Source organism: Eubacterium sp. AM05-23 (assembly GCF_003477535.1).
Lineage (GTDB): Bacteria > Bacillota > Clostridia > Eubacteriales > Eubacteriaceae > Eubacterium > Eubacterium maltosivorans.
In genome coordinates this window covers 1-51558 of record NZ_QUDF01000021.1, presented here as the reverse complement: position 1 = coordinate 51558, position 51558 = coordinate 1, and the positions used below count along the sequence as shown (strand labels likewise).

Genomic DNA, 51558 nt, shown 5'->3' with positions numbered 1-51558 from the left:
GGGTTTGGGGACGGAGTCACCAACAAGAGACTGTGTTTTGACACAGTCTGGGGCAAAACCCCTAAAAATCCTCTAAACAACTCTTTATCCGAATACTTGCGTACTTCTTTCCCTTCAAGAAAAACTCTGCCGCGATAAGGGCGGTTGATGCCGGAAATCAACGACAACGTCGTTGTCTTTCCCGTACCATTGCCCCCAACCAGTGCGTAAAACTCACCCTTTTTAACCTGCATGGACAAATCACGCACTACATCCGGGAGGTTCCGTTCATACCGGAACCAGACATCCTTTAACTCGATGACGTTTTCCTCATTTTTGTAATAGTCAACTTCCAGCGGAATGGTCGGTTCGGTGATCGTCTTATCCTCCGCCAGCTCAGAAAGCCACTGCCGTCCTTCCCGCACCGTTAAAGGGCAGGGCAGATCCGTATCGACCCCTGCATAAATCTGCATGGGCGCCGGCATAGATAAAAACATATCGTGCTTCATACCCCGCAACTCTCTGCCGATCGCCCGCGGCGTCCCGTGGGCAATAATCTTTCCTTCATCCATAACAACCACTTTATCTGCCGCGGGAAAAATATCCTCCAGACGGTGCTCTGTCATGATGACAGTTGTTCCCAGATCCCGGTTGATTTTTCTGACAGTTTCTAAAAAATCGGATGCAGCAATCGGATCCAGCTGTGAGGTTGGTTCATCCAGTATCAAAACCGATGGATGCATGGCCATGATGGATGCCAGATTCAGCAGCTGTTTCTGTCCGCCGGACAGCTCATTGACATTGCGCCTGAACCACGCCTGTATACCAAAGTAAGACGCCATCTCAGCCACCCTCAGCCGAATAGTCGGCGTATCGTAGCCCAGGCTTTCTAAACCAAAGGCCAGCTCATGCCAAACCTTATCTGTGACAATCTGGTTGTCTGGGTTCTGGAGCACAAAGCCAATTTCCGAGCTCTGTGTCCGCAAATCCACCTCCTCAAGCGTCTGCCCATGAAAAATAATTTCACCGGATAGCACCCCGTGAGGCTTTAGCACACTTTTCAAATGTCTGAGCAATGTGCTTTTTCCGCAGCCGCTTTTGCCGCATAATACCACAAACTCGCCGTCGTTCACCTCCATATTAATGTGATTCAGAGCCGGATATTCCATTTCCGGATATGTAAAAGTCAAATCTCTGATCTCAAGCGTCGCCATTTCAATTCCTCCAAACCATCAATCATAACCGGCAAAAAACATAAAGCCGCGTAAACAAAATACGTCAAAAAACTGCCCGCTGTCATCGGCATAAGCCCATTCATTTTTATTCTGGGATTGTATAAAGCATATGTGTAGCCATTGACTGCACCAATAATAAATCCAATCAGCAGCACCGCCATAATACTCATAACCACCGCGTCACGCCGGTCAAAACGGTACAGCGAAAAAGCTGTCCGGCCTCGCAGGCCATAGCCGCGGGCCTTCATGCTGTCCGCGGTCTCAATGGCGTTCTCCAGCGCCCAGGTAATCATGATCGACAAAATAGTAATACCGTGCTTTGCCCGTTGAAAAATATTACCATTGCTCAAATCACGCCCAACACATTTCTGTCCATTGCTGATAACCTTAATCTGCGCGATAAACTTTGGCACAAACCGCAGTACCATGGAAAAGATCAGCGACAACCCCGGTATGATCCGGCCGAACAGATAAATAAACTTGTCCGATGTCATGATCTTTGTATAGCACGAAAACCAGACAATAATCGAAACCAGCGTCACTGCCATCACTACGCCATAGACCATTGATTCCAATGTCATCGGATTTCCATTTCTTAAATAAAATAAAATTGTCACTCCATAGTGGTTAAACATCGGGTTAATGAGCATGGTGATCAACATAACCGGTAGGCTGAAAATCAGATTCATCTTGACTGATTTCCGCCATCCCAGCAGCACAAAAGAATATACGACTGCCGCAGCAAGCGAAATGCCAAGAATTACTGGATGATTCACAAACATGCCAATAACCAGTACGATCACAAAAAACGCGAAATTAACAATGGGGTGATAAGTTGAAAAAGTATCCTCCATCTCTGTCTCCTCCTAAATTATCTGCCAAAACATGGCATCAACCGTAAGCCAAACCCTTTAGAAAAACCGGTCTGGCCTACGGCTGCTGCTTTTATTTCTTTCCCTGCGTCACATCCTTTGCTTTGTTATCCGTGTGTGTAATAATATAGAACTAATATATTTCAAAGGGAGATCCCAATTGAAAACGTACGGGGGAGAATTGCCGGATCCCAAGTACCGGCATCAGCTTGCGCCTCCCCCTTCTAGCATAAATAAAGAAAGATTACCAGGCACTTGCCCGTTATTCAAGTGCCTTTTCAATAAAGCTTTCCAGAGGCTCCATTGAAAAAGCCCTTACAAACAAAACAAAAAGCCTTCCACATTCTTATGTGAAAGGCTAAATAGTATTTATTTAAATCGTATTCAATTATGATTTTTTGCGCACTTGTCCAATCCGCTTCCACATGTAACGTTTGATTGGCCGTACCAAGGTTCCGAATTTTCTGACTTGTCACCCGAAGGCTGTACAGTTGCAGTGGAGCAGTTGAGCTTTGCACTCATTCCTCTTTCCCAAGGTCGTCATATTATTAACTTGTATAGACATAACTTATCTATATGATACCTAAAGACTTCCTTAATGTCAACCCACTTCTCTCCGATTGTTATTATTTTTTGTATTGGGCGGGTTTGCTGAAAAAATCTACATTGTTTTTCCCACACTGCGCTGTAAAATAATCAATGCATCATAAGACGTAATTTGGCCGTCATGATCCATATCCGCATTGGATACGCGTTCCTCCGGTATGACATTTTTTCCAACCGAATACTGCAAAGCCAGCAGCGCATCATATGAGGTGATCTGACCGTCACCGTCCACATCTCCTAAAATTTCCGGAGATGCCTCGGTATTTAATGCCCACAGATAACCAGAGTCATTTTTATAATAAAGGGTTCCCTCCTGGTCACTGACCAGACTGGCTGTACAATACTGCGGGTTGGACGGAACGTATAAATCTCTGACGTCTGGTTCTTTATTGCCCGCAAAATCCTTAATCACCTTTACCGTACCCACAGAATTGTTCAGCGCGACATAAAGATAAACCGTCTGATTGTTTTCTGCCGTGGCATAAGCTGTGGTTAAAAGCGGCGAGGACTGGGATGGACCGTCAATATCCACAGCATAAATCAGGTTCATGGTCTTGGCGTCAAAAACATTTAACCCCCCGCGGCTGCTGATATTGCCAGCCATAACGTAGACACGTCCATTATAAACCACCGGCGTCGAGGTGACCAGGCCATTGACGTCGCCCGAGAGCACACTGCCTTTGTTAAAGCTGCCGTCCCCATTCACCGTCATGGCGTACACCTTCTGCGCGTCCTTCGCGGTAAAATAGAGCGTACCCCGAGCGGTGTCGTAGGCGACGCTGCCGCGGATATTGCTTTCTGCCTGATAGCTGTCGATCTGCTCGCCAGTCAGCTTGTTGCGCGCTTGGACAAGACCCTTTTCGTTCCCATAGACAACCGCCTGACCCACGATGGTCGCGCCAGCCCAGTAGCAGGCCGAGTCCTCATCCACCCAGGTATATTCCTGAATTTCATCGCTGCTCTCGGTATCGGTATCCGCAGAGCTGACACAGAAAAAACTGCCTTTTGTGCCGTTGCCGTTGCTGGTGCCCACATAAACATTCCCATTATCATAAATCACAGGGCAAAGAGGCTGTTGGCCGTCCCCCTTTGTACGCCACAGCGGCTTCAGCGTTTCTGCGTCAAAAGCCTGCAGAATGCCACTGTTAAGCGGCACAAAGATCTTGCCGTCTCCATAGGCCGCGTAGCTGAAATAGCCGGTATTGATAGCCATCTCCTGCTCCGCCAGTACCTTTCCCGTGTTCCGGTCCACCCGTCTCAACATTTTGCCGCCCGCGATATAAAGGTCATCTCCAACAATGATCGGCGAGCCCACGCCCAGCCCATCCGTTTTCCACTTTTCCATGACCGCCGCATCACCCGTCGGCAGCTTTGTGTCCACAATCGCCATATTGGTACTGTCTTTTCGGAAGGCCGACCAGTAGCTGGCATCGCTGACGACCTCTGTGGCGCCCGTCACCGTGTCTGCCTTGGGCAGCGGCGCCGCCCCCACGTTTCCGGAAAAGACAAACGCCCCTGCCAGAAAAACCACCGCCAGCTTAGACGCGAACTTAAATCTGCTTTTCATTTATTTCTCCTCCATTTTTGATTACTAAATGATTCCGTCCTTTTAAAGCAGCGCATACAAAAAGACCTTCCGGCCAACGCCGAAAAGGTCTAAAAAAGCAAAAAAATCCCGATTCATGCGCTCGCCCAGCTCCGCAGCAGCGTACTCTCTCAGGATTCTGACTAACCGGTAAATACCGGATCACAGCAACGGTTTTGTTGGGGATTCACACCCCATTTCCCTCATCATTTAATTTAAGCCTAATTATAGCTTAATCTGCATGATTAATCAAGTTAAAATTCACGTCTTCCTCTCTTCTTTTAACGCCATATCTCACAGTGGTCAAACTGCTGGTCCGGGTACTCGATGACCCCAAGGCCCAGCTCTCTGGCCGCAGCCGCCACCTCGTCGTAGGGCGCCCCCGGGCAGTACAGATCCGCCGCGCGGCCGCTCAGGTGCCAGGAGTTCTCAATGCCGCCCACCTCCGCGTTGCGCGTCTTGCACCGCACACCCGAGGTGATGATGATGGGCCGGTCGAAATAACACCGAAGCTGATCCACTTTTTCCAAAAGTTCCGGGTCCATCTGAGCCGGCCACCCGTCACAGTAGCCCGCGCAGTCACAGGCATATTCCTCCATTAAAAAATGTGCCGACGCCCAAGGCCCGGAAGTGAGGATGGGATCCTCCGGCAGCGGATGGTCGATCACCGTCCCGTCCCCAGGCGGCTCCCGCGTCTCCGACTCCGATAGCAAAGGCTCTGGCGACGCGTCCGGTACCGCCTCCGGCGAAAGCCTGAAGCTGGTCAGAAAAACTCAGGAGATTAGAATGAGGATTGCTACGATTAAACTTCGACTGATACGTTGGTAAAAATTTTTCAATTGGTGCTCCTTTCTTGAACGAGTTGATAGTTGACAATTGATAGTGGATAGCAGGTGATGATTTTGTCGTTCAGATTGACTTCAAAAATATGGATTTTTTCTAACAAATCCATCATCTCTTTGGTAACGCGGATCCGGTAATCTGGAAAAAGCGCTTCGGCATCCCGGATGATTGCTTCTGTTTCGAACCCACCTAGGTCCAGTATGAGGTAAAGCTTTTTTCCATATCCTGATAACACAGGCTGTAAGGCTTTCTGTATTCTTGTCCGCAATGGGGACAAATATTGTTAATCACTCTTGTTTTTGTCATTTTTTCCTCTTTTTAACTTTTTTATTTTTAATAAAAAAAGCTTCTATCCAAAATCGCATGTTTATAACGACTTTGGACAGAAGCTCTTGTTATGCTAAAGTGCTTTGTTTGCTCATCGGTCCTTTTTGGCAAGGTGCCGACGTTTCATTCTGAAGATCAGTGATCCGACTTAGATTTCGCCTTACGGTTGCGCATCAGTTTAAGTTTTTCACTCAATTTCCCTTTGAAAACAATTTCTTGTTCTCAGTTAACGCTTAAATGGCTAACGCTCTCCAGAAACATTCTATTTTTTCTGACCTTTTTACTCTCAATTACTATTCGAGCATTTATACCTTTAAAAATCAAGGTATGAGGGGCGTTTTTTTACAGTATTAATTTTTTATTTGACCCTACTGCCCTGAAATTTTTTTGACAAAGCGCAGAGACTCCTCTTCCTCGGGCTGGGCGCTTGTCTGTAGCTGGTATTTATCGATAAGATCCAGAATGACCCATTCTTCTGTCTGCAGCAATTTTTCTGCCCTTGTACTGTCCTGGGGCTGTTCTGCCGGGTTCATGTGCAGCAGGAAGGGATAACGCCCTTTTGAATCTGCGGCGCATATGACGCTATAGGTACCTTCCAATGTTTGATAGGCTTTGAAAATGGGTTCCTCTGCCCGTTCCGCTTCCTCATAAACCGCGTAATGAAACTCGAAACGTCCGTTTTCTCTGAAAATAAGGGTTTCCAAGTAGGCATCGTCACTGATCCACATGCCCTGCAGCAGTTCGCGGGTTGGATCGGCAGTTTCGGCAGTATTCTGAGGTGTGACCGTGGGCTTGGATTTTGCTGCCTTTGTTCTGGTTTGGCTGCTGTACCAAAACAGGCCGCCAAACACGAGGGCCGCAAATACCAGCAGCAGAATGCCCCACAGAATAATTTTCTTCATTTCCTCTCATTTGCTCTTTCTATAATGTTTATTTATTCTTCCGGGTTTATTTTATCATAATCTACAAAATGCCGCAACGCTTTTGTAAACGGTGCACCCGAACAAAAAAGCGACGCCAGATTGTCAAAGAACCCTGATTAAAAAGAAAAATCAGGGTTCTTTTTATATAAACAAACGAAAAAGAAAAAAGAACAAAAAGCTTTTGCCTTCCAAAGGGCCAGCTTTTTGAGATTCATGGCAGCAACTTTAAGCCTGACCCAGTTGGTGACTGCCTTCAGACCTCTGTAAAGCGTATAACGCATCGCGTGTTTTTCCTTGGCATCGGCAAAAACCCGAGGGGTGGTTTGACTCCGAAGCGCATAGCTCGTCTTTCCAAGCGGGGAATGCCGGACATCCTCAGCTCTTTCAAGGTAATCTTCCCAGATATGCCGGTTAACTGTCTTTTCAAAGGTTTTGCTTTCCGTACACCGCCTGCGTTTTTCGTCCGGACACTGTTCACAGTTGAAGGGAATGCTTTTGTAGATTTGATAACCCTGCCGATTGGTGGTGCTGTAGTATAAGGTTTGATGGTTGGGACAGATGATCCAGTCGTTGTATGCATCATAAACGTATTCGTATTTTGGGTAAAAGCCTTTTTGGTCATGGGCCGTTTGTAGGGAAGGGACGGAATCCGGCCATCCTCAAAAATCTGTTTGGCGATCCAGGGTGTTTTATAGCCGGCGTCGGCTGTGATGACCTGGATCATGGGATAACGCGTGGTGACGCGTCGATAAAGGGCATCAAAGGCCTGACTGTCATGGACATTGCCGGGGGGGTAACGGTGACCTCCAGCACAAAGTTGTTTCGTTCACAGACGGTATGCGCGCTGTAGGCAAAGCACTGGCGGTGCTCGCCTTTGTGGAAAACGCCGCTTTCCGGATCGGTTGTTGATTCATTGACCACCCGGTCCTTTGGGGGGTTCGGACCGTTAAAGGGCTTTTTATCATGCTTTTCACGATCTTGATTGACTTCTTCAAACAACTGGGCTTCATAGGTTTTTGCCGCGCTGGGAATCGCTTTTTTGACTTTCTTTTTCAGATTGGCGTTGGCTTTGATATGGGTGGCGTCCACAAAGACCACTTCCGGTTTGAGATAGCCTGCGGCTTCCACTTCGGATAAAATCCAGGCGAAGAGCTGTTCGACCGTGGTTTCGGTAAAACGCTGCCGGAAGGCATAGCTGATGGTGGCAAAATGGGGGATGGGTTCATTCAAAGGAATGCCCATAAACCATCGGTAGGCGATGTTCATGTCAATGTCCCGAACCGTCTGACGCAGCGAAGGAATGCCATAAAGATGCTGAATAAAAACCATCTTAATCAGCACCACCGGGTCCACGCTGGGGCGTCCATTATCCGGACAATAAAGTCCTTCAACAAAGTCATAAACACGGGTAAAGTCAATGGCCTGATCAATGCACCGCAATAAGTGATCTTTTGGAACAAGGGTGTCCGTGTTCACCACTTCCACGACATCCCGTTTTAAATCGGCTTTTTTAAACATATGGGTTCCCTCCCATTTTTCTTTTAGTTTATCAAAAAAAGCCGACTTTTTAAAGTCGACTTTTTTGACAGCCTGACGCCGCTTAAAAGCAGCGCGCTGTTCTCTGATTCTGTGCTCTCGTGTGAGAGCACAGTGTTTGAGAACCTTTTTATATGATTTTAATTTTTTAGGATTTTTTACGTTTACGGATTAAGGCGGCTCCTGTAAGTCCGGCTGCGGCAAGCAATACCATCGCTCCCCATACTCCGGTTGTCTGCTCTGCCGCGATGCCGGTTCCGGCATTATTGCCTGTCTGGACAGCGGCTCCGATTTTATCGGCGGTTCCTGTACTGCCTGCTCCGCCATCACTGGCCTCTGGCTTTGTTTCTGGCGTTGGAGTTGGCGCTGGTTTATTAACTTCTTCTTCCAATTTTAATATCTGTGCCTCTGCGTCTTCCAGCGTTTTTAAAACATCGCTGCTGATATAGCCGCGCTGTGCTTCGGTCAGGCTGTTGTACGTTGCCCGAACGGCTTCCACGGCGCCCTTATCTGCCAGGGTGAGCTGGCTGGCCGGCGGCAGTGCCATAATCTGATCGGCGACGGTCTGGGCGGCCTGTTCGTCCTTTTCTGCCTCTTTGGCCGCGGTTACGGCACTATTAAGGGCATCGGCGGCTGCGCTGACGTCTGTCTGCGGCGCGGTCATTTCTGGCGCTATTTTCATGGCATTATCGTAAGCGGTTTTGACGGCTTCGTTCTTTAACAGGTCTTCTTTACTGCCGCTGTTAACTGCTGCCAGGGCTTTGGTCAGTTCGTCCTTATTGGAGATTTCAGCAACAATTTCGCCGCTGTTATAGTCTTCCCCGGTTAAATCCATGCCCGTTCCCCACAGGGTAAACTGGAAGCGTACCACGTCGCCGTCCTTTGGTTCATAGCTGGAAATGCCGTAGCCAGGGAACACGTTGTTGACGGCGTACATCCAACCAGACATACTGTTGTACGAGTGTTCGCCGAGGATGCTTTCTTCATAGGCATTGCCGTATTCTCTAGCATCTTCGGTGGTGGGAGCTAAAGCGCCGAGCTTGCTGATATAGTCGGGCACAATGACTTTGTCAACGCCGGCGTCGGCGCCTTTTATTCCTCTCATATAGGTGTCTTCGCCGAGGTAGTTTTCTTCGCCGATCACACGCTGCAGGATGGTGCGGGCGTTGTCTCCGTCATAGAAGGGTACTTTTACCGGTTCGACAAAGTAGCCCTGACCGATGGTAAAGCGTTCGATGTCAAAGGTCACATAGCCCTGGACAGTCTTCAACTCTTCCATTTTTTCGATGCAGGCGTTGAGCTTGCCGGTATTCTGCACCAGTGCTTTCTGGGTGTCGGTCAACGCGTCGTAGGCGGCCTTGGCGGCCTTGACGGCGTCTTTATCTGCGTCGTATACTAAGTCTTCCGGCTGCGGCAGGGCGATGATCAGGCCGTCGACTTTTGCCGCTGCTTCTTTATCGCCGCTGTCCTGAAGGGCTTTCAGGGCGGCTTCGCAGCCCACTAATTTCTGGTAATTCGTCACCTTTGCCTGGTCTTCTGGGCTCAGGGCATTGTATGCTATGCGGGCGGCCTCGATATTGGCTTTGTCGCTGTGCTGTACCTTGCTGGCTTCGGGCAGGGCATCGATTTTATCGATCACGCCCTGGAAGGTCTTTTCGGCGTCGATCTGTTCCTGGGTCACGGTGCTCTTGATGCAGAAAAGATTGGCGGAGTCGTTGACAAAGACGATGGATCCCTCTGGTGTGATGACAAAGTTGGAGGTGGTGAACTGGGGACTCATATTATTGGTCCAGATGGCTTCGATGGTGGCTGGATTGTCTGCTGTGTTGGCTGGGCTGTCTTTCCATACCATGATTTTATCCGGATTGTTTCCTGCATGGCCGTACAGGTAAACGGTCTGTGTGTCTCCGCTGTAGGACGTGGAGACGGTCCACCCGCCGGAGGGACTTGCCTGAGCGCCTTCCCCGACTCTAGCGGTGTAAATAAGTTGCATGGTCTGGGCGTCGACTACGCTGTTGCCAAGGTACAGGCGTCCGTTGTATAAAACGGGATTCTGTGCTCCTGCGTCACCGATATCAACGGATTTTACGTCGCCGAAGGTGCCGTCGTCATTGATGACAACCTTGTAGGTTTTTTTATTGTAGGTTGGATAATAGATGGATTTTGTGTTTTCGTCATAGACGATAGCGGTGCGGATATTGGTCATTATACCGTCATTGTTAAGCTTCTGGGTAATGACTGGCTTTTTCTGCTGAACGGAGGCAGCGATGTCGATCGAATAGATATAACCACTGTCGTTGGGGATGATCAGGTGATCGCCTACAATGGTGGCTCCTGCCCAGTAAAAGCTTGAGTTTCCGTCTTCTGCTTCTGTGTTGAGCACCCAGACGGCATCTTTTACTTCATTGGTTTTGGCCGGATCGTCGTCTTTGGTATCGAAGCAGTAGTAACCGCCCTGCCCGCTTGTTCCTGCGGTGGTGCCTGTGTAAACATAGCCGTCTTTATAAACAACGGGGCAGCTCCCCTGCACGGTGCTGACGCCGGAGTTTCCTGTCCAGAGCTGTCCCAGGTCATCGGCGTTAAAGGCCATGACGCCGTTGCCGGTGGGCACAAAGATCATGCCGTCGCCGTAGGCCAGCCAACCGGTATAGCCACCGCCCAAAACGCCGTTGCTCATTTTTGTCTTGGCGATCAGATTGCCGTCCATATCAAATTTGAAAAGATTGTCGTCACCTGCGGCGTAGATATTGTTGTTGACAACGATGGGATAAGACCATTTGCCCCAGCCTACCATGCCTGCGCCGGCGGTACTGATGGCATAATGCCAGCTTTTTTCAAGGTCGATCTCTTCTGAGGTGCGCGGCGCCAGCCCTGCTACGACGCGTATATTATTAAAATTGTAATGCGCGCTTCCCCACTGGGCGGTGTAGTTGGGCAGCTCGGTGGTTGCTTTGGCAAAGTTTAAGGTGTAGCTGCCACTGTTACTTACGCCCTCACGCTTTATTTTAATGCTGACTTTGTCTAAACTCTGTTCTGTGTTTAGCTTATGGGTATATTTTTCACCGGCTTCCACCCGCTGGTCATTGATTTCTATGTAGGCGCCCTTGTAAAATGGTGTGGCGGAAATCTTGATTTCCTGGCCTTCCTGCATGGTGAAATTGTAGATATGCACGGACGGGTCAAAGGTAAAGTCTTCCACCCCTTCGATGCTCAGCGCTTTTAACTGTGTACTTGCCTGAACGGTACAGTTTTCAAAGGTCTTTTTAATGGATGCGGTGCCGTAGCTGACTGTGCAGTAGACATCAACGCTGGTGTCTTCCTCCAGGGTTTCATTATGTGTCGCGACTTTTAGGTAATGGTTGTCGGAGGTGTCAAAGTCTAACAGCTCGGGCTTTGAGCAGCTCCATGTTTTTGTAGTCCCGAATTCACCGACTCCGCTGTTATCCACAACGAAATTATGCTGACCTGAAAAGACATTCTGCCCGTTTTTTAAAACGGTTGCGGCGGCGTCTTTTGCGACAATCGCCTCGTCGGACAGGGGGACTATCCAGCAGGAAACCTTGCGCACTGCTGTTTTTCCGTCCAGGATTCCAGTTATGGTCAGGGTAACGCTAGTTGTCGCATTTGGCTGTTTAACCATAATCAGCTTAAGCTTGCCGGTCTCTGAGGTATCGGTCTTTAACAGCTCGTTGTCGGACGATTCCCAGGTAAAGGTGGTTCCATTGGCTCCGGCAAAGAAATTTTTGTCGGTATATTCGGTATCGTCGTTCAGGCTTTCTTTGCCAGCCCATTTAATCGCATTGAGATCGCTGTTGATCTTCTGGATTGTTTCATCGATTACGATGGTTCCGGCAATATCCTTGGTCAGGGTTTCACCGCTGTTTTTAATGGTGGCGGTCAGCCGCACAGGGGTATTTTGTGTCAGTCCATCGGTATTGGCCTTGACCACCAGGTCGTCTCCAGATTTTTCAAAGCTGACGATGGGGCTCGACGCGCTCCAGCTGATTTCTGAACCGCCCTTGCCGGTTGAAAAATTGGTGAGGGTGGTACCGTCGGCGGTGATCTCCACGTTCCCTGATATTTTTTCATAGTCTGAGATCAGGTCTGCGGATTCTCTGACAATCACAGTTGATGTGTTGTGGGTGATGAGGCTTTTGCCATCGTCTCCTTTTTTATCCGCGCCAAAATAATAGGTGCCGGCTTCATTAAAGGCGGCTTTCAGCCCCAGCCCTGTTTTCTTGATTTCGCCGATCAGCGTGTAGTCCTTATCGGCCTCGGCGTCAACAAGCATGCCGTCGCTGGATACTTTTTTTACCCATGCTGTGGCTCCTGTCATATCGGCGCCGCCGCTTACGATGCTGATTGCTTTGTTAAAGCTGATCTTGGGCGCAACCGAGATCCCTTTAAAATTCATGGTCGTGCTTTTGCCCTTTTCAAGAACATAAACTGGCTTGTAGCCAATTTCATAATAAAATGAACTGGCTGTCTTATCCATTCCGTATATCTGCAGGTTTGTGCCAACCGGAATATCGGACATGGGATAGACTTTGTTGACATTTTCATCTCCCCGGAAGTAGTTGTCCAGAGCATAGATCCACTGGTTGTTTTCGCTTGGCGCACTGCCGCCGTCGTAACCTTCCAACTTTAACAAGTTGCCGTCTTCATCCACCTGGATGTACTGGCTCATTGTATCCTTTGCGGCGCCTTTGGTGTCGGTGTAGTACTGAATCAGCACGTGCAGCGGGGTGATGAAGCCTGGATCATCGTTTTTGACTTTGAGGCCTAAATCGCTGAATTTTCCGTATTCTACATACATCTGCTGGGGCGCGATCAATGTGTCGTCTGTCAGATCTGCGCTCAGCGTTACCAGCTGCGGCGCGATGCTGGTTTCCTGCGCGTGCACCTGCGGCATGAGGCCGAACAGCAGCAGACAGGTCATGACAAGGCTCAGTATTACAACTGATACCCTTTTTTGCTTAATACTCTCCATCATCTTCTCCTTGTTTTAATATTAGATCTATCTAAACCGGCATTGCCGGATTGTTGAATCAAAAATCCCATTAGAATAAAAAGACACTGATCCAGCAGTGCCTTTTTATCATGTATGAATGAGATGGGGAAGGTGGCTCCCCGTTACTGCGCTCTTTTAAAAGAGCGCAGGGGCTGAGAGCCTTTTACTTTTTATGTTTTACTGCATTGTGGCAAAAACAGTCAGAATTTTCTGCGTTTGCGGATTACCACTGCTCCGGTCAATCCGGCGACGGCGATGAGCGCTGCGCAGGCCCATACGCTAGCTGATGGATTACCCATGATACCGGTGTTGGTGTTGCTTCCTGCCGCGGTGCTGGCTGCACTTCCGCTGTTTCCGCCACTGTTTCCGCCATTTCCGCCACTATTGTCGCCACTTCCGCCATCTGGCGTGGTTGGTGCTGGTGTCGGTGTGGGGGTTGGTGTCGGCTGATTTTCTTCTTCTGTCAGCTGTGCGTCTGTCTTAATCGCATCCATAGCAGCCTTGGCATCGGCTACGGCCTTGTCAACGCCTGCTTTATCGGATGCGGCGTCAATGGCTTTTTTTCCGTCCTCAATGGCTTTTGCAAGCTCTGTTTTCTGAGCATCCCGGTAGTCTGCTGAATTTTTGTAAGTATCAAGACCTGCTTTGCTGGTTTCTTTGTAAGATCCTAATTCTTTTAAATCATCGACTGCTGTGATCGCGTCATTAAGGGCTGCCGCTGCCGCATCGGTATCGTTCTGGCTTAAGCCCATGTCCTGTGCGGCTTCTAAAGCTTTGTCATAAGCTGTCTTTACAGCCGTATTGGCAAGGAGCTCTTCCTTATCTTCACGGCCATTTAAGTTGGCCAGCGCCTTGGTAAGGTTGTCTTTATCGGCGATGGTAAAGGATTCATTGCTCTTCAGATCGCTCCCGTAAACCAGAGTAAACTGGAGGCGGATCACATCGCCGTCATTTGGCATGCGGTCATTGATGCCCACGTTTGGTGCTTTGTTATTGACAAAATAGTACCAGCCTGAGCCTTGATTGTAGTCAAATTCACCAAGATATTCATCGGGATTGCCAATTGCAAGGGCTTCCTCGGTGGTTGGTCCTCCATAGTATTTTGAAATATATTCTGGAATAGCTACTTTATCTGCCCCAAGATCAGCACCTTTTATGCCGCTGAGGTAGTTTGCCTGACCTAAAAAGTTGTCATTGCCAATCAATCTGCGGATAATATCGGAACAGCTATTGTCTTCTTTTAGCGCTACATTAACAGGTTCAATATAATAACCCTGTCCTAAAGTAAAACGTTCCACGCTGATGGTCACCTGGCCGATGACTGGCTTCAGGTCTTTGATCGTCATTTCGGCTTCGACCAGTGTTTTTACTGTTTCGTCGCTTACATAGGATTTTGCTTTTTTGCTAAGTCCGTCGTAGGCGTCTCTGGCAGCTTTTACATCATTTTCTTTATCCAGTGTGATTTCGCCCAGTGCATTGATCTGATCAGTCACTGCCTGTGCGGCTTCTTTCTCGGCTTGATATGAATCTTCTACAACGACTGCAACCACCGGCATTCTCATATTCTTGTAAAATTCCTGGCTTTGTTTGTTGGTCCAGAATACACCCTGTACGAGGGTGCCTCCCCATTCTTTATAAACACACCCGTCTGTCAGGTAATAGGTTCCTGGTTCGGTATTGTCTGGAATTGTAAAAGTTACTGTCCGGATCAGGTCTTCTTGGTCTTTGGCTTCTGCAGAGGTAACCTGGCTAAGGCCCGGTATGGTTGTGTTGTAGCGGGTCTGCATGGTGTGTACCGGATCTGCATCGGTAGCTGGTACTTCTAACTCTGGCAGGCTTAAGGTTACCTTTGTGCCTGGCTGAATTTTTTCTGGAGAGAGTTCATATTTTGTTAAATAAGGATTGGCCGATACGGTCACTTCACAGGTATCTTCTTTTCCGCCGGCTGAGGCCGTAATTGTCGCTTTACCTGCGCTTACAAATGTCACCGCGCCTTCTGCGTTCACAAGCACAACGTTTGGATCACTGCTGGTCCAGGTGACGGTTTTGTCGGTTGCATTTTCGGGCAGAACTGTTACTCGAAGACGGGACGACATCCCTGCCATCATCCCCATTACCTTGGGCAGCACGGATACGCTTTCAACGGGAATGACCGCTGGATTTTCATTTTCTGTTACGGTTACAGTGCAGGTGGCTTCTTTATCGCCAATGGCTGCCTTGATAACGGCCTGGCCGCTTTTTACAGCGGTCACCTCACCTTTGCTGTCAACGGTAGCCACTTCCGGCTGGCTGCTGGTCCAGGTAACGGTTTTTGTTGTGGCGTTTTCTGGCAGCACCGCAGCGGTAAGCTGTTCACTTTGTCCTTCTTCTAACTCCAGCTCAGTTTTATTCAATGTAATGCTTTCGACGGCAACACCGCTTCCAACGTTAATGGTAAAATCTGGCAGCATGGAGAAATAATCCTTAAGCGTTGGCGCATTGAGATTTGGTTCTCCGGAGCCTTCTGCTGTAATGTCAGCCCCTAGCTCAGAGCCCCACCATGCGCAGTAGATTCCCTCATCGCTGGTAAAGGTATAATCGCCATCTTTGTCAAAGGTGACGTCAAAATCATTGTTTGTCGCTAAATCCCATTGGCTGCATTGTCCTTTAAAGCTTTGTCCCAACTGTTCGCTTTTGTAGGACACATAGGTGGAATTTGAACCCATTTGCGGGTTATAAATGGTGGCCAGTTTGTAAACCGGCATGGTAATTCCTCTGAAGCTAATGTTGGCGGTATCCCCTGCTTTGATTGGCTGCCCGTCGTTGGTTTTATTCTTAACATTGACTTCAATAAAACGAGCGTCGATGACACGGTAGAAGGACTTAGTTTTTCCATCTGCGTCGGTTGCCACTACACCAATAATATTGCTTCTGTTTTCAAGATTGGCGGTATACTGATTGCCGTTCCCTTTGATTTCAATGCCGTTACAGGTTACTTTAACGCTTTCTGCACCGGTTGTATCTACAGTAAAGTCATAGGGTACGGTATCACCTTCATTGTAGTAGATGGTGTCATAGTGACGCCAGTTAGTCAGCTCGTCATTACAGGTGATGATCGCGGTTCCTTCTTCGCCAACGGTATAAACGGCATAGCCGGTATTGACTGTCGAAATCGGATCCCAATGCTGATTTTTATAATCTAAAGCATCATAGGTAACCTTTACGACGCTGGTACCTGGTTTTACAGCGGTAACCACTGCTTTTTCATCTGTTTTGGCGGTACTCAGCGAGACGCTGTCACCGGAGATGATTTCAAAATTAAACTGCGGACGGGCAACATCGTTTGTAATGGCATTTGTAATGATCTGCGGAACGCGCCAAGGTCTCAGGTTAGCTGTTTCCCCGACTTTCATGTCCTTTTGCTGGTATTGCAGCCAGACATCATTTTCAAAATCATCATAAATCTTTGCTTCGGTTTTATCGCCCAAGTATACGTCTGGTTCAACCGGCTGTTCGCTGCTGCCGACTACAATGGTAATGTCTGGCAATGTACCGAAATAGCCCTCGGTTTCTTTTTTGCCATCTCCGTTCAGGTCGGTTCCTGGACTCCATTGATTTGCTTTTTCAAAAATAGTACCACCAGTCAGATGATATGTGCCTTCGCTCAAGCCTTCAATAACCAGCTTGCTTAAATCCTTGTTGGAAGATGTTATCTTTGCTTTGCCAGGGATATCAGAATCGTATTGGATTTGTACGGTTCCACCTGAACCCGAATTCCATTCTCCTGAAATCGAATTGATTGGTGTGCTTAAATTTGTAAAGGCAACCGTTGCGATACCATCTGCAACACTTACATTGATGTCGGTTTTTTTATTTTTTAAGTCAACGGTTTCTGAGCCCGCTTTAAATTGACTCTCAGATATGAACTCAACTTTTTTTCCATTATAAGCGTATTCTGCTTGATCAGTATAATAATAGGTTTCATATTTATTGACAGACAGATCTTCGGTAGTAATTACAATGGCATCATCACTTGGCTTTTCAGCTCCGCCTGGTTCTTCGGTGCTGTCCCCAACTACAAGTGTAATGTCTGGCATTGTCCCAAAATAACCTTCGGTTTCTTTGTTACCATCACCATCCAAATCAATTCCGGGGCTCCATTCATTTGCTTTTTCAAAAATAGTACCGCCGGTCAGGTGATAGGTGCCCTCGCTTAGTCCTGAAATTACCAATTGATCCATTTTCATATTGGCGGATTCTACCTTCGCCTGACCGGGAATATCCGAATTGTACTGGATTTTGGCTTCTCCAGCGTAACTGGAATTCCACGCTCCAGAAACCTGAGAAATCGGGATTGTTACATTTGTAAAACTGACGGTCGCGGTATCTCCATCAACACTCACGTCAATGTCGGTCTGTTTGTTTTTCAGGTCATAGGTCTGACCGCCAGCCTCGATCTGGGTTTCAGACACAAAGGTGACCACATCTCCATTATAGGTATATTGTCTGTCACTTGTGTAATAATAGGTTTCATATTGATTGGCTGCCATATTTTCAGCGGTGATCGCTGAGCTATCCTGAGCAGCGGCATAGGTCGGCTTTGTAAACGGCACAAAGGTTGAAAGCACCATCGCGACCATGAGCAAAACACTGAGACAGCGTTTTGCCAGACTGCTTTTATAATTTTCCATTTTTATTCCTCTCTAAGTCGTGAATTCTTATCGGCCATAGCAATAAAACATTGCAAAAAACACTTAGTTCGAATATAATAGAACTGTCTTCACAGACATGACAGCTGTTGCTGTCCGCCGGATGAATCTGCCAATTCATTCGGCCTTTTCTTTATATCCGTTTAGCTTTCTCGTAATTTTTCCAGTACACCTCCTTTCATTCTTTTTTATCTTGGATGTGTTATCCAAATAAAAAAGCTCTGCGGCAACTTACCGAAGAGCTCTTGAAAACATAGAAATCCCCCTGCGCGCGAAATAAATAGCTCCAAAAACCGGGAGCCTCTTTCTCTTACAGGTGTCTGACTTACCGGGTAATACCGGAATACAGCAGCGGATTCTGTTGGGGATTCTCACCCCATTTCCCTCATCATTCAATTTTTAACACTAAAAAAGCTTTCCCTACGGAAAGCTCATAAATCTTCAAAGCATTTCCACACGAAATTCCCAAAGCAAGTTCCTGACTTTCACAGTAGCGGTGGAGCTGTCAATGGTCATGCCATTTTCTTCCTTGTGCCTTTGGGTCAATTATTTTTCTGTCAGATGAATTGTATCCAATAATCTTTTATATGCTTTATTATATCGAATCTTACGTCTAAAATCAAGCTAAATGTTCACAAAATCAAAATGTCTCTCAACATCTTTAAATGCACTTATATCGATTCAACGGTTTGCCTATAATATTGCGCCTATTTTATCGGGATAAACACCTGAATAATTTTTCCCCTGTAATATTCAAAGCACAGCTTGTTCTCTTCAAAGATTATTTTTCTTTCCTCGAGCCATTCTGTGAAAATGAACTGCCACATTTTTCGTACGGATGCTGCCAGCTGAGTGGTTGAAAAAGGTTCAGGCGACTCAATCGAAAAAGTTGCATACTTCGCATCTGGTAAAATAAGTTCTTTAAATCCTCTGGGCATTGGCTCATTCCTATTTGAAACAATCCCATAAAAATAGGACAGCTCCCCGCTTGTTTCATTTGGATTTACCCAAACTCCAATCTCCCCACGATGGGCAAACTGGTTATGATAATCCGCATACTGGCTAAAGTCGATATTTGACCAGTAAGCGCCATCCTTACAATAATTAAGCGCATCAACCCCTGTCGGTGCATACTCATACCCAATAAGCCTGATTTTCCTGCTTTCCATAATCTGCGGCTGCATAGACTGGTTCCCTCCTTGTTTTAACTTACGATAACGGGTTGCACTCAGTCCAAAATGTCGCTGAAACGCTTTTGCAAATCCTGCTTGTGTCTCAAATCCGGCGTCCTGCCCTGCCCGCGCGATGGACTCGCCTTGTTCAATCGCTTGAGCTGCTTTCTCCAGACGCAATATTCGAATATAGACACCGGGCGGTACACCAAAATAGGCTCTGAACATATGTGCAAAATGATAAAATGAATAGCCGAATTTTTCTGATAAATACTCAGCGGTTAACGGCTCGTTTAAATGCGCTTCAATGTATCGGCGGCATTCTTCCATTGTTTTCTGGCTGTTCATATTTCATCATCCTTGTCTATAGTATAACATCATTAAGAAACATTTACTTTTCCATTCTTGCTGACTTTTCATATAATGCGTTTTTTATCTCACGATTCCTTTTCCACAAAAAGGACAGCTGCTGTTTCCGCTTGGAATGATTTCACAGCATTCGATGCAAATTCTCGGCGTTCCTGGGTCCCGTTTTTTTTTACTGGGAACGGCATATCCCGCATGATGTACTACTTTTTCTCCTATTTCAAAATAATCCAAAAGATTTATGCTCACTGGTCCTCTGTAAATATAGCTCTTGGTAGAAAACACTGATTTTATGACAAACGTATGGCAAACCTTCTTTTTTCCATATTCATCAACGATCATCTCTCTCTTAATGTCCTCGAGCCTTCCGCTAAAGGTTCTATCATTTACAGAACTTACGATTCCTTCATCATTTCTTCGTCTCATTGCTGGCATTTTACCCCTTTACTCCTTGTCTCATTTTTACTGCGCCAATCATAAAAATAAAAAAAGCTCCTGTTTACACTTGACCAGTGCAAAACAGAAACTCTAACTCGCTGTAGAACGTTCGCTTTCTTATCTTGTTCTCAGAACCCGACTCGTCACTGAAAATGACACACGGTAGCGCGACTATTCAGGATTCTCACCTGATTTCCCTCGAACAAGCTTTTAACTTTACTTAATTTTATTTTAACACGCTTATTTTATTAACGCAAGCCTTAACTTAAGAAAAAACAGATACTGCTTTTCACAGTACCTGTTTTAAATCGTATTTTTGCTTATTGTTCTTTATGTTTTCGGCTTATCGCAATGCCGCCCAGACCAATAAGAGCCAACATAGCCACACAGATAAGCACACTGTTTGCAGTATCTTCTACAATGCCTGTCGCAACGTTCTTACCTGTGGCTTCCACATTATTTTTGGCCTGCTCGCCATCTGCTTTTTGGGGATCCTCACCCTGGCTTTTTACTGCTAACGCCAATTGCGCATTTTTCAAAGCGGTCATAACTTCATGGATCTGCGCTTCGGTTGCGTTGGGATCGCTGTACACTGCCTTTGCGGCCTTCAATGCTTTGTTGAAAGCTTCGACGCTGGCTTTGGTATATTGATCGGTGTTAACTTTTTCTGCCTCTGCAATCATATTTTTCAGTTCAGTTTTATCACCTGCGGCTACAAGAGCTTTCATAGTGCGGTCAAGCTCTGCCTTAGCTGTTTCCACAAGGTTTTGTTCTTCCGCTTTGATGTTCTGATTGTCCATCAGTCTTCTGGCGGCTTCCCGTGCTTTAACAAATGGCTGCCAGGTTTCTTCTGTATAGGTGCCTGTCAGCGCTTCTGCTTTTTCCAGGCTTTCTGCCAGGCCTGTTTTATCGGCTGCGGGAACCAGTGTCTTGATGCTATCGGACAGTTCTTTTGACATTTTCTGCATCGTGTCTACGTCAGCTGTCTGAGTATCCAGAGCTTCTGCCCTGCCTAAGATGGTATTTACAGCCTCTCTGCTGTCTTGAGTGTAATTTTCTGACAACACTTTCTTAGTTTCCTGGATTTTTGTATTCAGATCTTTTTCAGCATTTTCAAGGGCTTCTATCTCAATTTTAGCGGCTTCTAAATGAGAAAGGCTGAGGACAGATGCCCGTTGTTCCTCTGGCATTTTTTGATATTTTTCAAGAAGTGCGTTGAGCGCGTCCCTGTCCTGAAGACGAACGGCTTCATAATCCGCAAACCGATCTTCGGCCTCCTGTTCGAATTTTTCTACGGCTTTAACTGTATCAACCCAACTGGTATCACCCTTTTGGGTCGCTTCGATATTTTCAACGACTTTATCGGTCGCTTCCTGGCTGAGTGTCATGTCTTCAATGGCTCTGAGCGCACGGTCATAGGCCAGTTTAAGTGCTTCGCTGTCTACGGTGTTTTCATTTAAAGCGGTGGTCTGTGGCGTATTCAGCGCCGCTGCCGCTGCGATGAGCGCATCCTTATTGGCGATGGAGACCAGAGGCTCGGAGCTTCCGTAGTCCTTGCCGCTTAAATCTTTTCCATAACCACAGTAAGTAAACATCAGACGCATGGTATCGCCATTTTCAGGCTGATAGGCGGCAATCCCGTAAGGCATCTCAACATTATTGACGTAGTACATCCAGCCGCTTTCCTGGCTGTATGAGAACTGGCCGAGGGCATTGTCTTCATATTCGTTGCCAAACGATTTGGCCGCATTCGTATCTGCGCCGTTCAGCTTTTGAACAATATAGGCTGGAATCTTAATTTTATCGCTTCCTGCGTCTGCACCTTTGATGGCTTCCAGATAGGTATCCTGCCCTACAAAGTTTTCTGCACCAATGGCGCGTTTAATAATATCTGCACCATTTTCATCCGCATAGAAGGGAATCTGCACAGGCTCTGTATAGAAGCCTTGTCCGATGGTAAAGCGTTCAACGTCAAAGTTTACATAGCCTTTCAGCGGTGCCAATGCCTTAACAGCTGCTTCGGCGTCGCTGAGAACTTTTAGGGTTTCCGGTGTAACGTATGCTTTTTGGGCTTTTGTCAATTTGTTGTAGGCCTGACGCGCTGCATCTACGGCTGCTTTCTGGTCATAGCTGGTAATTTCACCGATAGCCAGTATTTGGTCGGTCACTGCCTGGGCAGCTTTTTTGTCTTTGTTTTCATCCGGGTCGACTGGTGGATCAACCGGTTCTTGTTTTCCAACATCGGTTAAATCATACAGGCTGTTTTCATCGCTGACAAAGCGGTCATAGGCTTCTAACGCATAGGTTACCTGCTGAGAGGACATGAGCTTAACATTGTCTGGCTCGTCCTGATTAGCGGCATAGGTTTTAAATCCACCGCTTTCCAACTTAAAACTGTCAAGGTTTGTGATCAGATTTTTTTTGCCGAAGGTAAAACCATTTGCTTCGCTTAACGGGTCTATTTTTGCAACAGAAAGCAGGGTTAGTACCTGCGCGCCTGTACATCCATTTTCAGATCCGCCTTCCACAAAGCCACAATTCGAGGTCATCTTTGCCTTGATATAGGATAGTCCTTTATCAAAAGCGGCCTGTACCTCTGTGTGCGCTGCATCATTATATGGCGCCAAGGCCTGGAGAACCATGGCGGTCATGTCAATACTGTCGCCGTTCCCTTCCTTGCTAAGACCAAAGCCGCCGGTTTCTTTCTGGAATTCAAGCAGCTCACTGATGAGCTGATCGCGGTTCCAGAGTGCTCCCTCTGGCGTTTCATACTTCTGGCTGTCCAGCGCGATGAGCGACCAGCTGACCTGGTTGGAGGACTGGGTTGACAGACTGGCGTCATTATAAGTTTTTTCAATGAGATTGACGCCGCCAATGTCGGTTGGATCTTTTCCCATTACGCTTAAGGTTAAAACAACGCGGGCACGGTCGGTGGGCGCTGCTTTATCAAAGAAGCCGGCGGCAGCCTTTTCTTCTACTGCTGCGCAATAGGCGTCTTTATCTTCCTGGGCGATGGTTCCACCAGAACGCAGTGTGGTAAAAATGCTCCATTCATCACCATATGCATTTTTACTGATGCTGTCGCCTTCCAGGTATTGCTGTCCATGAATCAGGTCATCCTTTGCCATTTTAGCATAATCGATAGTTTCGCCAGTACCTTCTTCGTTAACCGTCACGGTAAAGGTAACTGCCTCAGCACCGCCGGTTGTATCCAAGGGCGTCCCGGTAACGGTCACCTTACCTGCCTTTTTAGCCGTCAGAACGTGTTCAACTTTCACACGTTTCCAGTCATCTTCTCTCTGGATTACGCTATCGACCACATCCACGATACCGTCTTCGCTGTAGGTCCAGTTAAAACGCTGCTCTGTCGCTTCTTCTGGTTTACAGTTCAGGTCAAGCTTAAGGTCCTGATATTTTTCAATTTCAATGGTCTTATCCATTCTGGCAGACTCCAGAGGCGTTTTATAACGGAATTCCACGGTGACAGTCTGCTTTTGAGTCGGGTTATCCTTACTGGTGACCACAAAGGAGGCGCTGCCTGCTTTTTTGGGGACAATACCATTGGCAAACATTACCATGTATTCGGCGACATCTGGGTTAAGCGCCTTCCATTCGACTTCCTTATTCGACGCGTTTTCCGGAGATGTGGTTATTTTATAAGGATCATCACTGTGTTCGGTAATGCCGACATAATAACCACCGAGTCCGTTCCACTCGTCAATGTACCAGACTTCCGGTACTTTAACATCAATGCTCTCAACGTTGACTTTTTCGGAGGTTGCCCGGAAGCTCGCGCTTACCGCTTCATTGTCAATCATTTTAACGGTAAAGTCCGAAGTACCCGGCTTACCGAATAAAAAGGTTCCATCTGAAGATATGGAAGCAATGCTTTCGCTACTGCTGCCTTGATAGCTTTGCTTGGGCATTACTGTTTCACTGCTCTCTCCTGCCCTGCGTCCCCTTACCTCAACCTGTTTTGCCTCACTGCCTGCAAGGGTAACCGGTTTTTCTAAAGATACCTGCTTGTTGTCTACATAAAGAGATAAAGTTTCAATACCTGACGAAATAGCATTGATTTTAAAGCTCTTGATAACGTCCGGGGAATCGTCCCATCGAGTATCTCCATCAATGACACGGGCTTCGACAGTTCTTGTCCCATGCGGATTATACTGGCCGGATTCGGACGATATCCAGACGTATGTACCTATTGTTCCGTCATTATTATATTCTTCGGAACAATTCCAGAAAGCTTTTTTATCACTGCCTTCCAACACAAAGTTGCCTTCGTCCAGTGCGGTTAACGTAAAGCTGCCCGTTTCATCCATTTCCTGAATACGTCCATCTTTATAGCGAAAATAAACCGACGGTCCTGTCGCTGCGGCACGCGCTGTAACGGTAACCTCACAGACGGCTTCCTTTTCACCTGCTGCCGCTTTGATTTTTACCTTGCCGGCTTTCTGTCCAACCACACGGCCTGTATCGGATACACTGGCGATCGAAGCGTCCTCGCTGCTCCAGATTACTTTATCGGTTGTATCTTCTGGTGTAACCTCTGCGGTTAAATCAACATACGTGCCTTCTTTCACCTCTGCCTTATTCTGGCTCAGGGTAATACTGTCAGCGGGAATAATGATCTTTGGCTCTACTGTAATATCCGCTGTGGCTGTAATCTCACCCGCTGTGGCTGTAATTTGGACTTTGCCTTCTTTCTGTCCGGTCACAACGCCGTCTTCGTCTACCGTGGCAATGCTTTCGTCACTACTGGACCAACGCACCTGATCAGTGGTATTTTCCGGCTCGGCATCAGCCTGCAGTTTTACTGAGCTTTCTACCCGCACGGTTGCCTTATCCGGTGTAATCTTGACGGATGTTGCGGGCACAATTTCTGGTGGCACATCCGGCTCTGGGTAATCGACAAAGGCTTTTCTTAAATTCATATACACCGTATCTACTGCTGCCTGATCCGAATTGGTATCTTTGATATGATCAAGTGCGGTGTCGTATAATCCCTGCTTTTCATCTGAGTCAATCACAGACTTATCAGCATTTATTTCAGCAGTTTTAAGAATTAGCTTGTCTTTGTTCACACTTAAAGAGCCATCGCTTAGCCCGATATCACTGCCTCCGTCTTTGCTAAAAATAACGCGGACGGTTCTTCCTGGCTGCGGTTTTTCCTTTGAAAATGCTGTACATTCTTTTTCATTTTTATTGAGAATAAAGGTAAGCCATGCGGAACCTTCACCCAGGCTTCCATTGTCAATCGTGCCTCCATCTTTTGATGGCACTGACTTAACAATAGTATTATATTTTGAGTCATATCCAGTTTTTGCTTTTTCACCATCCAGCCCGGCTATTGTAAGGGCTTTTTTTAATGCTCCAAAAATTGTGTAGGTGATATCTTTGTCGTTATCATCTTTAAATGAAACCAGTGTTGGCTCAATGACCAGCTCACCATTACTCTCTACCGATACCGCCGCGCTCGTTAAATTGGTATCCACTTCAGGGAGAACCACAATCACCGCGTAAGCCTTTAAACCATCAGCTTCGGCGGTAATCGTCGCATTTCCTTCCGCTTTTGCGGTCACAAGCCCCTGTGTATCGACTGAGGCAACAGACTCGTCACTGCTGAACCAGGTGACTTTTTTTGCGCCATCGGCTTTCAGCTGCACTGTTTCCCCTGGAAGCAAAGCTGTTTTTTCTGGTGAGACGCTTATTTCACCCGGTTCTGGATCCGGACTTGGTTCTGGCGTTTCTCCGCCTTGAAAAAGTTCCTCAAGCTTTGCCAAAGCGTTATCTACTTGCGTCTGAGTGCTGCTTAAAGCTTTCAGCACATTTCCGGCGTCACGGTAGACCACAAACAAAGGGTTCATTGGCATTGGCGGTCCAATTTGATCGCTCGAAATTCCAGCATATTTAACCATCAGAGCGTCCTTTTTCACATTCAGCGTATCGTTTGACATTCCGATGTCTGCGCCGCCGTCAACGGTATAGATTAAACGGATGACATCCCCGCCTTTTACATGGACAAAGCCCGGCTCCGGTGCACGTTCAGAATTAACAAAGCATACCCAATTTGATGCGGCTCCTTTATCACCATCGCTCAACATTCCTGAACTTTCAGATGGATCTTTAACTCCTGTAATTTTGTAGTTAATCTCATCGTCAAGACCTTCCTGGATACTATCTTCTCCATAAGCTTTTTTTATAAACAGCTTTGCATTTTTACCGTCTACATCCGACGGCATAATCTGCGTCGGATTTAGCAGTGTTCCATTATCTGCATCTACCGTCTGTTTTTCAATTGATACTACAACAGCTTCCTCCCCTGCCGTTTCATCTGCCGCGAAGGCTTTATGAAACGGTGTGCAGGTAGATAAAACCATTGCCACAATCAGCATAATACTGAGCCAGCGCTTCACGGCGCTGTTTTTGTATGTTTCCATTCTTACTTTTCCTTTCTTTTACATCATTTTAAAAAATACGTTTGTTTCCATCTCACTACCTACCTTGTTTTACCTCCTCTTTTTACTTTATTGAAACTGCTTTTTTACAGTAACAAACAAAAAAACCTCTCCGGCTGGTTATGCCGAAAAGGTTTTGCGGAAATAAAAAAGAGATCACTTCACCTAAACAGCATAACCATGTTTCTGCCAAGCATGGTATGTTATCAGGTGTCTGACTGACCGGTAAACCGGAACACAGAAGTGGCTCTGTTGGAGATTTACACCCCATTTCCCTACTTTATATTTCATTAAAAAAGGAGGTTTCCACTCCTATTGGTGGAAACCTCCTGTACAGGTCGATTTTGTTTCCACACGAAACTTCCAAAACAAGTTCCTGACTTTCACAGTAGCGGTGGAGCTGTGGGATTTCCTCTTCCTATTACGTTTTGGTATTATTTAATATCCTCATTATAATTGATTTGGTATGCTGTTGCAAGTCATTTTTGCCTTTTGTCCGCATATAGAAGACATTCACTTAAAACGATCATATTATATCTGATTTATGACAAAAAGAAAGCCAACTCTTTTAAGAGCTGGCTTTTCCTCTAAAATTTATTGATTTTTCCGACCGAATACTGCAAGATCAACAGTGCGTCATTGGAAGTCACCTTTTTGTCGTTATCAACATCTGCCGCCAAAGTCTGTTTTTCTGTTAATGTAGTCTTTCCTACAGAAGCCTGAAGCGCCATTAAAGCGTCAGAGGATGTGATATGATCGTCACTGTTTACATCACCCAATACGTAATCTGGCTGATCGATATGCCCGGTTAAGGCCATCATTCGGCCATTGTCATTGTGATAGTAAATGGTGCCCTGCTGATCGCAGACCAGGCTGGCGGTCGTATTGTTATTATCCGCCTCTGGCACTTCCGCCGGGGTGTAGATGATCTGCATCTTTGGTGTTTTATTGATGGCATTATCTTCGATCCGGGCTATCTGTCCCTTTTCGTTGTTGAGCGTAATATACAGGTAGACTGTCTGGTTGTTTTCTTCTGTGGCATAGGCCGTGGTCAACAGCGGCGATGCCTTAGAACAGCCCGGCATTTCGATGTCATAGATTAAGGACAAATCGTCGCTGTTAAACACTGAAACATTGCTTAGATTATCACTATAAAACTGCTTACCCATCGGCACATAAACCCTGCCGTTATAAACCATCGGGTTACAGGTGGAAGGATAATCCAATTCTGCCTTATTTTTTGTGGTAAACCGGCCGTTTTCATCACACCCGACTTTATACACTGCCCCCTCATCGCTGCCGTCCGCGAAATCTCCGGCGCCTGCCGTAAAGTAAAGGTTCCCGCTGTTGTCCTGAACGATGCAGCTGCGGATCATGCCGCCGGTCTGATAGCTGTCGATGATTTCACCCGTTTCACGGTTCGCAGAGTACAAAACACCGGAATCGCCGCCGTAGATTACCGCGTTGCCAACAGTGGTAGCGCCGCTCCAGTAAAAGCCAGTTTCATCTGTACTTTCCCATTTTGTCGGCATAACCGGCACATCGCCAAAAATTTTGACCGGTTCACTTTTTTCCCCGCTCGCTGGGTGTGTTTCTGCATTGGTATCGACACAGAAAAACTTACCCAGTGTCCTGGTGCCCGTCTTTCCCCAATAGCCGGTATACAAATAACCATCCTGATAGGTGACCTGGCAAAGCGTCTGTGTTGAATTTACTACCTCGGTACACCATAGGGGTTCCATTGTTTCAGCGTCGAAGGCCTCGATCAAACCAGCCGTTACTGGTACAAAAATTTTTCCGTCACCGTAGGTCAGCCTTGAAAAGAACCCCATGGATTGTTCCCCGATCAGCGGAGCCTGCTTTATGATTTTTCCGGTTTCCCGGTCGATCTGGTTTAGATTTTTTGCAGCCACCACATACAGCTTATCACCCACTATAATCGGTTCTGACGGAGCTGCCTGCACGTATTTGTCGCCGTAAAAATTGATGGACCACTTTTCGCTTAGCTGGTCATTGCCGATGGGCAGCCGTGTGTCCACAATGGCCATGTTGGAATTGTCTTTACGGAAGGTCGGCCAGAATGCCTCCTGTCCTGCCGCCATCGCGGCTCCGCTGCTGCCGAGAAGCAGGGCTGCTGTCAGTAGCCCGCTCACAATTTGTTTAAATTTCATCTCTTTCTCCTTTACCACATACTGTTGTCGCCAACATCTTTACCCAGATCACAGGTGTAAACCCAATTGATCACATCGCCGTTTGCCACGGTATATTTGCTGCATCCATAATTCGGGAACCAGCCGTTAACATTGTACATCCATCCGGACAGCTCGCCGCCGTCAAATTCGTAGAGCTGGTTGATTCCTTCAACATAGGCTGAGCTGTAGGCAGGTGTCCAGCTGGATTCCATCTGAATACCATTTTCACGGCATACACGCTGCAGGACATCGTGAACGCTTTCTCCTTCGTTAAAGCTTACTTTTGTCGGTCTCAGAATCCACCCATCTGATGGCACAAACTCTTCTTTACCCGGGGTCAGTCTACCCATATTGGCCAGCAGGGTTGAACAATTGATGGAGATGGTACAGGTATTGCCGCTGCCGCCGGAATTGTCGACAACCTGACCTCCGTCATTTCCGCCGCCTGCTGGGGTACTTGGTTCCGGCGCAATGGTTTTACCGCCGACAATATAGTAGTCCCCGCCTGTTTCAATAATATTGACAGTCAGCTTGGTGGTTTCTGACTCATTGTCAAAAACGGCATTGCTCATTTTTGCGACAGAATCGCCGTTTTGTTTGCAGAGCACAGCAGTATCCGCATCCCATTTTTCCGGCAGCGTGATGGTAAGCTGCGGAACGGTGATCAGGCCCTTGTTTCCTGCCAGATTAATGCCGAGACCATATTCTGCACCGCCAGCCGCTGCTTTTACCGCGTTCAGACTATCGCCCTCTGTGATAAAGTCAACTTTGATATTCTGGTCTACCGGGTTCTGGATACCTTTTCCGTTAAAGGTCCACTCATACTTAATACCACCCATATTTTCCCCGGTAAAAGTAACGGTCCGGTCTTTACCGGCAATGGATCTGAACTGTGCTTCTGTTACCACGCCGCTTACGGGTACAGGCTGGGTATCTGCCAGTTCGACAACCTCGCCGTTTGAACCCTCGTCTGATCCTTCACCAGTCAAAGCACTCAATGGATCATCACACCCTGCAAAAATCAGCATCGCTGACAAGAGCAAAGTTGTGGCCAAAAGTCCTTTTCGCCATTTTTTTCTCATACTTCTCCTCCTAGTAATATAATCCAAATTTTATTTTTACTCTCTCGAGCTTTTCTATCATAACCGGTCCTAAAAGCGCGCCGAAAAACGCACTTCCCAAGGCGTGTACGGCATCGTAAGGCGCTCCCGAAATATAAAGCACCTTCAGCGATCCCCAATCCACTCCAACATCCGATGCGGGTATTGCTGAGGACATTACTAACGCCGCAATGTTCATGATACCGCCGTAGATAATAAAGGTAGATAAAAAGCCAAACACCGACAAGGTCACACGGTCAGCCGGCAAGCGTTTACGCTGAAGCAAAACTCCGGCCAGCAGCCCGATGGCGCCAAATACATAAAGCCGCCAGCCCATAAAAGTGCCTTCTCCTCCCATAAACAGCCAGATACCAAATCCAGCTGCAAGGGCAATGACAATACAGATTAAAGGTCCCATAACCACCTTAAAATTGACTTCTTTTTTTGAAAATTCCAGATCCCGGTTAAAACACAGGCCGCCCAGAAACCCTAAAAGTCCCCAGCAGAACATCTGCCACGGCGTCCACGGTCCCTGGCTGACAAACATATTGACAACCAGCCGCGCCATAGCGCCGGTCAGGAAGCCCTCCTCCGGCCCCAGACAGATTCCCGCGATAATGACCAGAGCTGTACCTGCCTGAAAGGGGCCAAACATGTAGAAGGCTAAATTACCGCAGGCAGCAATGGCGGCCATTACCGCAATGACTACAATTTCCCTGGCCTCCGGTCGTCTGCCCTCAAAGCGGATAATGAGCGGGATGCTGGTGAATAGAATAATCAACAGGCTGATGAAAAGATATTTCCGATCTCCTAAAAAGCGAATTCCCACCCATATGGTCAACGGGATCAGCAAAAAGATAATCACCGAAGCGACCAACGTACGCTTTCTCCCGGCTCTTTTATCCTGATCTGATTGAGCTGACTGCGCTGTCATGGCCTTTTCCTGGGCTTTATGCCTGGTTTTATCTGGAGCATTGCCGCTCCGGCAGTATAAGCCACTGCCATTCCAAGTGCGCTGAGCCCCAGCACAGCGGCGGCCTTTTTCATTTTTTCACTCGTGTTGGACGGCTGCTTTGAGACGCTCTTACTCGGCGCTACATAGTTTCCGTCAAACTTCCAGGGTTCAAAGGCATCCTTTGCGTCTGCCGCCGCTTTCTGAATCGCTGCTTTACCGGCAGCGTTGCTGCTGTCTCCGCCCTGTCCCGGCCTTCTGCCGTCAATAACGCCGGCACTTTCACGGACGGGGTCTGTCGTTCCCGTTAACGCCATTAAATGTCCCTTGTCGTTGTAATAAAAAATCGTTCCGTCATTATCGCAGTATAGGCTTGCTGTTGTGTGTTCTCTTTGATTGGCATCTGGACGGTAAACCACCTCTACCTGGGGCGTGGTGTTGCCCCCCCAGTCCTTCATGCGTATAATGGCGCCGTCGATGTTATTCACAGTCATATAAAGGTAAACGGTCTTTTGCCCATCGTTGCTGTAAGCCGTTGTCAGTAAAGGCGAAGACTTTGAACTCCCGCCGATTTCTGCGTTATAAATAATATTCATTGTGTTGACATCAAGCACGGACATCTGGCCTTCGTAATCAAACCCTTTGCCTGTGGGCACATAAACGCGGCCATTGTACACAACCGGGGTCGTTGTCGCAGCTGCGGGAAGCTGTGTTCCCTGAAGGCCTGTAAACCGTCCTTCTTTGGTTACACCGGCTTTATAGACCTTCCCCTCATCTGCACCGCCGGTAAAATCGCCAACGCCTGCCGTAAAGTATACGCTGCTGCTCCCTTCATCGTAGGAAATGCAGCTTCTGATCATCCCTTCACACTGAACGGAATCGATGAGCGCTCCGGTTACGCGGTTGCGTGACTGCAGCCATCCAGAGTCGCCGCCAAAAATAACCGCATCCCCCACAATGGTAGCGCCGCTCCAGTAATAACCTTTCTGGTCATCGGATATCCATTTAGGATGCTTGACATTGCCTGTCTGCGCTCCGTTTTTAGTCGTATCAAAACAGTAAAATTTTCCGCTGTTTCCGTTGCTCCCACCGCTCCAGGTGCCGCTGTATATGTATCCGTTATAGTAGGTAAGCTGGCAGAGACTTTGTCCTTCCATGCGGTCTGTGCGCCACAGCGAATCCATGGTTTCCGCGTTAAAGGCTTCAACAATACCGCCGTCAATGGGCACAAAAATCATTCCATCGCCATAGGTTGCATATGAAAAATAGCCTACCTTGCCACACATTTTAGCTTTTTCCTCGATCGCGCCGGTTTCCTTGTTCAGGCGGTACAGGTACTCGCCGGCGGAAACATACAGCTTTCCATTGACGTTTAAGGGGGTTCCCAGTGTTCCAAGCTTGGCTTCGACCATCCCGTCCTGAATCCATTTTTCTGTCAGGTTTTCCCCTGTATTTGGCAGCTGAACATCCACAATGGCCATGTTGGTGTTGTCTTTTCTGAAGGTTGGCCAGTAGCTTTCGAACTCTGGCAAAGCATTCATTTTGACTGTTACCTTACAGGTTTTTTGAATGCCGCAGATGTCAGCGGTGATAACGGCTTCGCCCTTTTCATGGCCCGTCACTTTTCCCTGGTCGTCTACACTGGCCACTTTGGCATTTGATGAGCTCCAGACGACACGGCCTTTATCCGTCGTATCATAGGGTTTGTAGGCTGATACTGTTAAATACAGGGACGGATCGTTGCTGTCCAGCATAATGTTTACCGCTTCATCGGATAAAGTGAACTCAACAACCGGAATGCGGCTGTCGCACACAAGGATCAGCGGGTGGTCAACACTGACATCATTGGCTGTGATATCGTGTCTCTGGCTGTTGTATTGACTGCTTTCCAGGGATATTTTATGTTCACCGCTGAGCAGCGTCAGATTCTGCCGTTTCCCAGGATTTTTTTTGTATTCTCCGGCTGGTAACCGCACAGATACGCCATTATCCGGCTGCTCCCACTGCGGAATCGCGTCGGCTGTCTCTGCTGCGCCAAAATCTCTGAATTCAACCGCATAGGCAGAGCAAATCTGGGGTTCATAAAAAGATTGATCCTCCTCGATCGCCTTTTTCTCTTCCTCGGTTAAAACGACTGCTTTTGCCTTTATCTGAACGGTCCAGGGCATAGACGCTGTCAAAATCGAGACGCCATTCGATGCTGCATTGGCACTCTTTATTTTTTTCTGTGTGGCCTCGACTTCTTTTTTGAAATTTGAAATTGTCTTGGCATCTTCGTCGGGCAGTCCGGCCATATCTCTCAGTATCTCGTAATCCCCATAGCTTTTTATAAAATCAAAAAGGGTTTTGTCGGTAAGCCCGCCATTTTCGAGCTCATTCCCGCTGTTTACAAGAATGGTCTGTTCCTGTTCTGCCCACCTCTGGGTTACGTGGTGCATGGCGCCGTTGAGGCGAGACTGAAGCGCTTCCTGTTCTTCGTCGGTTAACAGGGCGAGCTGCGATTCGGTCAGGTAACTGTAATCCTGCTGTGCTTTTGATACCTCGCTCACAGTCGAATCATCGTTCAACTGCTTAATTTCTCTGACAACGGCGTCCACAACCTCCTGCCCATTGTCTACCACCGACACGGTGCACTGGGCGGTAAAATTTCCTACCGATGCTGTGATAACCGTATTCCCATAATCTACGGCCTTTACAACACCCTTCTGATCAACCGTGGCCGCTGCTTCATTTGAACTTGTCCACGCAACGTCCTTGTTATCCGTTGTATTTTCAGGCTCATATTTGACCGATAAGGCAAGGGCATCTCTCTTTCCAAGGCTGGCCTCGCTTCTTGATAAGTGAATTCCTGTTAACGGGACATTCGGAAGAACCGTCACTGTACATTCAGCTGTAAAATCGCCGACGGAAGCTGTAACCACGGCCGTTCCTTCCATTCCCGCGGTTACATTTCCATTCTGATCTACACGCGCAATGTCCCCATCGCTCGAGGCCCAGTGCACCGCTTCCGGGATACTGCAGTTCTCCGGCTGAAAAATAACGTTCAAAGAGGCAGTGCTTCCAGAGCCCAGCTCTAAGCTTTCGGTATCGAGCTGAATCCCCATCAGGGCTTCGGCGCTGACCGCCCGGTTAAACCAGGAAAGGGCATTGTCAACGCCTTCCTGCGTTTGTTCTAAATCTATCAGAACCTCTAAAGCGTTTTCGTAGGCTTCATTGATCCAGCTTTTTGCGAGAAGATTCTCCCTGTCTCCGCGTCCATTGAACATCGCAATTGCTTTTGTCAACGCATCGCGTTTCGCTATATCGATCCGCTCATCGGTATAGTCATCGCCAAGGTCTCCTCCAAGCGCCCATACGGTAAACTGCAGCCGCATGACATCCCCGTCTTTTGGCTCATATCTGCTTAAACCGACTCTTGGAAATACACCGTTTACGCTGTACATCCATCCTGACTTTGAGCTATAGGCAAACTCACCGAGATTCGGCACATCCCCGTTTCCATCGTTATCCTCTGTCGATGGCGCAAACGGGTTCATCTCCGAAATACTGCGCGGTATTTTTGCAACGCCTTCTGGATCCGCCCCGTAAATTGAAGATAAATAGAACCCTTTTTCTTCATCATAGGTTCCTTTATAACCACTGGAACCGCCCAGCAGCCTGTCCACAATGCTCGCGCCGGTATCTCCCACATAAAAAGGAATTTCCTCTGGCTCCAGGTAATAGCCCTGGCCAATGGTAAATTTTTCGATTGCCACTGTAATGGTTCCTGCCTGCTGCGGTGTGTCTGCCGCGTCAACCGGTGTGATGCCTCCCACCAGCAAGGCCAACATCAACAACAGGCAAGCCCCTCCAGCTAGCTTTTTTGTGAATTTTTCTGTCATAATTTCTCCTGATTTTTATCTTTTTCCCTCAAAGCAGCTCATTTCCCTATTATCTCTGTCTGAAAAGGAGGCCTTTCTTTTTAAGAACGGCCACTATAATCAAAATGACTGCAAGTATTCCTAAGATAATACAAAGCGTAGCCATGCTTTTTCCAGGAATTCCTGCTTTTTTCTCTGGACTTTCAGACGCATTACCATTTAACTGTTCGCTCATATTACCGGCATTTTCTGATTTTACGGCATCCTTATTGTTTCCTTTGTCCTCTATGGAAGATGTCTGTACAGCCTGAGGTATTATTCCCGCATCGTTAATCGTTTCCCCGGAAGGCACCACACCCACACTGCTGTCTCCTGAAATACTCTGCGGAAGATCGTTTCCGTCTCCATCCTTCATTTCATCCACCGCCAGGCCGATAATCGGCATCTCTGATGCCTCATCGGTCTTTTTAAACCTTACCGTCAGTAGGGTTCCGTCTTCCTGGTCGGGATTTGTGGATATATAGCCCAATTTCAGCCATTTGCCTTCTGTATCTAAATTGGTCACAAACATGGCGCCGTCCGCCGATGCGGCTGGCCCTTCCTGCTGATCCAAAAATTCCAGCGCTCCGTCTTTGTAAGACAGCGTATAGTTTGCTGCCTGCACCTTACTGTCAGGAGCCAGACGAATCGTGTAGACCGCGAGGTCTCCTTCATCGCTTCTGGTGACTGAAAGCCCCCCTTCACCTGCATAGGATGTAATGGTACAGGCCAGCATAAATAAAATGAGCATCAACCCGATTTTTATCTTTAGTCTCGTCATAAATCCTTGCTCCCCTCAAAAACAAAAGGCGGAGTGCCTCCCCCGCCTTTTTGTACAATCTTATTTGTTTTTATACATCGTTTTATGCGCTGTGTTTTCTGCGATATGCCATAACACCCACCAGCGCTAAGACTGCCAGCGTGATTCCAACAAAGAGAACGCTGTTGTTCTGCACCTGTTCCATGACCGCAGTCGCAGGGTTTTTGCCTGTTTTGCTGCCATCTTTATCCTGTGTGCCTGCGGCGGCTGACGGGTTCACAATGATATCATAGGTGGCTGTCTGGCCTTCATAGCTGACTTTTACAGCCTGTCTGCCAACTTTGCTCATATTATAATCCGAGCACATATCCACAGTCATATCCACCATAGCATCATCGCCATAATCGTAGCTCACTTTGAGCTTTCCGCCTTCAACGGTAAAGGTGTCCCCAAGGTTATATTCTGTTTTCATACCGCCTGCAACCACCTGAATACCGGTAACATTGCGCACAACCTTTGTCGTTGCAACTTCGCCTTCGGCCTGAACCAGTGCAAAATCGCTGAGACTGTCGGTCGCCGCCAGAGCATATCCGTTTTCGATCACGGTTGGTAATACGGTTGCGTTTCCATCTGCGTCAAAGTGTACAATGCAGAGATTGGCAACTGCTGTAACGCCTTCTGGTAATTTGATTTTAATATACAGGGTTCCATTTGGCTGTACTTCGGCATTGCCTTTAAGCAGCTGAATATTCATCGCTGCGAGAACCTTGCTGTTTTTTCCAACAGTGGCTTCTGCACCAGCCTGAATCGCTGACATTTCTTTTTCAGGTTCACTGACTTTCAGCTCGACACCTTCCGCCACTACGCCTTCATCTGCAGAAGCTGCAACGTCAATTTTCTGTCCGTCTTCCGCAGTGGTTTCCTGCTTTTCATCAAAAGCAGGATTTTCCGGGGCTACGGGTACAGGTTTTACGACAACGCTGAACGCATTTTCGATCGCGGCGTTTTTATAAGTAACTTTGACCGGGTAAGTGCCCGCTTTGTTCATATCGATGCCAGAGCACATATCGGCAGTTAAATTCACCTGTTCAGAAGTGCCGTTATCATAAGCAACATCCAGCTTACCGCCTGAAGTATTCAGCGTCTTGCCTTCAATGTATTCTGTTACACTCGGAGCGCTGCTTAACACCAGGCTGCTGACTGTTTTTTCATTAACTGTGATTTGGAATGTGGTGGTCTTCCCATTATAGGAAACTTTGACGTCCTGCTGGCCTACTTTGTTCATATCATAGCCGGAGCACATGTCCGTCGTTAAATCTACAATATCGGTTGTATTGTTATCATAAATCAGATCCAGCTTGCCGCCTGTCACATCAAAAGCCTGGCCTTCGATATAGATTGTTTTTGCCGGTTTGGTTGTCACTTTAATTTCAGTTAAGGACTTATCCAGAACTTTAATGTCAAAACTGGTTGTCTTTCCTTCATAGGTAACGGTCACTCGATGCGTTCCCACAACCGTCAAGTTGTCAACTGAACACATTTCATTGGTCAGGTCAACACTTTCACTTTTGCCGTTATCATAGGTTAATTTTACTTTTCCGCCTTCAACATTTAGATCCTTTTGCTTGCCGGTAATGTACTCTACCTGAGTCGGATTTGTTTCCATTGAAATACTTTCCAATGTTTTAGCAGTAATATTAATTTTAAAGCTTGTTGTCTGTCCGCCGTAGCTGACTGTTACTGTCTGTTCACCGGTTTTCTTCATATCTGCACTGCACATATCCTTTGTCATATCGACAACCTTTGTGCTGCCGTCTGTCATGGTAACATCCAGCTTACCACCTGTTACATCCAACTCCTGATCTTCAATATAATTAAGTTTTGCAGGCAGCGTATTAACCGCAATGGATTTTGCGCTTACCTTAGTAACGGTTACTGCACAGGAAGCCGTTTTAGCTCCGACTTTTGCCGTGATGGTCGCATTTCCGGCCGCTACCCCCTTGACAAGGCCGTCATTTACGGTTGCGACGGCAGGGTTGCTGCTTGACCATTCCACTGTTTTGTCATCAGTGGTGTCTTCCGGATTATAGGCAACGCTCAGCTGTTCGCTGGCATTTTCGTTAAGACTCAATGATGTTTTGTTTAAAGCGATGCTTTCAAGTGGAGATGCAACTGTTACGCTCGCGCCTGTGGCAGTCACAACATTTGCCTGTCTGTCAGCCGTTGTAGAACTGGGGACATTCAGGCTGATGTCCGTTGCGCCAGCTGCTGCGGTGTCTTTTACTTTAAAAATAACATTAAAGAGGTTGCCTCCAGCTGTAATCCCTGGCCAATCGGGATCAATCGGTTTGTCGTTGTCATCTTTTGGTCCGGTGGAGATATATCCATATTTAAGCATACCATTTGTCGGATTATATTCTACTGAGCCGCCTGATGCTTTCAGGACCTCTCCTTTTGTCAGATCGACATATTCCAAAACATCTGAGTCATAGGCCACTTCTGCATTAAAAGCTGCTACATAGGAATTTTCAGACAAATTGATCGCAACAGTAATCTGGTCTCCTTTCTGTACCAAAGTTTTGTCCGGCGCCGCTGTATAGTTTGCAGCCGGTCCCTCCGCCGCACTTGCCGCCGGCAAAAATGAAAAGATCATTGCAAAGGTCACTAAAAGTGATGTCAATCTTTTCGTCACTGTTTTCTTCTTCATTTTTTTACCTCTTTCTTAAATTGTTTTATATTTGATTTAATAAAAAAGACTCTTTCGGTATATACCGAAAGAGTCAGCTGTCTGCTATTGGGTACACTGAGCCTCTGACGGTATAAGACTGCCCAGTCCGAGGACAGTTTACAAAATCAGGTGTCTGACTTACCGCTTTAGCGGCTCACAGCAGTGGCTCTGTTGAAGATTCTCACTTCATTTCCCTACATCATTCAATTGTCTGAACTAAAAAACTTCCACATTGTGGAAGCCTGTACAAATCTATAAAATTTGCTGTGTTTCCACTCGAAACTCTTGGAATAAGTTCCTGACTTTCACAGTAGCGGTGGAGCTGTCGGCCAACGGCCTTCTTCCTTTTTTTAGTCCCAAATCATCTATGAAATTGTTTATTTCCTGTTCATTATAGCTTAAAATCTTTCAAATTGCAAGAGCATTTTATAACCTTAACGGATGTTTCATCACTGTTGCAATTTTTCTCTAAAAGTTATATGATTATGATAATATAAAGATTTTAAACATTCGGAGGTTCATATGCAAAATTCTCATTCGTCCAAAAGTACCGGACCCCAGACAAATATTTCGGCCTGGTGGCTGCTGCTCATTTCAGGTGTCGTTATTCTTCCTGTTGTCTTTTTGACCGGGATCACTGTCCAGGGACGCTACGTTTATCTGGCTCCCTATCTTTCAATCACCTTTGGCCTTGTGTCCATCCTGAGTATTATCATCACTGTTTTAAACCGCAAAAGAATTTCCGGCTGGGGTTTAATGCTGGCTCCGTCTATTGTATTACTTCTTCTGGCCGGATTCATCGCCTTTATCGGCTTAACCTCTAAGATCAACGAAAATGTCTTTGCCTTTTACATCGGCTTTGCCTTTTTCTTTGCCAGCTTTTTTACCGTCAGCTTTTCCTTTGCAATGAAAAATTTTATGATTAAGCTATGGCCGCTCACACTGTGTTTTAGCATTCTGACCATGCTGCTGAGCATGGGACTCTTTCTCTATCCCCTGCACGAAGCGCTCATGCTGCAGACATGGACGGTCTTTGCCTGGATCAGTCTTTTATTGACCCACCTTATCACTGCATTTCTGGTACTTTTTTCAAATAAGCAGTCTAAAAAAAGCGTCGTTCAGGTAACCGGAATATAAAATTTATCGCCACAAAAACAAAGGCTCATCCTGTGTGATTACCAGGATGAGCCTTTATTGCGTCATTTTTACCGCACATACCGCAGTCCATTCATAATATTTTCAAGAATCAGCAGCGCGCCCTTTTCGCCAAACAACGCTTTTTCAGTAATATCCAGGTAGCCCAGGCTGGGCAGGGCTATCTCCATCCCGCAGCAGGCGCAATCGTTGAGTTTGAGCTGGGCAATGGTGCTGCCGTCAGCAAAGACGATCTGGGTTTCTGTGCTGTTTACTGGATTCTCCAGAGAAGCCTCGCATCCAATCCCGGCAAGCAGTTCTCTTAAACGTGCCTCAAAAACTGGATCGGTATCATCCAGTCCCTCTACCGCTGCCGGAATCATGCCCAGATATTCCGTCAGCCATTTTACCAGCGCATAGGAAACGGAACTTTCCGCCTTTACCGAAAACAAAGCGCCCTTTGGCAATCCCAGCAAAGAAGCGTACCGCGATAAAAACAGATAGCTCCTGGCCCTGGCTTTTTCGATTTCGGCCAGAGCTGGCTGAGGGTCGGCGTCCAGATAAAGGCATATCTGTTTTAGAAAGGCTTCGGTGGCGTCAAAACCAATGGGCGGTCCCTCCTGCGGCACAAGGTAATCGGTACCATGCAGGGTCTTTAGATATTCTGCCAGCTTTAGGCCATACTCGGGATAAACGACGATGTTCACAGCGGCCTGGACCGCGCTACGCAGTTTTTCCAGCGGATCCTGCGCCCCCGGCGCGCTGACGACGATAATACCGCAAAGCCCCAGAAGCCGTCTTATCTCGGCGACATTGTTGTCATAATATTTTTGCTGGATACACATTCCGAGCAGGTTTACGCTTTTGGGGACTGTCTTCTCAGGCGGCATTTCCAGCTTTTCAAAAACCTGTACCAGCGCATTTTGAACCCCCTCCCCAAAGGTGCCGGAATAACCGCTGTTTTCGATGCTGAAACAGGGCGTATCCTGAATGGCCTTCTGCAAAGCCAGGTTCAGATCATCGCCGATCAGAGCCGCACCCGGCGAGTTGACCACGACAACTAAGCCATATCCCTTTTCCTGCGCACTCTCGAGAATTGCAGACAGCTTTTCACCGCTTCCGTAAACATAATCATGCCCGTCGAGATAGGTGCAGGGAACCCGGGGCTGTCCGAAATAAAACTGTTCTGAAAAGAACAAAGGATCAAAGGACAGAGAACGGACAAACTGCTCATCAGAGATGGCGCTGTGGTAAAATTTACAGCCTGTCGGGCCATTGAGAATCACACAGGCATCCCGGATTCCCTCCAGCGCAAAGATCGCGCCTGTCAGGCTGTCAGGCAAAATATTTTCGGTATAAGGCTTCATCTTTTTTCCATCCTTCTTTTAAGTCAAGTTTAAACACATCGCACCAGCGCCGCGCCATTTTTATGCCGCTCATAAAACCAACCTCCGGACACAGGGGAATGGTATCGGTATTGACCGCGCCATCCAGGTCTGTCGAAATATAATTAGCCAGCAAAAGGTCAGGTTTCAAACGCTTGATATCACTCTGCCTTGTCTCCTGAGTGTAATTTAAACACAGCTCTCCAATCTGCTTTTCGAAATGGGTTGCAAAAGCGTTGTCCTGGGAAAAATCAAGGACACCCACCAAACAGATCTCCATTTCCAGATCAACCGCGGTTTTCAAAATCCACTCAATGTTGTGGTTATAGGTGACAACCATAAGGCGTTTGCCTTTCAGGTAGGGCTTCAGCTTTTTGATCTCCTGATCATAGTGCGCCTCATATTCATGGATAACCGACGCTGTCAGGCTTTCCTTATCAAAATATGCCGCAACCTGATTCAGCCAGTCCTTTGTCTCCTCCATACCTACCGGGAAAGGCTTATCCAAAAATACCGCATCGTATTCTGAAGTCAAAAAATCACGGATGGTCCGCCCCATATAATCGTTGTAGGCCAGTAAATTAAGGCCGGCCTTCATGAAATTTTCAATGGCCTCGGGCGTTGTCTCATAAAGGAACCGGCAATTGATCTTAATACCCAGAGCCTTCAGCAGCGTTTTAATCGTCTGGTAGTTTTCCGGCGTTACATAAGCCACCATCTTCTCCGCAATAAAATTCACTGTATCCGGTTCGGTCTTTACATTTGGATCAATCAGGCTTCTCCCAATGCTGACATAGGCTTCTATGATCCCCTGAAGGTAGTCGCCTGTGATATTGCCCTCTGTCTTTATGAGGACGATGCGGGTGTCCGGTGTTTCCATTTTCCTTATAATATCAACATCCTCCCCGATAATGCCGCTGGGGCAGGTCGTGAGTATAAAGATAACTTTTGGCTTCTGGGCCAGCAGCGCCGCTACCTTTCTTTTCAGGGTTTCAATCCCGCCAAAAACCATAATGCCCTCATTCATTTCAGATGAAACAATGGGCGGCGCCACCTGCATAGGCAAAACGGTTCCGCGCTCCAGCAGTGTCTTCCGCCCAATGGAGGTAATGCTCTGATAGGTGATATGGGCGCAGCTTTTGGGACCATGGGCCAGGCAGACGCTGTCTGCAACCATAACTGCAATGCCCATAGCACCGCTGAAGGCACAGCCGTGCAGGGGTTCCCGCTCAATGAGATTTTTTGAAAAGAACTGCTGTCGGACAGGTGCTTCGCCTTTTTCAAACTGGAGTTTTGGGGCTGCTTTCACCGGGCGTGGTTTTTCCCGCTCCAGCACCACCCGTTCAAGCTCCTCGTCTGTCAGGGGAGCCGCGGGATAGAGCGTTGTGTTGCCGGCAATATATTCTGCCAGACCCTCAAACTGCCCGCCGATCTCCGATTCCGGATAGCGCTCCATCAGGCAGCAACCCTCCTGTTCACTTTCTGCAAAAAGACCGCTTCTGGGTATTTTGGCCAAAACAGGGAGCCCCACCGCCTTTGCAAAACGCTCGACACGCTCGTATTCGCCCTCCACATTTCTGGAATTGAAAATGATTCCTCCGGCCCGGTGCTTTTCAAAATCGTAATTCTGGAGCCCTCTCAGAATGTTGTTGGCCGCATAAACCGACATAAATTCGCCCGAGGTGACAATGTATACCTGATCCGCATACTCTCTTCGCATGGGTACAGCAAAACCGCCGCACACCACATCGCCCAGCACGTCGTACAGGATGAAGTCATAGGCGGCGCCGCGCACACCTAAACGGTCAAGGAGCTCAAAGGTAGTCAAAATACCACGCCCCGCACAGCCCACTCCGGGCTCTGGTCCGCCGGCCTCCACACAGTGAATACCGCTGAATCCTTCGGTGATAATGTCCTCCGGCCGGCATTTATCCGGCGCTGTATCCTTGAGGTAATCCAGCACCGTCGTATTTTCCTGCCCGTGCAGAAGCAGGCGGGTAGAATCATGTTTAGGATCACACCCCACCTGCAAAACGCTTTTTCCCTTTTTTGCAAAAGCAACTGACAAATTGGCGGAAATGGTTGATTTGCCAATCCCACCCTTTCCATAAACGGCGATTTCTCTCATGACTCTGCCTTCCTGCATCTTTTAAATTAATCATAAACCATATCGAAAATAAAATCCAACGATAAAATCTGTTTCACACATTCCCTAAATAAAGCAGAACACTATCTCAGAAGTTCTAATAATTCATCGTAGTCGCCTATTTCGTGAATGGTTTTATCCTTTTTAATGATCCCAATATATTTTTCTAATAAACCATCTGTAAAATCACGCTTCAGGCAGCCTGTATGCAGATAGATTTCGCCCCGCAATGTCTCAAGCCCCTGTAAATTGTTGATGTTGCCATATCCGAAGGGCACGTCCGCAATCAGAATAACATCAGCAGTGCGCATCAGCTCCAGATTTTCTTTTTGCTTTTCGATTGAAATGGTTGTAAAAGGGCGCTCCTCAATCATCTCTAGGCCTAAAGCCCTGCAGACCAGCCAGTCGTCACTCCCCTCATTCATGACCCCAACCGTCAGCCTGTGTCCCTCATCATCCAGTTCCTCAATGATCCGCGAAGCAGAATTGCCGCCACAGATCACGTGGATGTGCAGAGGATGCTCAACCTGTTTTGTTTTGAGAACCCTTACGGGGATGACCTCCGGCTTTTCAAAAATCCGGTTATTCCAGATAAACATCTTCATATCATACAATTTTTTAAGATTATCTTGGACAATCACCTCTGCCGGCGTACCATCCGCCACCACGCGTCCTCCCTGAATCATAATCAGCCGTTCACAAAAACGGGCGGCAAGATTAAGGTCGTGCAGTACAGCGACAACCGTCATCCCTTTTTGGGTGTTCAGCTCCTTAATCAACTCCATAACCTCTATCTGATGGTGAATATCCAAAGCGGAAGTGGGCTCATCCAACAGCAGAATATCCGGCTCCTGGGCGATGGCCCTGGCCAGAATTACCCGCTGCTTTTCGCCGCCGCTGAGTTCGTTAAACAAGCGGCGCTTAAACTGCAGAGTCTTAGTCATGAGCATTGCTTTTTCAACAATGTCATAGTCTTTTGAACTCTCTTTATCCCGATAGCTCAGATAAGGATTTCTTCCCATGAGTACGATCTCTTCCACAGAAAAGTCGTATTCAATACTGAAAGACTGCGGAACCACTGCAATAAGCTGAGAACGTTCCCTCTGCTTCAGGCCTGCGTTGTTCTTTCCCTCAATGGTAATGTTCCCCTCTGTGGTCGGCAGCAGCCCTGATAAACATTTTAAAAGGGTTGATTTTCCAGTTCCATTTGAACCGATCAGTCCTACAAAATCGCCTTGGTAGATATCTGCGGTAAACCCTTTAATAATCTCTTTTCCCGGATAACCGGTATGCACACCCTTAAAACTCAGAATCGCCGGATTACTCATCTCAGGTGCCTCCCTTCTTAGACTTCCGCAGCAGATAAATGAAAAACGGTCCACCGAAGGCGGCGGTTATAATCCCCACCGGTATCTCCTGAGAAGACACAGTTCGGGCCAGCGTATCACAGATAATAAGAAAGGTACCGCCGAATACCAGAGAAAAAGGAACCAGAATGCGGTGTTTAGGACCCGTGAGCATCCGGACCACATGAGGCACAACCAGCCCCACAAAGCCGATAATTCCAGTCACAGAGACAACCGCAGCTGTGATAATGGAGGAGGAAACAAGCACCTTTTTCTTGAGCGCCTCGGTATTTACCCCAAGCTGCGTGGCTGTATCCTCACCTAGCAGCATAATATCCAGCTCCCTTAATGATGTAAATAAAATCAGCAGTCCCACGATCACGTAAGGCAGTACGATCAAAACCTGATTCCAGCCTTTTCCATTCAGGCTTCCCATGGTCCAAAACATAATCTGGTTCATGCTCTGAACATTAAAAATCATCAGCAGAGACATAAACGCACTCAAAGACTGGCCCACTGCAATACCACTCAGCAGCAGTGACGCAACCGGAACCTTGCGCCCTACCTTTGAGATGCTGTATACCAAAAAAATCGTTAAAAAAGCCCCAATAAAAGCCAGCAGTGCAGTGCCGTTTAGCCCCAGAATACTGGCAGAAAAGTTCATAATAATTCCAATGGAAGCGCCCAGAGCTGCCCCGGATGATACCCCCAAAATAAACGGATCGGCCATAGGATTTTTGAAAATCCCCTGATAGGCGGCACCGCATACCGCAAGTGCACCTCCTGTTAAAAATCCTAAAAGAACTCTCGGCAGACGTACGTTCCAGATAATGGCAATATTTCCCTGTGCAATGCCCTCCATGTTGACCGGTAAATGCAAAATTTCATGCAAAAGAATCCTGTTGGCATCGCCAAAAGGGATGGCTGTAATTCCGATAATTGTACAGAAATAAATAAGAACGACACATCCGATAATCGATATCGGCATGATGTACCTTTTAACTTTTTTGTTCATACTTCTCCCCTCCGATTTCTCCATTATAAAAAAACAAAAAATCCGGCCTTTCTCAATATACTAAGAAAGGTCGGATTGATAACAATATAAACATATTATTCAATACTCGCTCCACTTCCCTCCGAAGTGCAGACCTTTTTTAAGTATCCTGACTCATGCATCTTCCTCCATTCTCCCTTCCCATCCATACCCAATGGACAGTGGTTATGAGAACTTTGTTCGCATTTACAGTAGCGGGGGCTGTAACGGATTCTAACCGTTTTCCTTATAGATTCATCTCTTATTTAATTTTTTTGATTATAACACAGATCGCTTGGTTCTTCAACTTTATAAAGATTTATCCTGTTTTGCTATTTTATTTCTTCTAGTATTGTTTCGTTTTGTTTATGAATGCCACACTACTGCCCGCACTGCCACCTGTACGACTCACCCTACCAGTATACCTTGACGGCACGAACCATCGGCAGATCCATGGTTCATTTTTTCTTCACATCCCACAACAGCCACGCCCGCTCCATTTCCTTTCACAGGTCTTTTCTTCGGTATAGCAGACATGCCAGAAAAAAGGATACCCCATATAGGACAATTGAAGCCAGCAGCAGTGCATTAAAAACTGCTGTAGCGGAAAACTTAAAATAATATCCAAACACGCCGAGCAGTCCCCAAAAAAGTGCCACGCCAACCAACACGGCCAGAACTGTGAAGCGGGAGGTCCTCATGTTGAACATTATGACCATCGCGTTAAGCATCAGCATTATCGGCACCGCTGTGACAACATCTGCCATTAAATCGCCCAGCGTAAGGTTCAGGTGCAACACCGCATTGAATAGGACCGTGACAAAGAGGCCTAAGACCATGCCAATGAGCATCAGCATAACCGACAACAGGTATTTTGACAACACCACCTGCATTCTGCTCACAGGCAGAGTAATCGCAAATTTCTCCCACTCTGAGGAGCGGTCAAACCCAATGGTTCCCTCGACGCTTGAGAACACAAGCCCGACAATCGCACAATTATTTCCAGCGCCAAAAGCGGTGAGCAGCAAAACCAAAACCGCTGAAACCAACAGCATATAGGTCAGACGATATTTAACGATGACATGCATATCCTTTATCATCAAACCAAGCATTTTCTGCACTTCCTCTCTTTCATAAATCCATCGTTGTGTAACGTCGGCATACCGTAACGTACGAACAAAAGTACACTGCCCCTGCAAGCATACTCAAAACTGCAAAATATACAATGGGATGAATATTGTGAAGCCAGCCAGGCACCATGAGCAGCAGTATTAGCCCAGCCGCCCCGGCAGCAAGCAGCGTAACAAACAACAGCTTTTTTCTTACCAGTTTTATGGGAATCAGGCAGACGGGCAGATCAACTGCACCGATACAGAGCGCCAGAACAGCACTTGAAAGTGCATAACCTGTCATCTCAAAACGTACCAGCGGATATCCAAAAACAGTACAGATAACGCGTGTTAAAACAACGCCATAAACCAAACCGATCATCCCTGTAACCGCAAAGAGCAGGTATTTACTCTGAACGATGTTTTTTCGTGATACCGGCATAACCACAGAGCTTTTCTCCCAACCAGAGTTTCTGTCGTAAAAAAGATTTCCATTCACAAAATACACTACCAATACCAACGGAAGCCACATCTGGTTTTTCATCCCAAGAGCGCCTAGCGCAAAGGCTGCAAAAGCTGCTTCAAAAAGGGTAGCCCCGACACCACTTTTAGTCATTATATGGCTATCTTTTATCAGTAAACCCCTCATTTTTTCTCCCCTTTGCGTACATCAACAACAATTCATCAATCGAAACCGGATCAACGACCAGTTGTGGATATTTTTTCATTATTTTCTCCCGATTATCGACCAGTACATCCCATTCATAATCCCGTTCATAAGAGAGCAGCATCTCTTCTTTCGGCAAAGCCTGAAAGGCCACCCGCCCGCACCTCAGAATACCGTAACCGCCCAGTAATTGATCCTTCTGATGGTCTAAAATCACCTCACCCTCATGCATACAGATGATGTAATCCGCAACCCTTTCCAGATCTTTTGTGATCTGAGAGGTGATAAGAATTCCATTCTCTTCATCCTGGACAAAATCCAGAAACAAATCATAGATTTCCTCCCGGATAACCGGATCAAGGCCGCTGGTTGCCTCGTCCAGGATCAGCAGTTTTGGTTTGTGGGACAAGGCCGAGATAATGGCATGCTTCTGGCACATGCCTCTGGAAAATTCTATCAGCTTTTTATCCGCCGGTAATTTCATTCTTTCCAGATACATCTCATAGGTCTGACTGTCCCACTGCCGGTATATTTTAGAAAGCATTCTGCCGATTTGCCTCGGTGTCATGGTTACCGGATAATTCGTCTGCTCAAAAATCACACCGAGTTGTTCCCGGTCCTTATTTTTCAAGTTCAGGCTTTTCTTTCCAAGTATCGCTACCTCACCGGAATCCATAAAGTCGATATTCAGGGCACATTTAATAATAGTACTCTTGCCTGAGCCATTTTCACCGACCATTCCGACGATTGCACCACTGGGAACAGAGAAAGAAACATTCTTCAGGCTAAAATCTGCATATTTTTTGCACATTCCATGAATTTCCATAATATTCTGCATTTTATTCCTCCCCTTCGTAAAAAATCGTCAGTAACTCGACGAGCTTTCCCACCGGAATCCCATTACTCCGGCCTATTTCCGCTGCCTGTATCAGGTGCTCCTCTGCCTGCCGCAGCTTTTCTTCCCGAATAAAATCCTTATTCTGGGAAGACACAAAGGTTCCCTTTCCTGTAACCGTTTCTATAAAACCATCCCGCTGCAATTCCTCGTAAGCGTGCTGCGCTGTAATAACGCTGATATGCAGCGACTTTGCCAACGCTCGCATAGATGGCAAAAGTTCTCCAGGCTGAAGCTCGCCGCTCATAATCGCCTGTTTTACCTGACTGCTGATTTGTTCATAAATAGGTTTGCTTACGTTATTGCTGATAATTAAATCCAAGCATTCCCACCTCTTTTTCGTTTAACTGTATTATATTGTACTTATCGTTTAAGTACAGTATAGCACAATTTAACACTTTGTCAAGTTTAATTATATTTATGTTTTTCCTTCTCTATACCCTGATTTTCAACCATATTCGTTATCTTTTTTCATTTTTGGATGCTCTCGATGAACTCTCTGATATTTTCATTGCTGTCATAACGGCATTCACTCATGATTTCCGAAGTCAACCATTTTTTCCGTACAAGATGCTTAACGGCATTTTCACGGCAGCCGGAGCAAAGAGAATTCTGGTAGATGTAGTGCAGGAGCTCTCTTGGATACTCCCGGCCGTCTCCTTGTTCGAACGCCCAGAGAATGTGATGCACAACTCCGTGCCACCCATTCGAACCAGAGTAGGTAACAGGCAAACGATATAAAGCCCTGAGCAGTTTTTCTTTGTCGCTTTTACAGTAGTTGGTAATAAGCATACAGATCGCATTTGCCGTGTATTCTTTTTGTGGCAGTAGTTCAAATGCCAGTGTCCTTACTTCCTCACCTCTGCATTTTTCCAGCACCATCAGCGCGGCCTCACGGAGCTGTTGATTCCCTGAGCGGACGTCTGCAATAATTGCTTCGCATGGACCGGGAAAACCTACTCCAAAAAACGTGGACAGGAGCACTGCCTTTACCGATGGGTTATTGCAGGCAAGAATATGCTCCGCCAATTTTTTCTTTTCTTCATTACTGGCTGCTCTTCTGAATTGAACTCTTTTTGCAATGGGCAGTTCGCCCTTGGACGCCGCCACGAAAAGCTCGGCGGCGGTTGGGACCGGCGCTGGCTCTTGCACTGTGTTGGTTTTTGCCGGTTCTGTCATCTGGCCGCAAAAGCAGGCAAGGTTCTCTGAATCTTTAGCCGCCTTCAAAAGATGTTTACATAAGAGTTTCGCTCCGAGCATACTTTTACCTTCGTCGATAAACCATAAAAAGTCAATTCCAGTAAAGCCGGGCTTTCCAAATAAAGCCCCAATATCAGATGCGATCGAAACATATCTGTCCACTCCATCCAAAGCGGTTAAAACAATACACAGGGTTTCAAAGTCATCCAGCACAAGGCTGCATGCTCTGGAACCACGATGCGCGCGGCGAAGCTTATGATAAAGGACATCGTACTTTTCATAGAGCGCCGTCCTTGCTGCTGCATTTCCGCCTTGCGCAAAGCACAGGAGGATTTCGCAATGATGGATGAACAGCCAAAACTGCCATCCGCCGGTTGAGTGCATCTTCTTCAGAGCTCCAGCAATCGGCTCTACGAAATATGCTTCATCATCATAGTAGGATGCAAGCTCATAGATATAGCGCGCCCTGGTTCCCTCGCATTGGGGATCCAATGCCAGCTTTCGCAGACATCCCCAGAGAATGATATCACGATACTGCTCGATATCGCCGGCGGATTCGAGTGTCAGCATGCAGCTTCCCAGGCCGCGCTGCATTGCACACTTAAAACCTGATTTCGTCATATACTTACCTCAAAGCACTTTATAAATATGAAGCACCCGCCAGTCCTCATCTTCAATACTGCCAGGGAGCCACTTCCCCAATTGTATGATAACCTCCCGAAAACACACAGCATCCTCGTACGCGCTAAACAAACCATAAGCATTCAATTTTTCTGTAAAATACTGCGTTATAACATTATGTACGGGAGATGAACCTCTAAAGAAGCCCTCTCCTACCATCGAATAACCACCCACTCCAGTAACATCCACACCATAATATTTAGACTTATGCGGGCAGTTTTTGTGTTCGCTGAAGTAGATCACCTCATAAGATTTTCCGGTTTCCAATGCTGCTAGATTGGCGTATTCCTTTAGCTCATCAATTGTGAGTTCAGTGGTGACGCCCATCTTTTCTGATTCTATATGTTCGATTTCCTTTTCCCACAGCCAAAGATACCGTTTGTTTGTACCTGATCCGTGAGGTACTCCTACTCGATGGAGACCTTTATACGTCTCCTTCACAAATGGCATCGGTGTTGATAATACTTTGTAACATCCCATTTGAACCTCCTATTGAAGTTGTTGCAGAATCCATTCCATGGCTTGTCTTGATACTGGAATATGAAGTCTTTTCTTCCCAAAATGAACATGCGGTCTATTCTAGTCATCCGTATTAGGGTGTCCCAATGAGCGAACATTTCAACATCAAATTGCATTGCCAACTGTATATTTTCCCCATTTCATTTGAATGAGATTTAATACTTGACCTGTTTTCTTTATGGGATATTGAAATATTCACAATAGACACTGCCCCGCAGCCATTAGTTGATATGAAGTATGCGCCGTTCAAGGCGCATTCTCCCAGTCTATGCTGTAGTCATCGTCAAATTATTGTGGCCGAATCAGCATATGATTTTCATCTTCCTCATATATAAAGGCTTCGTAGGATTCAATCTGCTCTGGAAAGGGCTCACCATACGTACAACATTCAAGAAAACGTCCCCCTTCTTTCCTGATAAAAAACAGAAACCCTACCTCAATGCTATTATTGAGAATCGCTCCAACATCAGAATCAATTATTATGTCTTCTTTGCTTAATATATCTTCTTTGTTATAATAAGTAAAGAATCCGACGCCTGTAAATTCCCTGCTCATAATGCGTGCCTTATTGATTTGATCCCGCAAATCAGGACGATCACGAAACATTAATGTTATAACTTCTTTTTCCATTTTCTCTTGAATCGTATTCAAAACGCACTACCTCCTATTTCGGTATAAAAAAGTTCCGATTCGAACAATCCCATTTATTACGTTTCCCTTAACAAAAATAGTATATCCATTTACTACAACAGGCACATTCTTAAAAAGTCCGTTGGCCAAATTTAATTGTGTAATCGCATTATATACAGCAGTATACGCACTTTGCTGATTGCCCGCCAAAAGAATTTAGAAAAGCTGTCAATTGATGACCCGGATTCCCAAATATATGGAACAAATCATTATTGGAGTTCTTTCCATAACTGTTAAACCTTGGAATTCTTCTCACGTTTGTTAGATGTCCCCTTGACAAACTTATCCACTTAAAACACATCTAAATTATAGTCTTTATACTCATACAAATTAATCATATTCTTTTGTCTTTCCGATTTCAAATGCTGATGGCATAAGCTAATGAGATAAGTATATCAAAATTCATACAAATATTTTTAAGAAAAAAGGGCGGTTTAGTCTTTAAATTTCTCCTTAAGTTTTGGTATATCTTTCAGATCAATCCATTCCTCTGTGTAGCCACAATGGCAGCATACATATCGAGGTACTTTCACATACGAAAAAATTATCCTTCCAATCGGAATGTTATTGCCTGCACCATAGGCTTTTGCACTTCCCTCAATACGAACAATCTCTGTACTCTGGCATTTTGGACATTTTTTTGTGTTTTTCATTTTTTCCTCCTGAATGAATCCCCTTGTGCTTTATTGCTTTACCTGCTCTAATTAATCGCTTGTACTTTCTTCCGGTTTTTCTGCTTTTTAATGCCTGCCGCACGAATTGTTACGATTTCTTACAACGTTTATCCCTCCATTTTTAGCTCCGCAATCCGCTTCTCATCCAGATAATGCGTCGCGTATGCTCTTTCGATTTCTGCTCTGCCGCTTTTACTAAATTGCAGCCTTATTACCGGCTGATGCCCCTGCCCATTTTTCTTCTTCATTCCCCATTGTTTATAGTATGTCTGCGAGGGCTTTAACTGTTTTTTTGTGCATACACGCTTATCTGGTGCATGATAAAAGACAGATTTTTCAGATTAAGGCTACAGACCCTTTCCAGAAAGGCTACCCGCCCAAAGCGCCAGTCCTCATATTTAGCTTT

30 protein-coding genes, 2 pseudogenes and 4 riboswitches are annotated in these 51558 nt (G+C 46.7%); of the genes and pseudogenes, 1 reads left to right on the top strand and 31 read right to left on the bottom strand.

Annotated elements, in window-relative coordinates:
• The 18 genes and pseudogenes from DW091_RS19390 to DW091_RS19300 form a co-directional block, all read right to left on the bottom strand.
• Window positions 1-1193 (bottom strand): ABC transporter ATP-binding protein (locus DW091_RS19390; protein ID WP_118519047.1); only part of this gene is annotated, 1193 nt, incomplete at its 3' end.
• Complete coding sequence (locus DW091_RS19385) at window positions 1166-2068, bottom strand: energy-coupling factor transporter transmembrane component T (RefSeq protein WP_118519046.1); 903 nt, start codon at window positions 2066-2068, stop codon at window positions 1166-1168. The genes DW091_RS19385 and DW091_RS19390, both read right to left, overlap by 28 nt.
• A gap of 679 nt (window positions 2069-2747) precedes the next feature.
• Complete coding sequence (locus DW091_RS19375) at window positions 2748-4259, bottom strand: PQQ-binding-like beta-propeller repeat protein (RefSeq protein WP_118519044.1); 1512 nt, start codon at window positions 4257-4259, stop codon at window positions 2748-2750.
• 133 nt (window positions 4260-4392) lie between these two features.
• Window positions 4393-4518: riboswitch (cobalamin riboswitch) on the bottom strand.
• Window positions 4519-4558: 40 nt separating this feature from the next.
• On the bottom strand, window positions 4559-5044 hold the full coding sequence (locus DW091_RS19370; RefSeq protein WP_187368488.1) for a D-Ala-D-Ala carboxypeptidase family metallohydrolase: 486 nt from the start codon (window positions 5042-5044) through the stop codon (window positions 4559-4561).
• A gap of 68 nt (window positions 5045-5112) precedes the next feature.
• On the bottom strand, window positions 5113-5388 hold the full coding sequence (locus DW091_RS20230; RefSeq protein ID WP_158577951.1) for a CpXC domain-containing protein: 276 nt from the start codon (window positions 5386-5388) through the stop codon (window positions 5113-5115).
• A 427-nt stretch (window positions 5389-5815) separates the two neighbouring features.
• Window positions 5816-6349 carry a hypothetical protein gene (locus DW091_RS19360; protein WP_118519042.1) on the bottom strand — a complete coding sequence of 178 codons (534 nt, stop codon included), beginning with the start codon at window positions 6347-6349 and terminating at the stop codon, window positions 5816-5818.
• Window positions 6350-6486: 137 nt separating this feature from the next.
• Window positions 6487-7888 (bottom strand): annotated as a pseudogene (locus DW091_RS19355) (IS1182 family transposase).
• Between the two features lie 166 nt (window positions 7889-8054).
• On the bottom strand, window positions 8055-12899 hold the full coding sequence (locus DW091_RS19350; RefSeq protein WP_118519041.1) for a DUF4430 domain-containing protein: 4845 nt from the start codon (window positions 12897-12899) through the stop codon (window positions 8055-8057).
• 218 nt (window positions 12900-13117) lie between these two features.
• A complete protein-coding gene (locus DW091_RS20770; RefSeq protein ID WP_118519040.1) occupies window positions 13118-17587 on the bottom strand; it encodes an Ig-like domain-containing protein in 4470 nt (1489 codons plus the stop codon).
• A gap of 311 nt (window positions 17588-17898) precedes the next feature.
• Window positions 17899-18035, bottom strand: a riboswitch (cobalamin riboswitch).
• A gap of 277 nt (window positions 18036-18312) precedes the next feature.
• On the bottom strand, window positions 18313-19125 hold the full coding sequence (locus DW091_RS19340) for an AraC family transcriptional regulator (protein ID WP_118519039.1): 813 nt from the start codon (window positions 19123-19125) through the stop codon (window positions 18313-18315).
• 84 nt (window positions 19126-19209) lie between these two features.
• The gene (locus DW091_RS19335; protein WP_118519038.1) at window positions 19210-19578 is read right to left on the bottom strand and encodes a hypothetical protein; all 369 of its coding nucleotides are present in this window, start codon (window positions 19576-19578) and stop codon (window positions 19210-19212) included.
• Window positions 19579-19658: 80 nt separating this feature from the next.
• Window positions 19659-19803: riboswitch (adenosylcobalamin (AdoCbl) riboswitch) on the bottom strand.
• 98 nt (window positions 19804-19901) lie between these two features.
• Window positions 19902-26024 carry an Ig-like domain-containing protein gene (locus DW091_RS19330; protein ID WP_118519037.1) on the bottom strand — a complete coding sequence of 2041 codons (6123 nt, stop codon included), beginning with the start codon at window positions 26022-26024 and terminating at the stop codon, window positions 19902-19904.
• A 605-nt stretch (window positions 26025-26629) separates the two neighbouring features.
• Window positions 26630-28213 (bottom strand): dockerin type I domain-containing protein, encoded by a 1584-nt coding sequence (locus DW091_RS19325; RefSeq protein WP_118519036.1) that lies wholly within the window; start codon window positions 28211-28213, stop codon window positions 26630-26632.
• Between the two features lie 11 nt (window positions 28214-28224).
• Window positions 28225-29316, bottom strand: a complete 1092-nt coding sequence (locus tag DW091_RS19320; RefSeq protein WP_224168852.1) for a DUF4430 domain-containing protein — start codon at window positions 29314-29316, stop codon at window positions 28225-28227.
• A 10-nt stretch (window positions 29317-29326) separates the two neighbouring features.
• Entirely contained in the window at window positions 29327-30268 is a 942-nt protein-coding gene (locus DW091_RS19315) for an ECF transporter S component (RefSeq protein ID WP_118519035.1), read from the bottom strand.
• The gene (locus tag DW091_RS19310) at window positions 30265-34167 is read right to left on the bottom strand and encodes an Ig-like domain-containing protein (protein WP_118519034.1); all 3903 of its coding nucleotides are present in this window, start codon (window positions 34165-34167) and stop codon (window positions 30265-30267) included. The genes DW091_RS19315 and DW091_RS19310 overlap by 4 nt, the downstream gene beginning before the upstream one ends.
• 49 nt (window positions 34168-34216) lie before the next feature.
• The gene (locus tag DW091_RS19305; RefSeq protein ID WP_118519033.1) at window positions 34217-34966 is read right to left on the bottom strand and encodes a hypothetical protein; all 750 of its coding nucleotides are present in this window, start codon (window positions 34964-34966) and stop codon (window positions 34217-34219) included.
• 82 nt (window positions 34967-35048) lie between these two features.
• Window positions 35049-37652: a bacterial Ig-like domain-containing protein gene (locus DW091_RS19300; protein WP_118519032.1), complete on the bottom strand. Its 2604-nt coding sequence runs from the start codon at window positions 37650-37652 to the stop codon at window positions 35049-35051.
• A 543-nt stretch (window positions 37653-38195) separates the two neighbouring features.
• Between DW091_RS19300 and DW091_RS19295 the strand changes: the two genes are divergently transcribed.
• Complete coding sequence (locus tag DW091_RS19295) at window positions 38196-38810, top strand: hypothetical protein (protein ID WP_118519031.1); 615 nt, start codon at window positions 38196-38198, stop codon at window positions 38808-38810.
• A gap of 68 nt (window positions 38811-38878) precedes the next feature.
• Here the strand turns inward: DW091_RS19295 and DW091_RS19290 are convergent, their stop codons facing one another.
• From DW091_RS19290 to DW091_RS19230, 13 genes and pseudogenes are all read right to left on the bottom strand, one after another.
• Window positions 38879-40174 carry a nitrogenase component 1 gene (locus DW091_RS19290; protein WP_118519030.1) on the bottom strand — a complete coding sequence of 432 codons (1296 nt, stop codon included), beginning with the start codon at window positions 40172-40174 and terminating at the stop codon, window positions 38879-38881.
• Entirely contained in the window at window positions 40143-42320 is a 2178-nt protein-coding gene (locus DW091_RS19285; protein ID WP_118519029.1) for a nitrogenase component 1, read from the bottom strand. Before DW091_RS19285 ends, DW091_RS19290 begins: the two co-directional genes overlap by 32 nt.
• A gap of 101 nt (window positions 42321-42421) precedes the next feature.
• The gene (locus DW091_RS19280) at window positions 42422-43666 is read right to left on the bottom strand and encodes an ABC transporter ATP-binding protein (protein ID WP_118519028.1); all 1245 of its coding nucleotides are present in this window, start codon (window positions 43664-43666) and stop codon (window positions 42422-42424) included.
• A 1-nt stretch (window position 43667) separates the two neighbouring features.
• Complete coding sequence (locus DW091_RS19275) at window positions 43668-44699, bottom strand: iron chelate uptake ABC transporter family permease subunit (RefSeq protein WP_118519027.1); 1032 nt, start codon at window positions 44697-44699, stop codon at window positions 43668-43670.
• Between the two features lie 123 nt (window positions 44700-44822).
• Window positions 44823-45002: riboswitch (cobalamin riboswitch) on the bottom strand.
• A gap of 221 nt (window positions 45003-45223) precedes the next feature.
• On the bottom strand, window positions 45224-45817 hold the full coding sequence (locus DW091_RS19270; protein ID WP_158577950.1) for an ABC-2 transporter permease: 594 nt from the start codon (window positions 45815-45817) through the stop codon (window positions 45224-45226).
• Window positions 45818-45848: 31 nt separating this feature from the next.
• Window positions 45849-46442, bottom strand: a complete 594-nt coding sequence (locus DW091_RS19265) for an ABC-2 transporter permease (protein ID WP_158577949.1) — start codon at window positions 46440-46442, stop codon at window positions 45849-45851.
• 7 nt (window positions 46443-46449) lie between these two features.
• The gene (locus DW091_RS19260; protein ID WP_118519024.1) at window positions 46450-47331 is read right to left on the bottom strand and encodes an ABC transporter ATP-binding protein; all 882 of its coding nucleotides are present in this window, start codon (window positions 47329-47331) and stop codon (window positions 46450-46452) included.
• Window position 47332: 1 nt separating this feature from the next.
• Window positions 47333-47710, bottom strand: coding sequence for a GntR family transcriptional regulator (locus tag DW091_RS19255; protein ID WP_118519023.1), 378 nt, complete (start codon window positions 47708-47710; stop codon window positions 47333-47335).
• Between the two features lie 149 nt (window positions 47711-47859).
• Window positions 47860-49209 (bottom strand): hypothetical protein, encoded by a 1350-nt coding sequence (locus DW091_RS19250; RefSeq protein WP_118519022.1) that lies wholly within the window; start codon window positions 49207-49209, stop codon window positions 47860-47862.
• A 9-nt stretch (window positions 49210-49218) separates the two neighbouring features.
• On the bottom strand, window positions 49219-49749 hold the full coding sequence (locus tag DW091_RS19245; protein WP_118519021.1) for a hypothetical protein: 531 nt from the start codon (window positions 49747-49749) through the stop codon (window positions 49219-49221).
• Window positions 49750-50076: 327 nt separating this feature from the next.
• Complete coding sequence (locus DW091_RS19240; protein ID WP_118519020.1) at window positions 50077-50439, bottom strand: hypothetical protein; 363 nt, start codon at window positions 50437-50439, stop codon at window positions 50077-50079.
• A 473-nt stretch (window positions 50440-50912) separates the two neighbouring features.
• The gene (locus tag DW091_RS19235) at window positions 50913-51131 is read right to left on the bottom strand and encodes a hypothetical protein (protein WP_118519019.1); all 219 of its coding nucleotides are present in this window, start codon (window positions 51129-51131) and stop codon (window positions 50913-50915) included.
• Window positions 51132-51259: 128 nt separating this feature from the next.
• Window positions 51260-51558 (bottom strand): annotated as a pseudogene (locus tag DW091_RS19230) (hypothetical protein); the annotation flags it as partial.

What these genes read in the sequence shown, in the direction of transcription:
- DW091_RS19385 (WP_118519046.1), bottom strand. Translation starts at nt 2,068, where the DNA reads ATGGAGGATACTTTTTCAACTTATCACCCCATTGTTAATTTCGCGTTT.
- DW091_RS19375 (WP_118519044.1), bottom strand. Translation starts at nt 4,259, where the DNA reads ATGAAAAGCAGATTTAAGTTCGCGTCTAAGCTGGCGGTGGTTTTTCTG.
- DW091_RS19360 (WP_118519042.1), bottom strand. Translation starts at nt 6,349, where the DNA reads ATGAAGAAAATTATTCTGTGGGGCATTCTGCTGCTGGTATTTGCGGCC.
- DW091_RS19350 (WP_118519041.1), bottom strand. Translation starts at nt 12,899, where the DNA reads ATGATGGAGAGTATTAAGCAAAAAAGGGTATCAGTTGTAATACTGAGC.
- DW091_RS20770 (WP_118519040.1), bottom strand. Translation starts at nt 17,587, where the DNA reads ATGGAAAATTATAAAAGCAGTCTGGCAAAACGCTGTCTCAGTGTTTTG.
- DW091_RS19340 (WP_118519039.1), bottom strand. Translation starts at nt 19,125, where the DNA reads ATGAACAGCCAGAAAACAATGGAAGAATGCCGCCGATACATTGAAGCG.
- DW091_RS19335 (WP_118519038.1), bottom strand. Translation starts at nt 19,578, where the DNA reads ATGCCAGCAATGAGACGAAGAAATGATGAAGGAATCGTAAGTTCTGTA.
- DW091_RS19330 (WP_118519037.1), bottom strand. Translation starts at nt 26,024, where the DNA reads ATGGAAACATACAAAAACAGCGCCGTGAAGCGCTGGCTCAGTATTATG.
- DW091_RS19325 (WP_118519036.1), bottom strand. Translation starts at nt 28,213, where the DNA reads ATGAAATTTAAACAAATTGTGAGCGGGCTACTGACAGCAGCCCTGCTT.
- DW091_RS19320 (WP_224168852.1), bottom strand. Translation starts at nt 29,316, where the DNA reads ATGAGAAAAAAATGGCGAAAAGGACTTTTGGCCACAACTTTGCTCTTG.
- DW091_RS19315 (WP_118519035.1), bottom strand. Translation starts at nt 30,268, where the DNA reads ATGACAGCGCAGTCAGCTCAATCAGATCAGGATAAAAGAGCCGGGAGA.
- DW091_RS19310 (WP_118519034.1), bottom strand. Translation starts at nt 34,167, where the DNA reads ATGACAGAAAAATTCACAAAAAAGCTAGCTGGAGGGGCTTGCCTGTTG.
- DW091_RS19305 (WP_118519033.1), bottom strand. Translation starts at nt 34,966, where the DNA reads ATGACGAGACTAAAGATAAAAATCGGGTTGATGCTCATTTTATTTATG.
- DW091_RS19300 (WP_118519032.1), bottom strand. Translation starts at nt 37,652, where the DNA reads ATGAAGAAGAAAACAGTGACGAAAAGATTGACATCACTTTTAGTGACC.
- DW091_RS19295 (WP_118519031.1), top strand. Translation starts at nt 38,196, where the DNA reads ATGCAAAATTCTCATTCGTCCAAAAGTACCGGACCCCAGACAAATATT.
- DW091_RS19290 (WP_118519030.1), bottom strand. Translation starts at nt 40,174, where the DNA reads ATGAAGCCTTATACCGAAAATATTTTGCCTGACAGCCTGACAGGCGCG.
- DW091_RS19285 (WP_118519029.1), bottom strand. Translation starts at nt 42,320, where the DNA reads ATGAGAGAAATCGCCGTTTATGGAAAGGGTGGGATTGGCAAATCAACC.
- DW091_RS19280 (WP_118519028.1), bottom strand. Translation starts at nt 43,666, where the DNA reads ATGAGTAATCCGGCGATTCTGAGTTTTAAGGGTGTGCATACCGGTTAT.
- DW091_RS19275 (WP_118519027.1), bottom strand. Translation starts at nt 44,699, where the DNA reads ATGAACAAAAAAGTTAAAAGGTACATCATGCCGATATCGATTATCGGA.
- DW091_RS19270 (WP_158577950.1), bottom strand. Translation starts at nt 45,817, where the DNA reads ATGATAAAGGATATGCATGTCATCGTTAAATATCGTCTGACCTATATG.
- DW091_RS19265 (WP_158577949.1), bottom strand. Translation starts at nt 46,442, where the DNA reads ATGACTAAAAGTGGTGTCGGGGCTACCCTTTTTGAAGCAGCTTTTGCA.
- DW091_RS19260 (WP_118519024.1), bottom strand. Translation starts at nt 47,331, where the DNA reads ATGCAGAATATTATGGAAATTCATGGAATGTGCAAAAAATATGCAGAT.
- DW091_RS19250 (WP_118519022.1), bottom strand. Translation starts at nt 49,209, where the DNA reads ATGACGAAATCAGGTTTTAAGTGTGCAATGCAGCGCGGCCTGGGAAGC.
- DW091_RS19245 (WP_118519021.1), bottom strand. Translation starts at nt 49,749, where the DNA reads ATGGGATGTTACAAAGTATTATCAACACCGATGCCATTTGTGAAGGAG.
- DW091_RS19235 (WP_118519019.1), bottom strand. Translation starts at nt 51,131, where the DNA reads ATGAAAAACACAAAAAAATGTCCAAAATGCCAGAGTACAGAGATTGTT.